This is a genomic window from Bacillus cereus group sp. BceL220 (assembly GCF_051776965.1).
Lineage (GTDB): Bacteria > Bacillota > Bacilli > Bacillales > Bacillaceae_G > Bacillus_A > Bacillus_A cereus.
The window spans coordinates 403288-460571 of sequence record NZ_JBPWBC010000001.1; the positions used below are offsets into that span (position 1 = coordinate 403288).

Sequence of the window (57284 nt, forward strand, 5' to 3'; positions counted from 1 at the left end):
AAATATAAATGCATGTAGCTTAGCAGAACGTCTAGAATTCATTCTAGAAGGTACAATGGAAAATGATTTCCTAGCACCAGATGGTAGCTTACGTGATGCACGTGTATATGCAAAAATCAATTAAAAAACACTCGCCTTTGGCGAGTGTTTATTTTTGTAGTTGTAAATATTGTACTGCAAACATCGTCTTCGCATCATGAATACGAAGATCTTTCATAAGAGTAATCGCTTCTTCTAACGATACTTCCATTAATTCTACAAACTCATCTTCATCTAACTCAGCTTTATTTTCTTTTTTTGTCAAACCTGTCGCTTTATATACATATAAAATTTCATCTGCGAATCCTGGAGATGTATAGAAAGAAGTAATGAGCTCCATATTTTCACATACATATCCTGTTTCCTCTTCTAATTCACGAACTGCTGTCACCTCTGGTTTTTCACCTGGTTCTAACTTGCCGGCCGGAATTTCTATAATCGCCTTTTCAAGCGCTTTACGATACTGCTCAACAAGCACAATTTTCCCCTCATCCGTAATAGCAATAATCGCAACTGCACCAGGGTGATTTACAATTTCACGTTTACTCATTGCTCCATTTGGTAATACTACATCATCAACACGAACTTTTATAACTCTACCATCAAAAATCGGCTCAGTTTTTACTGTTCTCTCTGTAAGATTACTCATACTACTTCATCTCCCTGTTCTATTTCCTATTCTTTCTTCATACATTTTACCACATTGAAAGGAGCGTGATAGAAATGAAAGTTTATATTTTACCAAATCGCATCACGTTAGTCGGAAAAGCATGGCAAATTCGCCATAAGCTAAAGCAATATAGCAAAGAGTATACAACTGTACAAGAGTGGATTACAGCAAATAAAGTGAAACATTAATCATGCTTTTACGGGCAGTTAATGCAAAGCGAAAAGTAAACGTTTGTCAACCTCTTTTCCCTCTCGTACAATAAAGGTAAGGAGGTTGACCTATGAAAAAACGTCAATTAGGAAACTCAGATTTGTTTGTTACAGAAATGGGGCTTGGTTGTATGTCCCTCGGTACATCTGAAACAGAAGCTATGCATATTATCGATGAAGCAATCGATTTAGGAATTAATTTTTTTGATACAGCAGATTTATATGATTACGGATTAAATGAAGAATTTGTTGGAAAAGCCTTGAAGAGAAGAAGAGACCAAATTGTTCTTACAACGAAAGTTGGAAATCGTTGGACAGAAGAAAAAAACGGCTGGTCCTGGGATCCTTCTAAAGCTTACATAAAAACTGAAGTAAAGGAAAGTTTACGTAGACTTCAAACTGATTATATTGATCTTTACCAACTTCACGGCGGAACGATTGAAGATCCTATAGATGAAACAATTGAAGCCTTTGAAGAATTGAAAAAGGAAGGTATTATTCGCCATTACGGTATTTCTTCTATACGCCCAAATGTCGTTCGTGAGTATGCAAAACGCTCAAACATCGTTAGTGTACTAATGGAATATAGCCTTTTAAATCGGCGTCCAGAAGAATGGTTCCCCCTTCTGAATGAACACCAAATTAGCGTCATTGCCCGCGGGCCACTTGCAAAAGGAATTTTAACTGACAACAATGCAAGAAAAATAGAAAGAGTAAAGGAAAAGGATTATCTCTCTTATTCTTACGATGAATTACATACAACTCTAGCGAGTGTAAAAGAAACGATTGGAGAACGCTCTTTAACAGGAACAGCTATTCAATATTGCTTACATAATAAGACTGTTGCAGCTGTTATACCTGGTGCAAGCTCTCTTCAACAATTACAGGAAAATATACGAGCTAGTCAGCAGTTACCTTTAACGAAAGAAGAATATATACAACTTCAAAAGATTGTTAAATATGACACATATGCTTTGCATCGTTAAAAATATCGAATTACCGATAAAACAGAAGACTGTCTCCAGTATTAGGAGACAGTCTTTTTTATAACGTATCATATTTATCAGGATTCGTTCCTACATGTAAATCACGATTCAACGTGTTAATTTGACGTATCTCTTCTTCAGTTAGTGCAAAATCAAAAATAGTAAAGTTTTCTTTAATACGAGATGGTGTAACAGATTTAGGAATTGTAACAATCCCGCTTTGAATATCCCACCTTAATATAACTTGTGCAGGTGTTTTTTCATATTTGTTAGCAATAGCCTGAATGATTGGATGCTGGAATACTTCTCCGCCCCTCATTAACGGACTCCATGCTTCCATTTGAATTTGCTCATCTTGACAATAATTGCACAACTCAAATTGCGTCAACATCGGATGAAGTTCCACTTGGTTTACCATCGGCTTCACTTTGCAATTTGGTAATAATAGTTCTAAATGATGTTTATGAAAATTAGAAACACCAATCGCACGCACTTTACCTTCTTCATACAATTTCTCTAAAGCTCGGTACGTATCAACATACTTCCCTCTTACCGGCCAATGTATTAAATATAAATCTACATAGTCCATTTGTAATTTTTTTAAACTCTTTTCAAACGCCTCTAGTGTCTCCTCATATCCTTGATCGTCGTTCCATACTTTTGTTGTAATAAATAGGTCTTCTCTTGGAATTCCTGATTCACGTATCGCCTCTCCGACACCGCTTTCATTTTCATATACAGTCGCTGTATCAATCGAACGGTATCCAACCTCTAACGCTGTTTTTACTGCTTGTTTTACTTCTTCTCCTTCTTTCGCTTTATATACGCCTAGACCAATCATCGGCATTTTCACGCCATTATGAAGTGTAGTTGTTGGAATATGCACAGTCGTCTCCCTTTCATTGTTACATTATTTATAAGCCATAACTTTATTTCAACAATATTCATCCAAAAAGTCAAAACATACGTACAGTTTACATAACACTTTTATATAGCTAAAAAATAACGTGAACTCATTCATTCACGTTATTTTCTCTCCATTCTTTCGCTTTTTTATCCACATTGCGCACAAACTCATTTTTCCCTTCCGTATATAACGTGCCATCATATGTATACTTTTCGGCTAATTCTTTCTTTAAGGTTGCATATGCCTCTGCTTCTTCACAATGAGCCATCATATAATCACGAAACGCTAAATGCCTTACTATCTCTGGATTTCCTTTTTCAAACACGTGTAAATGATACGAACGTTTTTCCTCAGTTCCATGAATAAAATATCGGCGTCTTGAAATACCATTTTCCCCTTTTACGATGTAACCAAGCTCTATAAATCGTTCATTCCACCCATCTACTCTTTCGATATTTTCTACTTCCATGATCATATCAATAATAGGTTTAGCTGCCAGTCCGGGCACTGACGTACTTCCAATATGATGCATTTTCACCGTTTCTGGCATCGCTGATTTTAATCTTTCAGCCTCCATTTGAAATTTTTCAATCCAATGGTTTTCATGTGGAACAACGACAATTTTTCTCATTCTAACTCCCCTTTTCTTACAAGCTCGTCAAAAAATGATCAGTGGTATTTCACTGATCATTTTTTTATTATTTAAAGTCTTTCCAAGTAAGGTTACTTTCACTTAGCAGTTCTTCAAATGATTTATTCTTTTCACGTTCTTTTTGTTCTTGGCGCTTTCTTTCCAGTTCAGCTGCCTCTTTTTCCTCTTCCCTCACTTGCAACTCTTTCTTCTTACTCTTTAATTGTTGCATGAGTGAATCATTTAATTGATCGCCTAATGTAAGTGTTTCTTTCTTTGGTTGATTCACTTGCGATTGTCTTTGCATTTGTCTTTGTTTCTTTTTCTTCATGCTACTCACCTTTTACTTTTTTCTCCATTATAGTAGATACACGATGAAATCGACAATAAAAAAGGGTCTTTACTCTATTATTCACTTTTTGTAAATATGTTAATTTTTCGAAAAGACTAAATTTTTATGTAGCTATAATCCTATGAATCTATTAAAATTATGTCGTATGATGTCAGATTATAAAAAGAGGAGAATTATATTATGTGGAAAAAAATTATTCCTGCCGTTGCTGTTTTAAGCACTATTACTTTTTCAAGCGTATTTGCCGCTCCCCCATCTCAGAATCCAGCTGAACAAAACCGCTACATAGACGTACAAATGCTTGGTATTAATGATCTCCATGGACAACTAGATACTGTTAAAAAAATCAATAATAAAGAAGCTGGTGGCGCTGATTACTTAGCTACTTATTTAAAAGAACGTAAAAAACAAAACCCTAATACACTTCTCGTACATGCTGGTGATATCGTCGGAGCTAGTCCACCAGTTTCAGCATTATTACAAGATGAACCGACGATTGAATTTTTAAATGATTTAAAATTTGATGTTGGTACAATCGGAAACCATGAATTTGATGAAGGCATTGATGAAATGAAACGCCTCATTTACGGTGGATATCATGAAAAAACAGGGAATTTCAAAGGGGCTAACTTCCCCTATGTAGCTGCTAACTTCTATAACAAATCAACTGGCCGCTTATTTTTACCACCATTTACTGTAAAAATGGTAGATGGTGTTCCTGTTGGATTCATTGGTGTTGTTACAACTGATACACCAAATGTTGTTATGCCTACGATGCTTAAAAATGTACAAATTACTGATGAAGTAGAAGCAATTAATAAATCAACACAACAATTAAAACGCCTCGGCGTTAAATCGATCGTCGTTCTTGCTCATGTCGGTGGAACAACCGATGAGTCTGGGGTAACAAATGGCGATCTTACTCGAATTGCAAATGAAACAGACCCAGAAGTTGATGTTATTTTCGGTGGACATAGTCATACGTATGTAAATGGTACAGTAAATAATAAACTAATTGTCCAAGCAAATTCATACGGAACGGCTTTCTCAGACGTGGATGTAACAATTGATCGTAAAACAAAGGATATTGTAAAGAAAAAAGCTGAAGTTGTTACAACGTATCATGAAGGTGTAGAACCTGATAAACAAGTAAAGAAAAAACTAGATCAATATAAAGAAAAAATCGCACCACTTGTAAATGAAGTGGTCGGAAAATCTACAGCACCTATCGACCGTAAACAAAATGATGCTGGTGAGTCCACTCTTGGAAATTTAGTTGCCGATGCTCAGCGTCAAACGATGCAAACTCAAATCGCCCTCATGAATCCTGGTGGCATTCGTAATGACTTAGATGCTGGTGATATTACGTGGGGTGAGTTATACGGCATTCAACCTTTTGGAAATCAATTGATTAAAGTAGATTTAACAGGTCAAGACATTCGCGATATTTTAAATCAGCAATGGCAAAAAGGAACAACAAGAATGCTTCAAATTTCAGGTATTCAATATACGTGGGATGCAAATAAAACAAACGGTGAAAAAGTTACAAATATACGTTTAACAAACGGAGAAGAATTATCTCCATCTAAAACGTATAGCGTAGTTGCAAATGCCTTCTTAGCTTCTGGCGGTGACGGATTCGTATCATTTAAAAATGGTAAAAATGCAGAAACTGGTCCAAACGACTTTGAAGCGTTAGTCGATTACGTAAAACAATTAAAAGAACCAATTCAGCCAGTTATTGATGGAAGAATTCAAAAAGTAAATTAAGTGTTTCTCTAATAATAAATTTTATTTTTCACGCCATAAAGGATTTGTACTGATCCTCTATTTTATACGTAATATACATCATAAAAAGGATACTCGTTCTTCCAATGAACATAGTATCCTTTTCTTTAGTTATCAAAATGTGATGTTTTGTCAACTTCATATTGCTGTAAAAATTGTTGCAACGCCTCTTCTACAAGTTTAGACTTTTGAATTCCTTTCGATTCTGATATAAGGTCCAATCTTGCTAATATTTCTGTATTAATAGAAAAGGTTCGTCTCTTTTTCTCTGTACTCTTACTCATAATTGGTGCAATTACTTCGCCTCTTTTTCTTAGTAACTCATAAATGCTTTGTAATTGCTCGTAAATTAATAATTGATAATCTGTTTTCTCATATTGAAGGGCGGTCGCTTCTTGGAGTTGTAAGTGACGTGGTTCTTCTCCATCTCCTACAAAAATACGTTTCTTCTGCTCTCCATCATATTCGTATCCAATCAATCTTAATTTCTTCGATAATGTATACGGGCTTATTTCAAGACGTTTTGCTATAATAGCGATGGATTCACGTCTGTTTAAACCATCTATAATTTCTCCAATCGTCACAATTTCCCTCCTCCCGTGTTGAAATGACACTAGTATGGTATGTTACAATGATTTTCTAACAGTATATGCAAAATGAATAGCCTGTGCGATTCATACGATTTCACAAAAGGAGGTTTTCAATATGCTTTTTCGTAGCTACACCCCTCAGTTCTATAACGAAAACAAACAACTCATTCCTAATAGTATCGCTACGATAGAAAGCGTTATGATAAATAATCGAAAACAAACTCTCCTTATGCGTGGACAAAACGTAGAGCAACCTATTTTATTATGCTGTCACGGCGGACCTGGGATGGCACAAATCGGATTTATTCGCCATTTTCAAAAAGAATTAGAGAAGCAATTTATTGTTATTAATTGGGATCAGCGCGGGGCTGGTAAATCCTTTTCAATGAAAGATTTCGGAGCAAATTTCACAATCGAACAATTCGTTTCCGATGCAAAAGAAGTAATTCAATATGTACTTAAAAGGTTCAACAAACAAAAACTATTTCTCGCTGGTCATTCTTGGGGAAGTATTATTGGGCTTAACATAGCACATCAATATCCAAAGTATATCGAGGCTTACATCGGTATTGGGCAAATTGTACATATGAAACAAAATGAAGAATTGCTATATCAACATTTAATTCATTCTGCAAAAAAACATGATCATAAAAAAGCATTAGCTTCCCTTTTAAAATTAGGCAAACCACCATTTTTAGATACGAGACGTCTCATTATTCAAAGAAAGTGGCTTGGCACATTTGGAGGCGCAATCCAAAACGGATCTTCCTTTTCTTTCATACGAAAAGGTTTCTTTTCTCCTGAGTATACGCTATTAGATTGGTTCAAGTTTCTCGCAGGAAATTTAAAATCTGGCGTTTTATGGGAAGAAATGCTGACAATCGATTTCTTTTCTTCTATCTCAAGTTTATCTATTCCAGTTTATTTTTGTTCTGGTCGCTATGATTATCAAACTCCTTATGCACTCGTTCAGGAATATTGCGATATTATTGAAGCGCCTATAAAAAAGATGATTTGGTTCCCAAATTCAGCACATTCTCCTGATTTAGAAGAACCAGAATTATTCGCTAATTCTTTGCAATCAATTAAACAAGAGCTAGCTTTTCAGCATTAGTAACAAAAGGCTCTTTTACATTTCATAGAAAACATTTTATAATAATATGTCGCAAGTATGTATAAACATAGCAAAATGTTTCATATTTACTTGTCTTAACAGAATAAAAATTTAGGGAGATTACATTTATTATGAACGCTGTACTCGTCGCAGTAGCAATTATGCTATTGCTTAGTTTGTTACGTGTCCAGGTCATTGTCGCCATCATTGTTGGAGCTTTAACAGGCGGAATTATCGGTGGACTCGGTATTTCAGAAACGATTAACACTTTTACAACTGGTCTTGGAAACAGTGCTCCAATCGCTTTAAGTTATGCAATGCTTGGTGGTTTCGCTATTTCCCTTTCCAAAACAGGACTTCCAGATGCTATGATTCAAACTGCATTAAAATGGATTGGCAATGAACAAGACACGAAAAAACAAGTTTATTCTAAAATACTTATTTTATTCATTATTTTAACGATGGCTTGTTTCTCACAAAATGTGATTCCTGTTCACATTGCTTTCATCCCCATCTTAATTCCAGCACTTTTAAAAGTATTAAATGAGCTGAAAGTGGATCGCAGACTTGTCACATGTATTATTACATTTGGATTGATTACTCCTTATATGTGGATCCCTGCAGGATTCGGAAAAATTTATCATGACGTATTACAAACCAACGCTGCGAAAAGCGGCCTTACATTTGATGTCACACTTATTCCAAAAGCAATGACTATTCCAGCAATTGGTATGATTATTGGATTATGTGTAGCGGTATTCATTACGTACCGAAAACCTCGTACGTATGAAACAGAACAAATTCATACTACCGAAAATGAAATCGTTCCCTATACAAAACGTAGCATTACTTTCGGGTTATTATCTATCATTGCTACATTAACTGTTCAATTAACAACAGAATCAATGATTTTCGGTGCTTTAGCAGGTATTATCGTCTTATCGGTTAGTGGCAGTCTACCACTTAAAGAAGCAGATGCGATATTAACAAGCGGAATGCGTATGATGTCCTTTATTGGCTTTGTTATGATTGCTGCCGCTGGATTCGGCGCTGTTCTTCGAAAAACAGGACATGTTGAATCTCTGGTGCAAACGAGTGCACATATAATCGGAAATAACAAACCACTCGCTGCATTTCTTATGCTCGTTATTGGACTTCTCGTTACAATGGGAATTGGTTCATCCTTTTCAACCATCCCTATCTTAACAACCATTTTTGTACCTCTTTGCATTCAGCTTGGATTTAGTCCAATGGCCACAATTGCAATTATCGGTACAGCCGGAGCACTAGGTGACGCAGGATCTCCAGCATCGGATAGTACCCTTGGACCAACATCCGGTTTAAATGCTGATGGTCAGCACCATCATATATGGGATACATGTGTACCCACTTTTCTACATTACAATATACCGTTACTTATATTTGGTTTTATTGCCGCAATTACATTATAAAAAGGTGCGTATAAAACGCACCTTTTACTTTTTTATTTTTCCTTTTAATTGTTGAAAAGCTAATTTTCCATTATCTTTGACATAGCTTTCAATTGCCGGTAGTGATGAACCTATCGATTCACACTCTATGCTCCCATTAGGTCCAACAATTTTTAATTTATCTGGTATATGTATATTTAGAAATCTCGCTGACCGAATTAACTCAATAGCAATCTGATCACTTGAGGTTACAATTCCATCTATATACGGATTGTTTTGCAATAATGTAATAAATTGTTTATTTGTATACCCTTGTACACATTCTTCTCGATAAGAGATTCCTTCATCCAAAACAGCGTCTAAAAACCCTGCTATATAATCTTCCATTTCTTCACTTTCTTCTCCCTCACCGAAATATGCAAGAAAGTGACACCCTTTCTCTTTTAATAAAGAAACAGCTCTCTGTCCACTTTCATAATAATTTCCATGTGATTGTTGCTCATCGATCACAACAAACGGAAATGGAATTTCTCCTACACTTTTAAAAACTGCTCTCGTCAAAATAACACCTGCAATGTTATTTTGCTTCAGCATATGTATGTATCTATCTTTATTCTCTATATTACAAATAATGATTTGATAGCCTTCTTTATATGCTATTTCCTCAATACAATGTAGCAAAGTGATGTTTGATTGGTTACATAAATTATCTACAAGTAATGCAATTATCGTTGAATTCTCTTTAAATAGTGGCTTCGCTGCACTGTTTGGCCTATAACGTAATTCTTCAATTGCTTCCTTTACTTGTTTTACTGTGTCCTCATGAACGTATCCTTTTTCATTAATAACTCGTGAAACGGTTGCGACTGAAACACCTGCCAATTTTGCAACATCACGTATAGTTGCCACATCGTCACCCCTTAATATGGTAATAGATTACAATTTTACGGTAACCTAAATTACACTATCCGTCAAGATTAATAACTCATATTTCTGAAAATTGTTACATCATTTGACTAAATGATACTCCAACTGAATTTCATGTAAAATTGGGATATTATCATATCCAATACGTGGAATTTCTTTCTTTATTTTTCGTGCCTTCTCTACCGCATTCACATATAAATTAGTCATTACAAAATTACGTTTTTGGTAAAATCGTAACGCATTCATATTATCATTTGTTGTAATAAGCCAAACCTGTCTGCACCGCTCTTCTTCTGCAACTTGTAATACACAATCCACAAGTTTCGTCCCTATTCCTTTTCTTTCTTCAAAGCTATCTAGCGATACAATTTCACACATATTTCCGGTCACTTCATACGTTATAATTCCGATTATTCTGTCATCTGAGAGCGCAACAAATCCTGGCAACTCTTCTAACTGATGTCCCTTACCACGTGAAACCATCAATGAACTTCCCCAGTTCTTACACATGAACATTCGGATTGTTTCTTTCATCGCTGGCGTAATTTTTTGTATATGCAGCATTTCCTATTTCTCCCCTTTTATATCATTGTGATACAATATAAGTGTATCACATGTAACGGTATTTGGAGGATGAGGTAAAGTATGAAACGTTTTTTTGCAGCATTGTTTACTATACTAGGTGCAATAACTGCCCTTGGGATTTTCTTTACAAATAAAGTGATGTACTTAAAGAAAAAAACAGAGGAAGAAGTACTCGAAAGAGAAACGAAAAAACATTTTCGTATAGAGGATTTTGATGCTCTTCATAAAGAAGAAATTCATATCCCTTCACAATTCGGATACGACCTTCACGGATATTACATTCCTGCTGGTCATTCCAATAAGTTTATGGTTTTTTGCCACGGTGTAACTGTAAATAAAATAAACTCTGTAAAATATGCAAACTTATTCTTAAAAAGGGGATATAATGTCCTCATTTACGATCATCGTCGTCATGGTAAAACTGGCGGAAAAACAACAAGCTATGGATACTATGAAAAGCATGATTTGAAATCCATAGTTGACTGGCTAAAAAACCGTTTTGGAACCAATATTACACTTGGTATTCATGGTGAATCTATGGGAGCCGCAACAATTCTTCAATACGCAGGACTTGTAGAAGATGGCGCTGATTTCTATATTGCAGATTGTCCTTTCTCTGATTTTCACGGACAATTACAGCACCGTTTAAAGGTTGAATTCCATTTACCAAAATGGCCTTTATTACCTTTAGCAAACGCATTTTTAAAAGTTCGTGACGGTTATACAATTCGTGAAGTTTCACCAATCGACTGTATAAAAAACATTAACAATCCCGTTCTCTTTATTCATAGTAAAGATGACGACTATATTTTAGCTGATATGACAAAAGCGTTATATGAAGCGAAAGAAAATAATAAGCAACTTTATATTGCAGAACACGGTGCACACGCTTGCTCTTATAACGAAAATAAAGAAGAGTACGAAGCAGCTATCGATCAATTTTTAAACACATATGTGAAAGAAACAAAAAACAGGCTTGCATAAGCCTGTTTTTTTATTGCGCTAAAACGTCTGTAACTTGTTCCATATTTTCAGAAATCCATTGCATTGCATCATCTAACGTTGGAAATTCTGTCGTTTGAAATGTTACTTCATCTTGAAGTAACCAAACATCCTTTACCTCTTGCCCTACACCTGCAATGGACCAATGTAACAAACTATATGGATGATTATCATTCAAAAATGATGCCCACGTGCGCTCATTTGCAATGTTTCGTAATGTATGTAATTGTTTATCCATCTCTCGTCACCTTACTCTAGTCAGTTATGAAAACTATTATAACACTCTCTTCTTTCTCAAACAAAGTGCTCTTTTTTCCCCGCTATTTGCGGGCAGTAAAACTCCCACCTCAAAATTCGGCTGGTTCAAATAATAATTAGTGGGGGATGCCTCCCCCACTAATTAAAGTTTCACTTTATATTGCCAAGCACTTCCCTTGATTATATGATGAAATTAAGCGTTTGGGAAGGAGGGATAACGTTGGCAAAAGTACAAATTAAAGTAAATGATAATGGCTCTTTTCGCGTTACAGGGGACGTGGAATTAGTCGACTCACAAGGGAATGTATTCCCAGCAAAACCGGCATTTTCTTTATGCCGTTGTGGTTTATCAAAAAATATGCCTTATTGCGACGCTTCGCATAAAGGTAAATTCGAGTCTGTTGTTAGAGCACCAGAGGCAGAATAATTTTACATGTGACATGCACATTTTTTTGTGCATGTTTTTTCTTTTTAGCAACTCCGTTATATCCCTTCTCCTTACAACATTTCTAATACTTTTATTTCCATTCCAGCCTGCATATATTTTCACACAATTCTTCACATTCGAATATTTTTTACTAGCCTTTTATTTTTTTTGTGCTATAATTTGAGCAAACAGCATCCTTCGGGGTCGGGTGAAATTCCCAACCGGCGGTGATGAAGTGAAAACTTCTAAGTCCGTGACCCGTTTTCAACTCGAAAACGGTGGATCTAGTGAAACTCTAGGGCCGACAGTATAGTCTGGATGGGAGAAGGATATGTTTCTAGTTTTTTATATAGTGAATACACTTTTATTTCAGTATGCATATTTTTAAAGATTCATTTTGATTCTTTATATATGTTTAATTTTCTATACTTATTTTTTATACTGAAATAAAAAGAGACAACTAGCGTTTTAAAATTCGATATTTTGCTAGGTTTTTTCCTTATGCAGAAATATCAATTATCGTTAGGTTTCTTTCCTATGCTTTCGTATTCAAACTATATTTCTAGAAATCACGTCTCCCAAACCCCAAGGATATTAAATCCTTGGGGTTTTTTGATTTTTTTAGGAGAGGTGAAGAAAATGACAGATCAAGAATATATGAGGATTGCCCTGCAGTTAGCAGAAGGAACATCAGGACAAACAAGTCCAAATCCTATGGTTGGTGCTGTTGTTGTAAAAGATGGAAACATCGTTGGTATGGGGGCTCATTTACGAGCTGGTGAAGAACACGCAGAAGTTCATGCCCTTCAAATGGCTGGTCAGAACGCCAAAGACGCTACCGTTTATGTAACACTGGAACCGTGTAGCCACTTTGGAAAAACACCACCTTGTTGTGAATTGCTCATCGAAAAAGGAGTTAAGCGTGTTGTAATTGCTACTCTCGATTGTAATCCACTCGTTTCTGGTAACGGAAAAAGAAGATTAGAGGAAGCTAGAATTGAAGTAACTACCGGTGTTCTTGAAGCAGAAGCAATTTTATTAAATCGCTACTTTTTTCACTACATGAAAACGAAACGCCCTTTTGTAACAATCAAAACAGCGATGAGCTTAGATGGAAAAACAGCAACTGTAACTGGTGAAAGTAAGTGGATTACAGGTGAAGAAGCACGTGCTGATGTTCACCAATATCGCCATACACATGATGCAATTCTTGTTGGAGTGAATACAGTTATAACTGATAATCCTCATTTAACAACAAGAATTCCAAATGGTGGGAAACATCCTATTCGCGTTGTTTTAGATACCCATTTACGAACGCCACCATCTTCTCATGTTATAACAGATGGTTTAGCCCCGACATGGATTATTGTCGGTAAGGATGTAAAGAAAGAGAAGATATCTTCTTATGAATCTAAAAATATAGCTATATTCCAAATGGAAACGAAGCATATAGAAATTGAGGACCTTCTTTCCTTTCTTGGAGAAAAACAAATTCTTTCTCTATTCGTTGAAGGTGGCCAATCGATTCATGCAAGTTTCTTAAAAACAAACAATTTTAATGAAATTGTAACCTATATAAGCCCGAAATTAATTGGTGGGAAAGATGCTCCTACTTTATTTGGAGGAAATGGTTTTTCAAAATTACAAGATGCGCTTTCCTTGAAAATTCAAGAGATGAAACAAATTGGTGATGATATAAAAATCGTTGCGAATGCCCGAAACGAGGTGACAAAATGTTTACAGGAATTGTAGAAGAATTAGGAACGATAGCAAACATGCAACAAAGTGGAGAAGCGATGAAATTAACGATTCATGCAAAGAAAATTTTATCAGATGTTCACTTAGGTGATAGTATCGCGGTTAACGGTATTTGCTTAACTGTAACAAGCTTTACAACTAATTCATTTACAGTTGATGCAATGCCTGAAACGATGCAGTCGACATCACTTCGCATGCTTAAACCGCACTCTAAAGTAAATTTAGAGCGAGCAATGGCTGCAAACGGACGATTCGGTGGACATTTCGTTTCAGGACATATTGATGGCATCGGAACGATTTTAAATAAAAAACAACATTACAATGCCGTCTATTACAAAATAGCAATTTCTGATGAACTGCTGCGCTATTGTTTGCATAAAGGATCCATTGCTGTTGATGGAACGAGTTTAACGATATTTGATATAGACGAATCTTCCATAACGATTTCACTCATCCCGCACACAGTAAGCGAATCTGTCATTGGAGAAAAAAATGCCGGAGATATCGTAAACATTGAGTGTGACATGATTGGTAAATATATCGAACGCTTTATTACTAAACCTACAAAACGAGTAGGTTCAATGACTGAAAGCTTTTTACAAGAAAACGGATTTCTATAAGGGGGAAGCACAATGTTTCATCGTATTGAAGAAGCTCTAGAAGATTTAAAACAAGGTAAAGTCGTTATCGTATGTGATGATGAAAACCGAGAAAATGAAGGCGATTTTATTGCTTTAGCAGAGTACATTACACCAGAAACAATTAATTTTATGATTACACATGGCCGTGGTCTCGTTTGTGTACCGATTACAGCAGGGTACGCAGAACGTCTACAATTAGAACCAATGGTATCTCATAATACAGATTCACATCATACTGCGTTTACAGTGAGCATTGACCATGTTTCTACAACAACAGGGATTAGCGCTCACGAACGTGCAACTACGATACAAGAATTGTTAAACCCCGCATCAAAAGGCGCTGATTTCAATCGACCTGGACATATCTTTCCATTAATTGCGAAAGAAGGCGGTGTCCTGCGTCGTGCAGGTCATACAGAAGCTGCTGTTGATTTAGCGAAGCTATGCGGTGCCGAACCAGCTGGAGTTATTTGCGAGATTATAAATGAGGACGGCACGATGGCACGTGTACCTGATTTAATAGAATGCGCAAAACAATTTGATATAAAAATGATTACAATAGAAGATTTAATTGCTTACCGCCGCCATCATGAAACACTTGTGACGAGAGAGGTGGAAATTACATTACCTACAGATTTCGGTACTTTCCACGCAATTGGCTATTCTAACTCATTAGATACGAAAGAACATATCGCACTTGTAAAAGGTGATATTTCAATAGGTGAACCGGTACTTGTGCGTGTTCATTCTGAATGCTTAACAGGAGATGTATTCGGTTCACATCGCTGCGATTGCGGACCACAACTCCATGCAGCACTTGCTCAAATTGAGCGTGAAGGAAAAGGTGTTCTTCTTTATATGAGACAAGAAGGAAGAGGCATTGGGCTTCTTAATAAGCTTCGTGCTTATAAATTACAAGAAGAAGGATTCGATACTGTAGAAGCAAATAAAAAACTCGGCTTCCCTGCTGATCTTCGTGATTACGGTATCGGAGCACAAATATTAAAAGATTTAGGTTTACAAAGTTTACGATTATTAACGAATAACCCAAGAAAAATTGCTGGCTTACAAGGTTACGATTTAGAAGTAGTCGAGCGTGTACCGTTGCAAATGCCAGCAAAAGAAGAGAATAAATCGTATTTACAAACGAAAGTAAACAAATTAGGACACTTACTAAACTTATAATTAAAGGAGAGATTTATTATGGTATTCGAAGGTCATTTAGTTGGTACAGGATTAAAAGTTGGAGTTGTTGTTGGACGTTTTAACGAATTTATTACAAGTAAGTTACTTGGCGGCGCTTTAGACGGATTAAAGCGTCACGGTGTAGAAGAAAATGATATTGATGTTGCTTGGGTTCCTGGTGCATTTGAAATTCCTTTAATCGCTAAAAAGATGGCTAGTAGCGGAAAGTATGATGCTGTTATTACATTAGGTACTGTAATCCGAGGTGCTACAACTCACTACGATTACGTTTGTAATGAAGTAGCAAAAGGTGTTGCGTCTTTATCACTACAAATGGACATCCCAGTTATTTTCGGCGTATTAACGACAGAAACAATTGAACAAGCGATTGAACGCGCAGGTACGAAAGCTGGTAATAAAGGATATGAATCAGCTGTTGCTGCAATTGAAATGGCTCACTTATCAAAACAATGGGCATAAAAAAAGAGGCTTCGGCCTCTTTTTATTTTTTCACCTTTTTTTGTACATCTTTTATTAATTCATTCATCGTTTTTCCTTCTGTTTTTATATGAAGAGCTTGTGCTGTTCTCCATACATTCTCTCTTTTTTTCGCTTCTTCTATAATAGTAATTTCTTTTCTAACTTCCTTTAAATCTTTTCCTTCCGTTTTCAATCCAAAATGTTCAGCTTTCGTTCGAAAGTGTTGTTCGATTCTTTGTTGCATCTCTTTTTGTTCAGGATTTTCAGCAGCCTTAACTGGATCAGAACTTATTGCTTTTATTAAAATTAAACAAGTCATAATCGCTAATATGTATTTGTACATGTAAAATCCTCCAACCCAATATAAATTACATATTTACTATGTACAACTAGGGCTTGGAAAATTCGTCCACAAAAATTCTTTTTTCCGCTCAAAAACCAATAATATCAAGCGTTCACAACTATTTATTACATTTTATTTACAAAAAAAGCAAACCCTTTTACAAGTTTGCTTTTTCATCTATCTTATAATGCACACTCTTCAATCTCAAATCCTAAATCTGCAATCATACCCCAGTCTGCAGTCGGCTCTTGTCCAGCTGTCGTTAAGTAGTCCCCGACAAAAATAGAATTTGCTGCAAATAAACCGATTGGCTGTACAGAGCGTAAATTGATTTCACGTCCTCCTGAAATACGAATTTCTTTTGTCGGGTTTACAAAACGCATCATTGCCAGTACTTTTAAACATTCTACTGGTGTTAACTCTTTTTGCCCTTCAAGAGGTGTTCCCTTTACAGCAACAAGGAAATTACAAGGGATAGAATCTGCATCTATACGTTGTAATTCAAATGCAATTTCAGCACGCTCTTCAATTGTTTCTCCCATGCCAAAAATCGCTCCAGAGCATGGGGAAATGCCCGCTTGTTTCGCTTTTTGAACTGTATCAACACGATCATCATACGTATGAGTTGAACAAATACTATCGTAATTATTTTCATGTGTATTTAAGTTGTGGTTATAACGATGCACGCCCGCTTCCGCTAAACGTCCTGCTTGATCTTCATTTAAGAAACCTAAACAACAACAAATCTTCAAGTCTGTCGTTTCACGAATTTCCTTAACTGCTCCAATTACGTGATTTACCTCTTTATCCGTCGGACGACGACCAGACGCTACAATACAATATGTACCTGCTTTACGGCGTATTGCTTCATGTGCCCCTTCTACAATCTTCTCCTGCGTTAACCATGCATATTTATCAATCGGTGCTTCTGAAATAATAGACTGTGAGCAATATCCACAATCTTCAGGACATAATCCAGATTTCGTATTAATAATCATATTCAATTTTACTTTCTTACCAAAGTGATGATGACGAATAATGTAAGCTGCATTCATAATTTCTAGAACTTCTGTATCATCAGCTTCTAATATCGCTATTGCATCTTCTTTCGTAATCATCTTCTCTTCCACTACGTCGTATGCAAGTTTTTTCCAATCCCTTTTTGTTTGTACTTGTTTCATTTTATCTCTTCCCCTCTTTTGTTATATGCATAAATAAAGCATGATACGTTGCCATTATCCCTTCATTTCCCGTGAAGTCTCTTTCGTATATGCGCAGCATCGCACGAAAGAGTGAGGGACTTTGACAATATGATCCTTCATTGCTATTAGTCGCTCCTACTTTTCGAATAGAATGTAGAAATTCCTTAACTTCTGTAAAACTCTCTATGTAACATGTTTCAGAAACATGCACATCCCCTGTTTCTATCTTGCATATATGAAGCAACTGATCTTTCGAATAAAAACGTTGACCAATCGATGTTTCATTTTTTATATTTCTTTCTTCTTTCGCACGTTGGAACGAAGCATGCAATTCTTGAAATGTTTCATGTCCAAACGTTGAAAAGAGTAATATCCCATCTATAGACAAATGTTGAAATAAATTTCTTAACACTTGTTGTAAATTATTTAACCATTGAAATGTAGCATTTGAAATAATGACATCATATGATTCTTCTAATCGTAATCGCTCAATATCTTCACAGTGAAACGTTACATTTTTTACATTTTGTCTAGTTTGCGCAATTGCAATCATACTTTCAGCAAAATCAACTGCTGTAATATGTGCTTTCGGAAATAACTTTGATAATTGCTCTGTTACATACCCCGTCCCGCACCCCAGTTCTAAAATACGTATTGATGCCGTTTCACTATATCGTTCCTTTAAGATTGAAAGTAATGAATGTGCCATCTTTTTTTGTACATTTGCATATCGATCGTAAGATACGGCTGCCCCATTAAACCGTTTTTGTAGTAACGTTTTGTTGATCATGTCGTATCCCCTCTACAAATTGAATCATCTCATTTGCGCAATATTCAAAATTCGTTACACATAACGCATGCCCTGCATCACTTACTACTTTCAGCTCGCTGCTGCTATTCTCCGTCATACTACGTGCCGCAGACAATGGGCATATTACATCCTGTTCTCCGTGAATAAGTAGTATAGGTACTTTAATTTCTTTTAGTTCTTCTCTCATATCTGTTTCTATTAAATAATCCAAACCTAGTTGTAAAGACTGAATAGAATCACCTTTAAAACGGTCTACAATGTCTTCAAAGTTTTTATTCTCTTTTAACTCATCTTTCGTAAACATATTTTCATAAAACCGCTTGAGCGTATCTTCTTTCCTTCTCGCCAAATTCCTTTTCAGCCGTTCTACATGCAAAGCATTCCATCCGTTACTGTAATCGCTCGTATTTGTAAATTTAGCAGTACCACCAATTAATACGATGCCTTTTGCCTTAATCTTTTTATAAGCTTCAACTGCTGCTAACGCTCCTAGTGACCAACCAACTAAAATTACGTTGTCGTTATGCGCTACATCTATAATTCGTTCCACAAATTCACTTCGTTCGTTCACATTACGCCAATCTATGCATTGAACAGGATATCCTTTAAAATACGGAAGTACTAAATCCCAAATATTCTCTTCCATTCCCCATCCGGGGATAAAAATAATCTTTAGCTCGTTCATACGAAAATCTCCTCTTCTTTCGCAATGTGAATAATTCGGTCAATAGCCCATTTTAAATCAGCTATTGTATGTTGCGATGTAACTGCAAAGCGAATTCGAGAACTATGAACCGGCACAGTTGGCGGACGAATTGCAATGGCCGCAATCCCTGCCTCTTGCAACCTTTTACTAAACCGTAAAGCATGTTCATTTGAACCGACTACAATCGGTACAATATGAGTTGAGCTATTCCCAATATCAAAACCAGCATCCCTTAATTTAGTTCTGAAGTATTCTCCATTTGCTATAAGGTTCTCTCTTCTTTCGTTATCTTCTTTTACAATTTCAATTGCTTTTTGCACTGCTCCTAACGTACTTGGTGGTAAAGCTGTAGTAAAAATAAAGCTTCTCATCATATTTTGTAAATACTCTATATAAATTTCATCACCTGTCAAATACGCACCATAACACCCTAAAGCCTTGCTAAACGTCCCCATATGTATATCAATTTTTTGAGCAAGATTTTTTTCTATATGAGATAACCCAGCTCCGCCGATTCCATATATTCCACTCGCATGTGCTTCATCGACTATAATAATTGCCCCGTATTTCTCTTTCAGCTGTACTAAATCTCTCAAATAAGCAGTATCACCATCCATACTAAAAATGGTATCAGTTACGATTAATTTCCGCTTTTCAGGTGACGCTGTTTTCAACAGCTTCTCTAAATGATCCAAATCATTATGACGATACCTTTTATGCTCTGCCCCGCTTAATATGATTCCATCAACAATACTTGCGTGATTTAACTTATCACTAAAAACAATATCGTGCCGAGAGGCCAAAGAAGATATGGCACCTATATTTGCCGTATACCCACTATTTACAATTAAAGCTCTTTCAGTACCTTTCCAGTCACATATGCTTCTCTCAACCTCTTCATATAATGGATGATTTCCTACAACGAGACGAGAGGCGGTCGAACCAGTTCCATATTTTTTTGTACACGTAATAGCAGCTTCTTTTAACCTCACATCTCCAGCTAACCCTAAATAATTATTTGACGCTAAATTTAGCATCCTTTTCTCATCTCGAATAAGCCATGTCTCTGCTGCTTGTTCTGTTACATGCAAATTGCGATACTGCCCTTGCTCATGTAATTGTTGTAATTTAGATTGAAGGTGCGCCCGCCACGTTTGATTCATTTTGGATAAACTCCTCTAATTTTGAAATCATAATATATTCTTTTGCAGATTCCAAGACTACTTCTTTTGTAAACTCACCTTCAAAGAATGGTAATAAGCCTAAAACCGGTACCCCGCTCAGCTCTTCAATCATTACTTTATTTTCTTGTACCCTTTCCATTTCGCATTCTTTGCAGCCAGATAAAATGACACCTGCTACTGTTAAGCCATATGCCTTTGCATAAGCAATGGTTAAAACTGTATGATTTACTGTTCCTAATGTAGGGCGTGCTACTACAATAAGGGGAAGCTGTAATTCTTTTGCAAAATCAATTACTAAAGCGTCTTCTGTATATGGAACAGCTAGTCCACCTGCACCTTCTACAAGTAGGCTATTAAACTCTTTCGCTCGTTCATTATAGTGGTGAATAATGTCTTTTAACGTGACTGTCCTTCCAGCTCTTTTCATGGCAAGTCTCGGAGCAAGCGGTTCTTCGATAGAATAAGGGCAGATTTCATCTTCTTTTGTTGATACACCTGATAATACTTTTAGCCTTGCTGCATCTCCCTCTGGATTTGATGCAACATGTCCACTTTGCAACGGTTTATATACCCCTATGTTATACCCAAGTTCTCTAAATACACCTGCTAATGCACCTGCAACTACAGTTTTTCCCACTTCAGTATCCGTTGCTGTTATGAAAAAACCACTCATTATTCTCCCTCCGTAACATCTGAGATTGCCTTATATAAAATGCGTAACATATCATCAATCTCTTCAAAAGTAGAAGCAAGTGGTGGCATAAATACAATCGTGTTACCTAGCGGTCGTAAAATCATACCCAGCTCTCTTGAGCGTTTACATACTTGAACACCGACTCTTTCTGTCCAGCCAAACGCTTCTTTCGTTTCCTTATTCTTCACAAGCTCAATACCAACCATTAATCCGCACTGACGAATATCCCCTACATGTTTAAATGCAAAGAGCTCTTCTAATTGCGTCGCCACATATTCTGTTTTACGTGCCACTTCTTCTATTAAATTTGTTTTCTCGTATAGTTCTAGATTCGCAATTGCTACCGCACACCCTAACGGATTACCTGTATAACTATGACCGTGGAAAAACGTTTTTTGTTCTTCATATCCTCCTAAAAAGGCATTATAAATTTCATCTGTCGTTACGGTGATTGCAACTGGTAAATATCCGCCCGTTAAACCTTTTCCGGCTGTCAAAATATCCGGCGTTACATTTTCATGTTCACATGCAAACATTTTCCCAGTACGCCCAAACCCAGTCGCTACCTCATCTGTAATAAATAAAACTTTATATTTTGTACATAAATTACGTAGCCCTCTTAAGTATCCTTTTGGCATTGTAATCATACCGCCAGCACCTTGCATTAAAGGTTCCACAATAATCGCCGCAATTTCTTCATGTTTATCTTTCAGCAGCTCTTCCATTTCTTCTAAATGTTTTTTTACAATTTCGGCCTTATCATTTCCATAAGGAGAACGATATGTATATGGATAAGGCATTTTAATTGCCTCAAATAAAAGTGAACTATACACTTGGTGAAACAAGTCTATTGCTCCTACTGAAACAGCTCCAATTGTATCACCGTGATACGCTTCTTTTAATGTAACAAATCTTTGTTTCTTCGATTTTCCTTTATGCTGCCAATATTGAAATGCCATCTTAATTGCAATTTCAACAGCGCTAGAACCGGAGTCCGAATAGAATACTTTTTTCAAACCTTCTGGCACAACTTCAATTATTTTTTCGGCTAATAAAATAGATGGAACGTTAGCAAGCCCTAACATAGTAGAATGAGCAATTTTATTTAATTGCTCACGAATTGCCTCATCTAGTTCTGGCACTTGATGCCCATGAACATTTAACCAAATAGACGAAACACCGTCCCAATATTCCTGTCCATTTACATCATATAGCTTTCTTCCCTCTCCACGTTCAATAATGACAGGATCTTCTTCTAAATAATCCTTCATTTGTGTAAATGGGTGCCATACATAGGCTTTATTTTTTTCCGATAACTCTTCATATGTATAAAATGGTTTGTCAGTCGTACTCTTGCTAAAAGTCACAATTGTCACCCCTATTGTTAACTAGTTTATAAATATAGTTAACATTAAATCTAAATGACTGTCAATTATTTTTAAATCAAGTAGTTCTTAAAAAAGAACAACTTATCATACGATAAGTTGCTCTACTTTCCATGTTGTATCTTTCCGATTTCTAAAATAATCTCTTCATCCTTTTTTCCTTCTGTATCAATTCCAAGTTGCTTCGCATGCTCAATTAATAAATCATGACGCTGCTCAAATCTAGCCTTATTTACTTCTTTCGTAATTTCTTCTTTTGTTTTTCCATCACTAGAAACCCCTAGTTTCGTAGCTGCTTTCTCCATCGACTTCTTCTCTTCCGCTTCTTTCGCTTTCTTCACTTCTGACTGCTGTACTTGCTTTTGCTTCGCTTGCTCTGATTCAGCTGCAAAAGCTGTGTAAATGCCAGCACTTCCGCCAATGACTAGTAAGGTGGTAAAAAGAATTATTTTTTTCTTCACTCTTTCCTCCCCTTTCAAATTCATTATAACGCACATTTTTTAGTGTTAAAACCTATCTCCTTTATTTCCCTAAAAAAATATCACATATTTTTATTGACATGTATGATGAATATATGATAAAAATTTAACTAACATCATATGAATCGGCGTTGATAGGATTTAGTAGTATTTCGATTTCTGATTTCAGAGAACTGGTGGTCGGTGCGAACCAGTACAGAGCGAATTATGAATTACCCCCTGGAGCTTCTTTTACGAAACGTAAGGAGTAGTGAAAGACGGTTATAGACCGTTATGTCTAAAGAGTGGTGGAACGAAACTGTTTCACAATTTAGGGTGGTACCGCGAATTTTTCGTCCCTGCATATATTGCAGGGGCGTTTTTATTTTATAAGCGCATATCATATGACCCTTTATTTTGTGATACATTCATTTCACAAGCTAGGGTGGTACCGCGATTTCTTCGTCCCTGCATAATTATATGCAGGGACGTTTTTTTATCCAATCATTTCCGTATCATATAGAAGGACTAACAATTACCGATAATTTGTCACAAAATTCTAAATTTTAGAAGGAAATATACAATATTGGCGAATTTTATATAAAAAAGAGCTATTTTACATTACTTAGGAGGGGAAAACAATGGTTTCAAAAATTGAGTCTGTTCTTTTAACAATTTTTATCTTTTTCTGTATTGGTTTTAGTGTTATTCAATTAGAAGTTTCACCACACATCCCAATTTTATTTGGTATCGTTCTTTTATTAGCATTTGGATTCCTGAAGAGAATCTCTTGGTCTACTATGGAGAAAGGGATGATTAGTAGTATTTCAGCTGGTATTCCATCTATATTTATTTTCTTACTTGTAGGCGTATTAATTAGCGTTTGGATCGCAGCTGGAACTATTCCGACTTTAATGGTATACGGCTTCCAGCTTGTATCTCCAAAAATTTTCGTTCCAACTGTTTTTGTTGTTTGTGCAATTGTTGGAACGAGTATCGGTAGTGCTTTTACAACTGCTGCAACTGTAGGACTTGCTTTTATGGGAATGGGTACTGCCCTTGGATACGATCCAGCTCTTATTGCTGGTGCAATTATTTCTGGTGCATTCTTCGGAGATAAAATGTCTCCTTTATCTGATACAACAAACTTAGCGCCTGCTGTAACGGGTGTAGATTTATTTGAACATATTCGTAACATGCTTTGGACAACAGTACCAGCTTTCATTATTGCTTTTATCGCATTTTTCATTTTAGGAAGCGGATCTGGTGGAAACGTTGATTTCTCAGCATTTATTAACACACTAGAAAAAAATGCAACGATTTCTATCGTTACGCTGATTCCTATTTTATTACTGTTCCTATTCGCATTTAAAAAGGTACCCGCAGTTCCAACATTACTTGCAGGAATTGTGGTAGGGATTATTATTCTCTTTATTTTTAAACCTAGCACTTCTTTAGCTGATTTAATAAAAATTATGCAAGACGGTTACGTTTCTAAAACTGGTATCAAAGATATTGATAGCTTATTATCTCGCGGTGGCCTGCAAAGTATGATGATGTCAATTGCTCTTATTTTCCTAGCTCTTTGTATGGGAGGATTATTACAAGGAATGGGTATTATAGCGCAGCTGATGAATATTATCTCTAGCTTCGTAAAAACTAGTACACGCTTAATTATTTCTACTGCTTCAACTGCAATTGGTGTAAACTTCTTACTCGGTGAGCAATACTTATCCATCGTTTTAACAGGACAAGCATTTGCTAATAAATACGATGAAGTCGGTTTAGAACGTCGTAATTTATCACGAGTATTAGAAGATGCTGGTACAGTAATTAATCCACTCGTACCATGGGGTGTAAGTGGCGTATTCTTAACAAACGTTCTTAGCGTTCCAACATTCGATTACCTGCCATACGCAATCTTCTGTTTAGCATGTCCAGTCGTAACCATTATCGTCGGCTTTACTGGATTCGGTCTTTCATGGAAAAAAGAAAAAGCAGTACCAGTTTCATAATATAACAAAAAGGATTACCAAATCGGTAATCCTTTTTATATTTCTCGACTATCTATTCGCTTTCTTTCTTCTAAATAACATAAGTAATCCCGCTCCAACAAACGCAAGACCCGCTCCAATTGTAGAAGCAATACTTGCACCTGTTTTCGGTAAATCACGTTCTTCTTTGTTCTCACTTACAGTTGTTGTTTCTTTTGCGTTTTGATTATCTGTTGTAGTTTGTCCAGATCCAGCATTATTTCCTTCACCTGTTGGTGGTGTTGTTGGGTTTCCTCCATTATTTCCTTCACCTGTTGGTGGTGTTGTTGGATTTCCTCCATTATTTCCTTCACCCGTTGGTGGTGTTGTTGGATTTCCTCCATTATTTCCTTCACCCGTTGGCGGTGTTGTTGGATTCTCTCCACCAGTTTCCTTATCGTCATCGTTCTTCTTCGTTATATCAATTGCATATTTAGCAAATTCATTTTCAGATGGTCCAACATATGAAATCTTTCCATCTTTCTTTATATACTCTTTTGCTTTTGGTGAAGAATCAAATGTTGTAATTAATTTATCTGCAACAATCGGTTTAAACGTCCAATTTTTATCTGCTGTCGGGTTAATAACTGGCGTTTCTTGCATATACTTTACAATAATTTGACGTGTTTCATCTTGCGATTGATATACAACTTCCCCTTTACTTACACCTGGGAACGTCTGGCTACTTCCACGATAATTATTTGTAGCAACGATGAACTCTTGATCATCAGCTACTGGTTTACCTTCATATGTCATATTTACAATACGATTCGTATTTGCATTTACAACTTTTCCATCTTTATCGTATTTCGGCGGTTGTGTTACATCAATTTCATATTTTAAACCATCTATAATATCAAAGTTATATGTAGGATAGCCTATATTTACTAACGGCTGTTCTTCTGTTTTCTTTGGATTAATTTGATTAAACTGACCTGCAGACATTTCAAGCCATTCTTTCACTTGCGCTCCGTTTACTTTTACAGCATATAACGTATTCGGATATACATATAAATCTGCAACGTTTTTAATTGCTAACGTTCCAGCTGGAATATCAGTATAATATGCAGCACCGTTTCGGCCACCTGCTTTAAATGGTGCACCTGCAGATAAAACCGGAATATCTTTAATCTTTTCGTACTCTGGTTTTTTAAGTTCTTGTTCTACATACCATTTTTGCGCATTTGTCACAATTTGTACGGAAGGATCATCTTGTACTAATGAAAAATAACTATTAATTGGTGCTTTCGTTTCACCTACAGGTGTATTTACATATTCGATTGTCTTTTCATGTTCATCTTTAATTTCATTAACTAATTTTTGATCCGACTGTACTAACGGATTACCTTTACTATCAGCAATCTTACGAAGTGCTGGCTTAGGTTGATCCTTTTTTTGTACTTCCCATTTTCCGTTTACCTTTTTCAATTGCATATCAATAATACCTAAGTTACTGCCAAAAACGCCAGGCATTACAACTGGAACACCATTAAATATATCCTGCACTTCAGTATGTGAATGTCCCATTAATACTGCATCTACGTCAGGAACCTCTGTTAAATAATACGACGCGTTTTCCATACCAACGTTGTATCCACTTTTATCAACACCGGAATGAGCTAGTGCAACGATAACATCTGCACCTTCTGCTTTCATTTTTGGTACCATTTTCTTCGCTGTTTCAACTATATCTTTCGCTTTAACTTGTCCTTCTAAATTCGCTTTATCCCAATTCATAATTTGTGGTGGAACAAATCCCATTACACCAATTTTCACTATTTGTTTTTGGCCTGCTTCATCCACTACTTCTTTCTCTAAAATATGATATGGTCTATCAAAGTAATGCTCGTCATTCTCATCATTACCATCATGGTCATCTATGTAGACATTCGAGTTAATAACCGGAATTTTTGTTTTACTAGTCACTTTCTTTAAATAATCTAAACCATAGTTAAATTCATGATTCCCAAGAGAGATGACGTCATACTTCATTAAATTCATTACACGATATAATGGATGGACATAGTTAGGATCAACAGAATTCTCCTGATTTTTTATTTTATTCGCTACATAATCTCCAAGCGGCGTCCCTTGTAATGCATCCCCATCATCAAATAGGACAGAGTTCTTCACTTCTTCACGTGCTTTATTAACGAGTGTTGCCGTTTGTACGAGACCTACTTTATTATCTGTTTTCGTTTGATAATAATCGTAATTCATTAAGTTAACGTGAATATCTGATGTTTCTAGAATTCGTAAGTTAACTGTACTCTCCCCAGCGTTCTCATCTGCATGAGCTGTTGCTGGCATTACTTGCGGTGCTATAACACCAATCGCAAGAGTTGCTCCAGCTAGCATTTTTTTTGACTTTTTCACAAAAAATCCCCCTTATACAATTACCAGAAATAATGAAATGAATCCCTATCTGTCTCTAACCACATACCTTTTTTCTTCTATTAGAGACACAATTTTCATTTCACCCTGCGCTAACGAGTAGTCCCCTTAAACGCCCGATTGATGAAGACTATTAATTAATAGGAAATAAAGCTCCCACTAATTAAAGTTTCACCTTATCTGACATTATCATATATAAAGTTCTTTCCTATCGTCAATATTTTTTGACAAACTTCAACAAATTTTCTGTAAAGTTATTATAAACTTTTCATAAACATATAATATGCCCTTACATTGCTAATACTGCTGAATATGATACAATTACCAATTACAAGGAGGATGAATTTATGAAAAAAGTCATCTTAACAATTGTTTGTCTCCTCCTTCTGATCATTTCTTATTCTTATTTTGAAAAGAACGACGAGACAAAACAAAATGAATCTGAAGAAAAAACAGAAAAAACATCTGCCCCAAATTGGATTGATAAGCAAACAAACGAATCTTTTTATCATCTTGTATTAGGTGATTCACTCGCTAAAGGATATGGATCGACACAAGGTGGATTTGCTGAATTAGCTTCTAAGCAAATAGAAGCACAAATTCATAAACCAATTACAGTAGAAAACCTTGGGGTAAACGGTCTTACAACAGATCGTCTCGCTAAAAAAGTTCAATCAGAAGATGTAAAGGAAAAAATTAGAGCAGCAAATATCATTACAATTAATATTGGGGGAAATAATTTATTTCGCTTAAATCGTGATGTCGGTGTTATAGACGGTATTAAAATGTTAAATAAAGAAAAAGCCCATTTTGAAGCGGATGTAAAAAATATTGTAAAGACAGTCCGAGATCAAAATCCGGATGCTTTACTCATTCTTTCTGAACTCTATAACCCGTTACAACTCGATGACTCCATCGCAAGTTATGCAGATATGTTTTTAGATGGCTGGAATGAATCTGTTTATTCCATTGCAAAAGTGAATCAACCATCTATCGTTTTGCCAATTCGTAAATTAATATCGAATGATAAAAAAGAATTGCTCTTTGACCAAGTACACCCAAATGATAAAGGCTATACGATTATTGCCGATTCATTTACAAAAAAAGTATTGGCCTACAAATATTAAAATTCCCATGAAACAATTCTATTTTTATAACATGTCTTTTTTGTTACAATGATAGTGGAAGGGGGCCTTTATATGGAATCACGCGAGTGGGAACGTATTGTTGATCATCTTCTTTCGCTAGTGCCTCTTTTTTATCGCAAATTTATGCTTCCTGGAGAATTTTCTTCTCAAAGACATATGCCGCCATCACATACACAAGTATTACTGCTTTTGCATGAAAACGGCACATTAGCAGTTTCCGAAATCGGCAAGCGGCTAGCGATTTCACGGCCTAACATGACACCTCTATTAAACAAACTTATTCAAGAAGAACTAATAGAGCGTCATTATAGCGAAAAAGATCGACGGGTCATTTTAATTTCTCTAACAGCTGAAGGGAAATTATTAGTAAATCAGTATCAGCAATTCATTTTAGACAAACTAAAAGAAAATTTCCAAACATTATCTGAGGAAGAGCGCGAAAAGCTCATTCATTCTCTTCAAACCATTCAAAATTTAATTTTGAAAACAAACGTATAAAGCTGCTTCTAAATAGAAGCAGCTTTATGATTCGTAATAATTACCATAGTACACATTGGAATATGGCCATGTTGTTAAATATGGTTTTGTTTCCTGTGTAGGCTGTTGTTGTGGTAATTGTGGTATTTGCTGTAATTGTTGTTGCCGATATAATTCGTATTGTCTACTCGTATCATAAACCGGATAATAATTTACATATGGATATACTTGAGGTACGTAATAATAATACATTATCCTCTCCTCCTTTTTCTTAAACATATTCAAAGGAGAAAATGAATGTGACATTGTTTATAATTGTACAAGTGGTTCTCTCACTCGTTTCTTCCTTTTCTTCAAGCGTAACTTACGGTTCTTTTCGTATAAATAATGCACAACGAAATATGAAATGAGACCAAACACAACTCCTAAAATCGTCATTCCAATTAATACATACACTTCACTTTGTAATAAGCTCTTTAATATCGTAAAAATATGACTTGAAAACAAGTCCGCTATCGTAAATGGTTCATGATGAATTTTCTGTACATGAAATGGATAAATCATTTTTCCTAGCGCATACGCAAGCGGAAATAAAAATACTGGGAGAAACGATATTTTCCCAATAATATTGCCAATAACTGCCGCAGGAAAAGATCCCTTTGCTAACCTGACGATTGGATAAAATATTACATATACGAGCGATGCCGTATAAATGACTAACATTTCTAAGCCGAATCCTATAGCAAACCCTAACGATACTTTCTTTGCGCCTTCTGGCGATCGAAGCAACTTATAATATTGAAACTTTAATATTCTCCACATCCGCTGAAAAAACGAATATGTTTTCTTAGTTGTTTTCACCCTCATCATCTCTTTAACTATATTTTTATATGTAGTATGTCCTTACACACTCTGAAAAACAAATTTAGTTTTCTCTTTTATTATAAATGATATCGAAATGGTTAACTAAATATACATATGACATTTCACTATAAAAAAATACGTGTATCAACTTATTTCTACGCTGAAACCAAAAAAGCACTTGTTGCCTTTAATCGACAATCAAGTACTTTCAGTTCATATTGTTTTTAATTTGCACTAGATTTTATCTTAACCTTAAAACTTGTATATCTTGACAATTAATATCCATTTTCTTTTCTGTTCACTTCAAATATATTTTGCTCTGGCTGTATTAGTATTTATGTTTTTATAGCTGTACAGTAACAGACACTTAAAAAACATGATTGCATAAACTACCCCTTTAAAGCTAATATCTCTTCTCTATTATAGTCAATCATTACTAAAAAGTACTCGTCAAAATTCTCAAATCTATCTATTTCTTCACCCGCAAACCAAATTATTTCTCCTGGTCTAGAAGAATTAGGTAAACATAAAACAAATAAATCCCTATCAAATTCCGAAACTGCTATTGGTAATAGCTCCTGCCTTAAAACACCGCTTTCTTCTAAAACAACATCATCTATAGCTTCTAATAGTACCTGAGCATAATCCATTATAGCTGATTCCTTTAATTGCTCCGTACCAAATAAATCCAACGTTTGATAAAAAACTGCCCATCCATTGGCATATTGAAGAAATTCTCTATACATTAAATCAAGTTTATATCCCAATTCTTGTTCAATAATGCGAATAGATTTTTCATTTGCTCCCACCTCCGGAAAATGGTGTGGCCATATTTTTTCTACATCTTGTTTCATTAGCTCCTGCTTCACTAAAATCATTGTAGCTATCTTATCTTTCCAATTATTTATCGTCTACTCCTCCTCTACAAACTTAAATTTTGTAGGTTTATAACCAATTGAATATTTATTAGCCTGTCTACCTATGCTCATATTAACTTTTGGGTAAAGGTCTAACCAACTATGAGGATCCGGTTTCCCCATCCAAGTTGTATCAGGAACATGACCAACATATCCTTTGTATGTTTCTCCATTATCAGCAGCTCGCTTACCTTCTAGTCTTGCCGCACGTAAGTCTTCTTGTCTTAATTTACCTTTAGTTGATACCTTTCCTGTTGGCGATAAAGCACTAGCTTCAACCGTACCCTATGTTTTAACCTTAAAATAAAAAGCACTTGTTGTCTTTAATCGACACCCAGTGCTTTAAGTTCATCTGTTTTTAAATAGTATAGATTTTCAAGTTTTGTAGTAACAGTTTGACAGCCTTTATATGTCATGACAACTACTACGTTAAAACTTACGATTTTGTATGAGTTCATTAGTTTTATATCCATTCCATGTGTTTATATTCATCATCCAGTAAAATGTCATCTCGCCTAAGCTCGTACTTCGTTTTTCTATTCTATCATTGCACAAAGTACTCCATGATGGTACAACCATCATGGAGTATGTACTTTTTAATAGCTTATTCTTTCCACTCCAATAATAAATTCTTTTCTGTTACTTGGCCTTATGTACTTATATATCCTTTCAACTTTAAACATTAGATGCTCTTAATTACCTCATTAACAGATTCACTAAACATATCTGGGTCTTCATTTTTTATATCAATCAATAATTCTTTAATACTAATCGTAATTGATGGATCAAATCCCGAAAGTACTTTTCCATATGCTAATCTTACTTGAGGATGATTAAGAATTCTATAATGTAAAATTTCTACCCATTCTTGAGCTGAGCTAATCATCTTTGGAAAAGCTTTAGCAATACATACAAGTCCTTCTTCTATGTTATTTTTATATAAGCTCTCTATTCCATAAATCAAATCAAACATAACATCAAATTGCTCAGTCTCATCATCCAGAACTAAACATAAATCTGTAATAACAGAGACGTCGTTATACGCTATTACTTCCATTAATGACTCATTAAAATCTCGTATCTCATTCTCCCTTTCTAATAAACGATTATCGTATAATCTTTTTAAATGACTCTTTATATCCAAAGATAATCGTCCTTTCCATGTTTTATTTATCAAATAAATGTGGATAAAGCTCTTTGTTTCTTTTTATAACTCCTCGTAAACCTTCTCTTATCTCAGCAGTATATAAACCATCTTTTATATACATTCTTCGAGCATCCAAACTAGTATGAGCTAAAGTTTAAATACTCCTTTGATTTTATCTTGATAGACCATATACATTTCACGATATCTCCACCAGTTTCTTCATTTTAAAATGTTTCTTTTATCGTAATTCATTTATTTTCTTGCATAACTTAATCCTCTCGAACTAAATAGTTTTTATTCTTATCTTCCCAGTATCTATACTTATAGAGTACTTGTTCATCAAATCGCTGTAAATAACCTTCCCACTTATTCGGAATATATTCTTCAAAAGATATTGATTCCGGATAAGTGGAATAAAAAATTAAACGATCAAAATCTATGAAGAAACATTGATTATAATCATAATAGGCTTCTTCTCTATTAGTTCTTAGTTCCCTTAAAAATTCTAACCTAATATCTTCTGTAAATCTTTCATATTTTTCTATTCTTTCTAAAAAATTAGCTATTGTAGTCTCATTTAAAATACGAATGCCTTTTCTTTCTTCTCGATATTCACTAGGAGCGTACCCAGCTTGATCATAATCTAAATACCATAAATCCGGTTCAGTTATATACCAACTATCGACTAATGGGGGGAGGTAATTCTTATGCAACACCTTGAAATACATATTTCCCAATGCATTGTCGTCATATTTGAATATTAATTTAAGATCATAAGTTTTTATGTGAAACTTTTTAGATTACTAAAAAACCTTGAAAGACATATAGCCAATCAAGGTTTCAATAGAATTTTACCCAATTCCATAGTATAGATTATTGATTCTTTTATTTTCTTAAAATATATACTTATATGCATAAAGTTTTATGCTAGTAGATATATAGCTGTACTAATCACTAAAATACCTTCTTAAAAATCTACTTTTTCTCCCGAATCAGTATAAACAAAATACTTTTTATTATTTTCATTTAGTAAAGTAATATCTGTGCCAATTGGCATATTAAAAATATTCATTACCGCTGGTTCTATTTCAATAATAGTTCCCCAATCACAAACTGACATATTTGATGCATCAGCAAGATATTCATCTGTATCTATTTCTGACAAAAATCTCCATCCATTATCGATAGCATTAACTGGTTGTTCTTTAATACACCATTTCACATTCCCTTTATTTTGTAAAATATTCTTAGATACAACGCTACCACCTAATCCACTACTCTTTTTCAAACAATCATCTCCAAAACTTTTTTCATATCATCTGTTCCACGTTCTTCAATTAAATCCCTTAATGAATATCCATATTTATTTTCATCATTAATATTCGGTCGTTTTCCCAAACATTTTACTATTAAATCATTTCCCTCCTTTGTTCTTTTTTTTAATACTTCTTGACATAAAGACCATATTGCAGAATTACCAAATTTTTTATCTTTTAAATTCAAATCTACCCCCATATCAACCAGCCTACAAGCTACTTCAACCGCACCTGGACAATTAATATTTGCTGCTAAATAGTGAAACTCATTACAGTCATCATTAGAAATTATATTAACCTTTGCACCATTATCCAATAGAAAGTTTGCTATATCAAACTTTCTACTAATTAATGATTTTTCAAGTAAACTAATACCATTTTTATCAATTGAATCTACAATCTCTTCAATACAGTTTCCCTCAATTTTTAGCTTCTCTAAAAATAATTTAAGATTCCCGAATTTTATAATAGTCCCATAATCAGCTTTATTAATATCCATTTATACTATCACCCTCTCATTCATACTTATGACTTCGGTTAGTACTTGGCAATTCCGGTCGATAGTTTTCAGGGTTTCTATACCACTTTAAGAACTCTTCTTTTGTAATAATCTCGTTCATATACAATTCATGCATATCAGAATATTTCTCTCCTGGTATATGCCCCATATCCCATTGACCACTTCTTGTTTTAGATTTATCCCAAATTATTTCTACACCTGATGGATCATAAACTTTCCCATCGATAGAATCTTTCGCATTTTCCCACACTTCTTCAACCTGACCTTTTCCATAACTAGGCCTGCTTTTACTATATGGTTTTTTAGTAACGATACTATCCTCTGTAGCTTTTACAGTATCCTTAACTCCATTGACTTTCTCCACAGGTACTTTTTTAGCTTTATTCACAGCCTCAGCAGCCTTAGCAGTCATTTTAACTCCTTTACCTACTTTAGCTATCTTTCCAAAGGGTGTAAGCCCTGCTACTGCCATTCCTCCAGCAAATACTCTATCCAAAGTAGATAGTTTTTCGCCAGTAGATGGATCAATCCCATCCCAAGCACGACGAATATCATACTCACCACTTATTTCACCTACTATATCCCTAGCAAGTTTTTCACCATCAAAATCCTCTTTTTCTGACGATAGTGGTCCACACATCGCTCCTTGTTCCATTGTAACATCTTGATTATCTGTATTGCGGAATTTTTCAGCAATTCTTTTCAAATCTTCCTCTACTTTTACAAGTGAATGAATAGATGCAAAAGCTTTTGGTCTCGCATCATTGAACAGTTGAATGAACTGTTGGTTAGAGGCACCAATCCATTGAAAACACAACTGATCTATTTCATTACATAAATTATTATGTATAGATTCTAATGCGATTCGGGTATTACTTGCACGATTCGCAACTTCTTCTAGCATTTCAGGTGTTACTTTAATTTGAACCATTTTTTTCCTCCCTCTCCCCATTAAAATTATGAGACAAAAAGAAAAAATGTAAATATAGAAATTTCAGAATATCTAAAAATCTTCATGTTACATAAAACCTACTTAACGGCAAACGAAGCCTATGTGTATGTGAAGTAAAGGGCCTTCCTGGTAAACTAGGCACAAATGGTTATACAAAAAATTTAGTAGCTGTTTCTCTAATAGATATCCTCCCTCTATCCATATAATTAAGTACATTCAGTATATACTCAAAGTAATATCTTTTTACCGTATTTACTTTCTCTTCTAAAAAGAATTTAACCATAAAAAACACCCCAGTTTTTATTCGTATCTAGCAACTGGGGTGTACATCCTTTAGGAAAGCTCTTCTATATTTTTAAATAAACTCACTAATAATGCTTTTTGAGCATGCAATCGATTACCAGCTTGCTCAAAGACGATAGACTGTGGTCCATCTATAATTTCTCCTGTTACTTCTTCTTCACGATGGGCAGGTAAACAGTGTAAGAAACGATATGTTTGCTTCGCATGCTTAACAAGTTCGTTATTGATTTGGTAAGGTTGAAATAAAGAATATTTCTCTTCTTCGCCCTCTTGCCCCATGCTCATCCAAACGTCAGTATAAATGAAATCTGCTTCATTCACCGCTAATTCAGGATTATGCAAAACTTCAATTTCAGCTCCTGTTTCTTCAGCAATCGCTAACGCTTTTTTTACAATCTCCTCATTCGGTTCATACCCTACAGGCGTTGCAACAGTCATATGCATTCCAACTTTTGCACTAGCTAACAACAATGAATGACATACATTATTTCCGTCACCTACGTAAGCTAATTTTATTCCTTTAAATGTATTTGTTTCTTCATATATCGTCATGAGGTCTGCCAATGCTTGACAAGGATGATGGTCATCCGTTAATCCATTAATAACAGGAATACTCGATTCTTTTGCAAGCTCTTCTACATCCGCGTGTGAGAATGTACGTATCATGATCCCGTCAATATACTGCGATAATACTTTCGCAGTATCTGAAACGGTTTCTCCTCTTCCCATTTGCATCTCTTTCCCACTTAAAAACATACCATGTCCCCCGAGTTGTACCATTCCCGCTTCAAAAGATACACGAGTACGAGTTGAATGCTTATCAAAAACAAGCCCTAATATTTTGCCTTGTAATAAAGGCTCTTGCTTATTCTTTTTTAAATATATAGCGAACTCAATTAAAGAAATAACTTCTTCTTTCGTTAATTCTTCTAGTGTTAAAAGATCTTTCGTATTTAATTTCGGTACTTGTACAGTTGACATGAAACTTCCCCCTTATATGATTGATACGTTTTTTGTACAAACTACTTTTTTTATTATATATACTGCCTGTTCTAACTCTTCATTCGTGACAATGAGTGGCGGTAATAGTCTTATAACATTAGGGCCTGCTTGTAATACGAGAAGTCCTTCGTTTTCTAGTTGTTCTATAAAACTTGCAACTTCATGCTTACACTCAATCCCAATCATAAGCCCCTTACCACGTATATTTTGAATACATTCGACATGCTGTAATTCCTCTTGCAACTTCTCTAATACATACTCGCCTTTTTCTTGTACTTCTTTTAAAAACAATGGTCTTTTACTCACTTGCAATACTTCTTTCGCTGCAGCCATCGCGATGTAATTCCCGCCAAAAGTTGAACCGTGTGATCCTGCAGTAAACGACGTTCCGAGCTCTTTCCCGCCAATCATCGCTCCGACAGGAATCCCATTCCCAAGTGCCTTTGCAACGGTAACGATATCAGGCTCTATTCCCACTTGTTCATAAGCGAATAGTGTTCCAGTTCTTCCTATCCCCGTTTGTACTTCGTCTATAATAAATAAGGAACCGAACTTATTACATAATGTTTCAATCTCTTTCAAAAAAGATAAATCAGCAGGTATTACTCCTCCCTCTCCTTGAACTACTTCTACCATTACCGCCGCAACTTCTTCATTCATTACTTCCTCTAATGCTTTAATATCGTTAAAAGGGATATGTAAAAAAGATGGAAGTAATGGACCAAATCCTTCTTTTACCTTATCTTGGCCTGTTGCACTCATCGTTCCAAATGTTCTACCGTGAAAAGACTGCTGGCATGTTACGACGAGAGATTTTCCAGTATGCTTACGTGCTAACTTTAAAGCCGCTTCATTTGCCTCTGCCCCACTATTACAGAAAAACACATAATCTAATGCTCTATTTTCTGTTAATAATGACGCAACTTCTTCTTGTAAGCTGTTTGTAAACAGGTTAGATATATGCCATATATCATCAAGTTGCTCTTGTACACCTTTGAGAACAGTAGGGTGACAATGTCCTAAATTACATACGCCAATTCCTGATGTAAAATCTAAATATTGCTTACCTTTATTATCAATAACTTTCGTTCCAGTTCCCTTTACAAACTCAATAGTTCTTCTGCCATACGTTTGAAAAAGATGACTCGTCATGCAATACTCACACCTTTCGTTACCGTCGTTCCAATACACTCTCCCGTAACCTCAGTAAAATCTTTTGTACCATTCACAATACTTATCTTTTGCACTCCCATTTTTAATGATGCTAGTGCCGCCTGTACTTTCGGAATCATCCCACCTGTAATAACACCTGTTTCTATAAAAGTTGCAATTTCAGATTCATCCGTTTCCTTTACCAAATTCCCTTCATGTAATATTCCATCTACATCCGTAATAAAAATCAGCTCTTTTGCCCCTAACGCGGCCGCAATCCCAGCTGCAGCATTGTCCGCATTTATGTTATAAATTTCATTACCATTTACCCCGATTGGAGCAATAACAGGAATATACCCCATATTTATTAATCCTTTTAATAAGGCTGTTTCTACATAACTTACTTCTCCCACATATCCTATCTCCTCGCTGACAGGTTGAACTTGAAGTAAATTACCGTCACACCCTGAACAACCTACAGCAAGTAAATTATGCTTTTGTAAATTCATTACGAGTTTTTTATTCGTACTTCCGCATAGCACCATTTGAACAACATCCATAACTTCTTTTGGTGTTACGCGTAATCCATCTCTTTTTTCTACGTTGATGTTACAATCTTTTAATTTGGCATCAATTTCTGGCCCACCACCATGAACAATCACTACTTTATACTTCTGTTGCAATTTCTTTATACAATCAAAAAACACAGCATTTAATTGATTCAACATACTACCGCCGCATTTCACTACAATATAATCGCTCATCTTCTCTCTCCTTATGTACGATAACAAGCATTTATTTTCACATATTCATAGCTTAAGTCACAGCCCCAAGCTGATCCTGTCTCTTCACCTAAGTGTAAGTACACATTAATGACTATTTCATCTTCTTGTAATCTCTCTTTCATTTCTTCTTCAGAAAATATTTGAGGCTCACTATTTTTTAATACCGATATAGATTGAAGAGTAATGTCAATTGTGTTCGGATGAATAGCTACTTCACTTTGTCCAATACTGCTAATAATTCGCCCCCAGTTTGGGTCTTCACCATGTATTGCTGTTTTCACAAGACTCGAACCGACTATTTGCTTTGCAATTTTTTTTGCCTCTTCATTCGTTTGAGCTCCTAGCACATTTACTTCTATTAACTTCGTAGCTCCTTCACCATCTTGCGCAATTTTTTTCGCTAAATCTTCACATACTTGCTGTAAAGCACATACGAAAGTTTCCCAATCTGTATGTTCCATATTTATCGGCCTTGTTTCTGATAATCCACTTGCCATAACGATGACCATATCATTCGTAGAAGTATCTCCATCTACCGTAATTTGATTAAATGTATGATTCGTTATTTGTGATAACGCTGTTTGCAATACGTCATGCTCTATATGAGCATCTGTCGTAATAAAACTAAGCATCGTTGCCATATTCGGATGAATCATCCCTGAACCTTTTGCAACACCCGCAATCGCCACTTTCTTCCCATCAATAATCATTTCATAGCAAGTTTCTTTCGTTATAAGATCCGTCGTTAAAATTGCTTCAGAAAAACAATATGCTTCACTTTCTTCCTTCGTCGGTATAAGAGTTGCAACTCCCTTTCGGATTATATCCATCGGCAGTGGAACACCAATTACACCTGTTGAAGCTACTGCAACGTAATTTTCTTTCATCCCAAAATGTTCCGCCCCTAATGCGCGCATCTCGTATGCGTCTTGTAATCCTTTCATTCCAGTACAAGCATTTGCATTTCCACTATTAACGATAATTGCTTGTAACTTCCCTTCTGCCGTTATACTATCCTTCGTTACTTGCAAAGGAGCTGCTTGTATTTGATTCGTTGTATACACAGCGGCACATGATGCTGGTACATCACAAACGATGGCACCTAAATCCTTTTTCTCCTTTTTTAAACCATTTGCAGTACCAATTGCCGAAAAGCCTTTCGGCGTTACAATTGAACCATTTTCTAATTTTGTAATAGACGCTACTTTAATCATCATGTCCCCCTTATACATAAAGCGGCATATGTTGTAAACCTGTTGTCTCTTCTAGTCCCGCTATTATGTTTGCATTTTGAATCGCTTGCCCAGCCGCGCCTTTCATCATATTGTCTATAACAGAAACGACCGTAACTCTTTCAGCTCTTTCATCGTAAGCTATGCCAATATCACAATAATTTGAGCCTCTCACTTCTTTTGGACTTGGAAATTTCCCTTGCGTACAAATTCGGATGAAAGGCGATTGTTCATACGTTTCTTCATACAATTTTTGAAGTTGCTTTATTTCCATCTTTTGTTTTACTTTTGCATAAAGTGTAATCATGATTCCTCGTGATATCGGTATTAAATGTGTGCTAAATGTAATTGGCTGTGATCCACTATTCCATTCTGTAAGCATTTGCTCAATCTCTGGAACGTGCTGATGCTCATTCACTTTATAAATGTGCAAGTTATCATATAGCTCAGGAAAGTGAGTCATTGTTGTTGGTGTTTTACCTGCTCCTGATACCCCTGATTTCGCATCAATAATAATCGAATCATCTTCAATCATGCCGCTACGTACTAACGGCGCTATCGCTAGCAATGTGGCTGTAGCAAAACATCCTGGGTTTGCAATTAAATTTGCCTTTTGAATCCCAGTCCTTTTCCATTCACTTAACCCATACACTGCTTTTCTAAGAATTTCTTCTTTCGCTGCTGGCCTTTTATACCACAGTTCATATGACGAAGGATCTATCATACGAAAGTCTCCAGATAGGTCAATTACTTTTAAACCTTCTGCTAATAACTTGGGAGTTAACTCCGCCGATACTCCTGCTGGGGTTGCTAGAAATACGATTTCTGCTTCTTTTCCTATCGTCTCCACATCAATTTCTTGTAACGTATGAAAAAGGACATTTCGAAGATGCGGATATACATTTGTTATACACTCACCAACTTGTGAAAAAGAATGGAGAGATGCTATCGAAAAATATGGATGTTGTTCTAATAAACGAATTAACTCAATGCCCCCATATCCAGTGGCTCCAATAATTGCGACTTTCATAAGTTCCTCCTCATATCGATTCTTTAAATTAAGTATGATTATAATATTGTATATTTATAGAGTCAATTAAATATTTATAAATTTTTAAATCTAAAAAAACTTAATTTTATTAGAAAAATAATATACTCAACCGAATTTTTATACAAAAATAGTGCATAGTAGTTTTTTTATTTCACTTCAAGTACAATAGAACAATACATACGTACATACAGGCGGGGAAAAATATGAACGAAAAATTAATTGAGAAAATGATTATAAAAAGTTTTCAACAATATCAATGCAGTCCAATATCAAAAGAAGATCAGGAAATGCTAGTGAAACATATTCAAACGGTGACTCATTCAAATATTGAAATTGATTTATACGAGGAAATTGAGGATATTGTTTATGATTATGTAACTGGAAAACAATAAAAAATAGGAGATTTCCATATGGAAATCTCCTATTTTTTACTTAATGATTTACCTGCTACACGTTCAAATAAACCTGGGAATAAAGCATAAAGTTTCGGGCCAATTCCCATCCACTTCGGTAAGTTTACTTCACGTTTTTTCGTGTGCATCGACTTTACGATTTGTTCTGCTACGTATGTTGGTTTTAACATGTAACGTCCCATATTCTTTACATATGTACCAGATTGATCCGCTATTTCAAAAAAGTTTGTATCTATCGGACCTGGATTAATTGCTGTAACATAAATATCTGTATTGGCTAATTCCATGCGTAAACTATTCGTAAATCCTAATACGGCGTGTTTCGTTGCTGCATAAGCACTCGATTTCGGAGTTGCAATTTTTCCAGCAAGTGAAGCAATATTAATAATATGTCCTTCATTCTTGTTTACCATATAAGGTAGTACCGCTTTCGTACATGCTACTAATCCAAATACATTTACTTGGAACATATCTTTTACTTCACCCATTGACGCATCTTCAAACGTTTTAAAAATACCAAATCCCGCATTGTTTACTAATATATCAATACGTCCCACTTCTTGTAATACCTTTGAAAAAACAGACTGTACTTCCATCTCATCACTTACATCTAATACATAATAATAGCAAGGCGTATTATAAGTTTCTTTAATTTTGTCTACTAACGCTTGTAGTTTCTCTTCTGTTCGAGCCATTAATACTGGAGTCGCTCCCTGTGCTGCAACTTGCATTGCAACTTGCTCACCAATCCCACTAGAAGCACCTGTAATGACGATTACTTTATTTTGTAAACGTCCTGTCATTGCTGTCACCTACTTTGCATAATAAATCAATTGTTGCGATGACTCATCAATCATCACTTGTTGATTATATGCTAAATAGTCCAATTGTCCAACCGTTTCTGAAATAGTAAGTGGTAATTGTTCTTTATATAATACCGGAAATAGTTTTACACATACTTCAAATGCTGTCATTGGTTTTTCCTTTAATAACTCAAGTACTTTAAAAGCACGTGTTTCTTGCTTTTGTAATCTCGTTTCAATAAGTTGTTTCACATTTAGAACATCTTCCCCATGCCCTGATAAAATGCGTGAAATATTCATTTCGCTTAAACGCTGTAATGTTTGATTATATTGTAGTAATGGGCGTGCCCGTTCTGTTTGCCCTTCATATGGTGGTTCTAGTATTGGATTCGAAGAAATATGACTAATGAGAGCATCTCCACCAATTAATATTCCATCAGATTCTCTATATAAAGAAATATGAGTAGAAGCATGACCTGGTGTTTCAAGCACTGTAAATCCAGGCAAAGAATTAATACGATCTCCTTCTCTCACAGTATGCGTTAACGATCTATTACAAGAATATTTAAGTGTCCTCGTCGTCAATAACGACTCGTCTTTCAAAAATGCTACTGGCACACCAAACTGTAAGGCCGTCTCTCTAAAAAATTCATGATACCGCTTTAAAAACTCTGGATTTTGTGTGATCCAAGGCTCATTCCAAGGATGTCCAATAATATTCGTCTTCTCAGAAAATATATTTAAAAGTCCACAATGATCTGCATGATGATGCGTAATGACTACTGTTTCAATATCTTCTATCGTATGTCCTAATGTACCTAATTGACTTTCTAACGCATTTCTTGCCTCTTCTGTATTCGTCCCTGTATCAATTAATGTTAATGTCTCCCCCTCAACTAAAAACACATTCACAGTTTCCACTGCAAATGGTACAGGAATCTCCATTCGGTGAATCGCCGTCATGCTTAGCCCCCCTGTCTCTTTCCGGTTCAAAAATGAATACTTCTTCAGTTTACAACTTCTATATATATTTGTCATTATTTTCAGATAAAAAGAGGTGTTTCCTATAAAAAAACGAATGTATGTACATTTATAAGAATTTCTAACCAAAATTAAAGGAGGAACATCATGTCTATTCAAAACATTTCCTTTCTCGGTGCAGGCTCTATTGCTGAAGCTATTATTGGTGGCTTGTTACATGCAAATGTTGTTAAATGTGAACAAATTACTGTAAGTAATCGTTCTAACGAGACAAGATTACAAGAGCTACATAAAAAATACGGTGTCAAAGGTACTCATAATAAAAAAGAATTACTTACTGATGCAAATATTCTTTTTCTAGCAATGAAACCAAAGGATGTTGCAGAGGCGCTTATCCCTTTTAAAGAATACATAAATAATAACGTGCTTATTATTTCATTACTAGCAGGTGTTTCTACTCACTCAATTAGAAAACTACTTCAAAAAGACGTTCCAATTATTCGTGCAATGCCAAATACATCCGCAGCCATTTTAAAATCAGCTACCGCTATCTCCCCTTCGAAACATGCAACAGCGGAACATATTCGCACTGCAACATCTTTATTTGAAACGATTGGTCTCGTCTCTGTTGTAGAGGAAGAAGATATGCATGCTGTCACTGCATTATCCGGAAGTGGACCTGCTTATATTTATTACGTAGTGGAAGCTATGGAAGAAGCTGCAAAAAAAATTGGTTTAAAAGAAGATGTTGCAAAATCACTTATTCTTCAAACGATGATTGGTGCTGCTGAAATGCTAAAAGCAAGTGACAAACACCCTTCTATTTTGCGAAAGGAAATTACTTCTCCTGGCGGAACTACCGAAGCAGGTATTGAAGTATTACAAGAACATAAATTTCAACAAGCACTTATTTCTTGTATTACACAGGCAACGGAACGATCACATAATCTTGGAAAAACATTAGAACAACTAACAAAAGAAAAATAAAAAAAGGAGCTCAAGTTTATTTGAGCTCCTTTTTCTATAATTACACTTAGTTATTGTTCTTCCCAAAAATCTCTTCTTGCAGGCGACGACCAGTCGGCGTTGCTGCAAGTCCACCTTCCGCTGTTTCACGAAGTGCTACTGGCATCGTTTGTCCGATTCTAAACATTGCCTCAATTACTTCATCACATGGAATTGTACTCGTTACACCAGCTAATGCTAAATCTGCTGAAATCATCGCATTTGCAGCTCCTGCTGCATTACGTTTTACACAAGGTACTTCTACAAGTCCTGCAACAGGATCACACACTAAACCAAGCATGTTCTTTAATGAAATTGCCATCGCTGTAGCTGCTTGATCTTGTGTTCCACCAGCCATCTCAACTGCAGCTGCAGCCGCCATTCCACTTGCTGAACCAACTTCAGCTTGGCATCCTCCTGCAGCACCAGAAATACAAGCGTTATTCGCAACAACCATACCGAAAGCTCCTGCTGTAAATAAGAATTCAATCATTTCTTCACGTGTAGGCTGCAATTTTTCTCTTAGCGCAAATAGTACACCTGGCACTGTTCCAGCAGACCCTGCTGTTGGTGTTGCACAAATAATTCCCATCGCTGCGTTTACTTCATTTGTTGCAACAGCTTTGCTTACTGCATCCAAAATCGTATCTCCAGATAAGCCTTTTCCACTCTTCATATACGCTTGAACTTTTACAGCATCTCCACCAGTTAAACCAGTTGGTGATTTCACGCCGCGAATACCACGTTCTACTGCTTGTTCCATCACGACTAAGTTCTTTTCCATACCAGCAATTACTTCTTCACGTGAAATACTTCTTGTTTCCATTTCACATTGAATCATAATTTCTGCGATTTTTACATTTTGTTCTTTAGCTTGCGCCACTAGTTCCGCTGCGTTCCGAAACATGGTGTGTCCCCCCTGCAATTAATCCATAATAGTTACTTGACAAATATTTTGTTGCGCTTTTATTTCTTCAATCACTTCATCTGCTAATAATTCATCTGTTTCAATAACCATAAGCGCTCTTCTTCCTTTTTCTTTACGAGAAACACTCATTGTACTAATGTTAATCTCGTTTGTAGCAAGGATTGAAGCTACTGCTGCAATAGCACCAAAGCGATCGTTATTTACAATAAGTAGTGCTGGACTTGTGCCTGATAATTGAAGATCGAATCCGTTTAATTCTACAACTTCAATTTTACCGCCACCAATTGAGCAAGCAACAACTTCAATTTCTTCTTCACCTTTATACAAACGAATTTTCGCTGTATTTGGGTGAGGTGCATTGGCATCTTCTTCAATGAATTCCACTTCAATTCCGCGCTCTTTTGCTATTTCTAGCGCCTCTGGAATACGTAAGTCATCTGTTTCAAATCCTAATATTCCACCGATTAGTGCTACATCCGTACCATGCCCTCGATACGTCTTTGCAAATGATCCATATAACGAAATGCTTACTCTTTCTGGTTCATGACGAAACAGCTGGCGAGCAACTTGCCCCATTCTTGCCGCGCCTGCTGTATGTGAACTTGATGGTCCAATCATAACTGGACCGATAATATCAAATACTGAGCGATACTTCATCATAACTCCCCCTAAACCTCTATGCAAAAATTTATTCTACTATTCTATTAACCTGCTACATCTGTCGCTTTTCCAGTTGTACCACGAATTTGTTCTGCTGTATGAATTGGATAATTTTTAAATAAAAGTAATCCAATATAACCTGAAATAATACCAGTTATAATAATACATAAGAATCTTAGCATTATTTTCATTAAAAAATGATATAAGATAATCCACAATAAAGTCTGGTAGCAATCCAAAGTTTAACACAGAAGCCATTGCAAGGATAGCATAAACAAGCGATATCTTTCCTATTATAATTCTCATGTTACTCTCTCATGGTTTAGTCAACTTCACTTGTTACGATAATAACTAAAAAGCATGTGACTTATCATAAATTATAATCTGCCCTCATTATAGCTTGTTTTTTATAAAACGCTTACTTTTGTTGAATTTTAAAAGTTCTGAATAAAAGTCCATTCCTACTATTTGTATCACTTGTATGTCATCTGACTTATATAACAGTTTTTCTAAATAATCATTATTTCGTATTTTTATCGTATATATTCAAACCATTCTAATTTTCTGTATCATCCAAGTATAAGTATAAAATAATAACAGTTTTATTTTTAAATTTTTTTAGACATAAAAAAATGGTAACCCATCGTTACCATTTTTTACAAAATTATTATTTTTCTACTGGGAATGATTTCAAATCTGTCGCTATTTCTGTATTAGAAAACAACTCTCTTGCCTCTTTCAATAATTCCTTATATGTATCTCCTTGATAGCGAGAACTAATGTGAGTTAAGATTAATCGCTTCGCATTTGCCTGAAGTGCAATGCTCGCAGCTTGCTTAGATGTGGAATGAAAATAATCATGCGCTTGTTGCTCATCTTCTGCTGCGAAAGTCGCTTCATGGACAAGTACATCTGCATCTTGCGCAAGCTCCCTACTCGCTTCGCAATATCGCGTATCACCTAAGATAGTAATAATTCTTCCTTTTTGAGGTGGGCCGATAAACTCATTTCCATTTAATATCGTGCCATCCTCTAATTCAACTACTTCTCCATCCTTTAAACGTTTAAAGATTGGACCTGGTTTCACACCCATCTCAAGCAACTTATCAACTAAAAGAGCACCTTGTATATCTTTCTCTACAATACGATATCCAAAACATTCTATACCGTGTGACAATCTTTTCGTTTCTACATAAAATTCATTATCTTCAAATACGGTACCTTCTTCTGTTATCTCCACAACTTCAAGTGGATATTTCACATGTGTCGTACTTACCGATAATGCCACTTCAATAAATTGTTTAATTCCTTTCGGTCCATACACCGTTAAAGGCGTAGTTCCTCCTTGAAATGAACGGCTACCTAATAAACCAGGCAATCCAAAAATATGATCGCCATGTAAATGCGTAATAAATATTTTTTCAATGCGGCGCGGACGTACAGATGTATGTAATATTTGATGTTGCGTGGCCTCGCCACAATCAAATAACCAAGTTTGTCCTCGTTCTTCTAACAATTGTAAAGCAATTGCTGAAACGTTCCTTCCTTTTGAAGGAACACCTGCACCAGTTCCTAAAAATACAAATTCCACTTTCTTTCCTCCAGCTCTAAATATACTCTATCTCTCATCTTACGGAATGTTATTTCAAATGGCAAATTGAATTTACATAACCAATCATCTAGACAACTATATAACACGAACATTATACTTAAAAAATTTAGCGATCGTTCGTGTTTTGTGTTAAAATGATTATACTACATTTTAAGGGAGCGTTTTATTATGAAAGAAGTATTTCGTTTACAAACTGATTTTTCATCTTCATTTGATCGCTGGGTAAGTTCTTTCGTGTCTGATCACCCAGCACAATTAGAATGGACAACTTTAAAGGAATTAATCCATGAATATACAACATCACATACAAATGATACGTTACCAGCATATATTTCTTCAGCTTTAACATATTACGCCCAACGCGTTTCAACTACAAACAGTTCAGAGATTGTTATTTTTGAAAACCCTACAATCTCGTAATCTATAATAAAAAAGCACTGGTTACAGTGCTTTTTTATTTATACTTATTTAGCAAATGATTATATTCCGTCCAAAAGTCTGTATACATACTTTGATCAAACTCATCTAAAATTATCTTTTCACTTGATTTATTGAATAATTCTTTTGCTTGTAGCGCAAAAGAAACAATTTGTTTTCTATATTCATTTTCATTTACTTCTATATGAAGCCCTTCATAGTATATAGCCTTTTGATCAGTAGAAATAACTTTGACAAAATTCTTTAAAACCACATTTTCACCTATATGGTTTATAGTCCAATGAATTGAAATTGGGCATCCTAACATGAGCATAGTGCCACATCCGTGCAAAATAAGCCCCTCTTCATTTTCAATATCACAAATATATTCTTTATCTAAAGTTCGTAACAGAGCTAAAGCTGATTCACTTATTCCCCATTCCTCATCCATACCTGTTTGTGTAATAATCGTTCCATCCACATTTAAATAAATTTCCCCGTGAGAACATAAATCTTCCAGCTCATTAAACAACCACTTTTGATTCTCAATATTTATAATAAAATTTTGTGGTATCATTACAAATTCCCCTTTTATAAAAATATTTATTTTCCACATTATTTATAATTAATATCATGTATTTCATCCCATATATCTATTATAAATTCATTTAATATTTTAAAAACACAGATAAAAAAGATATTGACACTACGATTTTACAGTGCTAACATTCAACATGTAATTGAATATGGTCTCTGTTAGGTGAGGCTCCTGTATAGAGAAACGCTGCTGCCCAAAAATGTCGAGAGACGCCAATGGGTCAACAGGAAAGGTCGGAATGAAGGCCTTTTTTAACGTAGCTGGTTTCAGTACCTATGCTATACAGTGCTAAAACTCAACGAGGGAGAGGTGCATGTATTTTGTCATACACAAAAACTGTTTTTATTTATGTCTACTAGCAGTCTTTGTTGTGGACTCTTTTAACTGCGAATTCAGACCTTTACTCGTTTTGAGTAAAGGTCTTTTTACGTCTATATGCACCTTACTATGAAACAAACATAGCATATTCAGAAACTACTAAATTGTACGGAGGTGAGGAACAGTTGGCAATTGATGATTCGGCCCAGATACCCATACGTTTTACATTCATATTTCATCATGTAGGTAGGAAAGAAACTGTTCCTCACCATTTCAAATAGTTAGGTAACAGATTGTTTCCTCCTTCATGACAGAGGAGGAACTACCGATGTTTAATTTACAAAGACAAGAAACAAAGCATGCTTATGAGCAAGATAGCATGAAAACAAATAACGAATTATTAGTGGAGATTGCAACACAAGATGTACTCTCTGCGTTAAAACTTCTAGAAACAACACAAGATGGATTATCTAAACAAGAAGTGGCTCGTAGACTTTCTTTATACGGTCCGAACGAAATAGCTCATAATAAAATGGCGCCGTGGTACATTCAATTTCTGCTGGCATTTAAAAATCCATTTATTTTCGTTTTATTAGCTCTTGGAGCACTCTCCTTTTTCACAGATGACATACAAGGAACAATTGTCGTATCTGCAATGGTACTACTTAGTGCAACGATTCGGTTTTCCCAAGAATTTCGTTCTCAAAAAGCTGCCGATAAGTTAAAGGCTATGGTTCGAACAACTGCGAGCGTATTTAGAATAAATGGATTTGTACATGAAACAAAAAATGTAACGAATTTAAATCGAAATTACACAACAGAAATTCCAATTGAGGAACTTGTACCTGGCGATATTATTTCCCTTTCAGCTGGTGATATCGTTCCAGCTGATGTGCGTGTTGTATCCGCTAAAGATTTATTTGTTAATCAATCTTCTTTAACAGGGGAAGCACTTCCTGTAGAAAAATACGAACACTGCTACCATACAGAAAATAAGCATATCTTACCGAAAAACATGAAAAAAAATTACAATCCACTCGATATGGAAAACCTTTGCTTCATGGGAACAAATATTGTAAGTGGTAGCGCAAAAGCTGTTGTCATCTCAACAAGTACCGATACGTATTTCGGCTCTTTAGCAAATAAGGTAATCGGAAAGCGTGTAGAAACAAGCTTTGATAAAGGTGTAAACAAAGTAAGCTGGCTCTTAATTACATTCATGCTTATTATGGCGCCTATCGTCCTTCTCATTAACGGATTCACAAAGGGAGATTGGCAAGAAGCTTTCTTCTTCGCTATTGCCGTTGCTGTTGGCCTTACACCTGAAATGTTACCAATGATTGTAACTGCTAATTTAGCTAAAGGTGCCGTTAACATGTCTAAACAAAAAGTAATTGTAAAACAGCTAAATTCTATTCAAAACTTAGGTGCTATGAACATTCTTTGTACAGATAAAACCGGAACTTTAACAGAAGATAAAGTTGTCCTTGTTCGTCACTTAGATTCTAATGGAAATAAATGCAATCGTGTCTTGCAATTTGCCTATTTAAATAGTTTCTATCAAACTGGATTGAAAAACTTAATAGATAAAGCTGTTATTAAGCATACAGAGGAAAACAATACATTTGACCCATCAGCTTTTCAAAAGCTAGATGAAATTCCATTCGATTTCGCCCGCCGGCGTATGTCAGTCATCGTAAAAGATATTTCAGGTGAACATACAATGGTTTGTAAAGGTGCCGTAGAAGAAATTTTATCAATTTGCAACTACACTGAAGTGGATAAAAAAATCGTTACACTCACTGAGGAAATACGCTCAAATGTCAAAAAACTAAGCGAGACATTGAATAGTGAAGGTATGCGGGTTATTGCTGTGGCTTATAAAAAAGATAGAAACATAAATGATAAAGAGTACGCAGTAAAAGACGAAACTGATATGATTCTCGCTGGATATATCGGCTTTTTAGATCCCCCGAAACCATCTGCAGCAGCTGCAATTCAAGCATTACAAAAGCATGGTGTACAAGTGAAAATTTTAACTGGCGATAACGAAATTGTTACACGAAAAGTTTGTAAAGAAGTTGGATTAGATATCGGCGAACCAATCCTCGGTTACGAGATTGATTCTTTACCAGATAAAGCATTAGCAAAACTTGCTGAAGAAACGACTGTATTTGCGAAGCTTAATCCAATGCAAAAATCTCGCATTATACACGCATTACAAGGAAACGGACACACTGTAGGTTACATGGGAGACGGCATTAACGATGCTGTAGCATTACGTGAAGCTGATGTCGGAATATCTGTTGATACTGCTACTGATATTGCGAAAGAAGCTTCTGATATTATTCTACTCGAAAAAAGTTTAACTATATTAGAAGCCGGGATTGTAGAAGGACGTACTACATTCGGAAATATTTTAAAATATATTAAGATGACAGCTAGCTCTAACTTCGGTAATGTGTTTAGCGTGTTAGTAGCAAGTGCTTTCATTCCTTTTTTACCGATGCTTGCCATTCATCTTTTAATTCAAAACTTACTTTATGATATTTCACAACTTTCTATTCCATGGGACAAAATGGATAAAGAGTTTCTAGAAAAACCCCGAAAATGGGATACTGCAAACTTACGAAACTTCATTATTTGTATCGGCCCAATTAGTTCCATATTTGATATTATCACATACGTAGTCATGTGGAATGTATTTGGCGCAAATACACCGAGCGAGCAATCATTATTCCAGTCCGGTTGGTTTGTGGTTGGATTGTTAACACAAACTTTAATTGTTCACATGATACGAACACAGAAGATTCCATTTATTCAAAGCGTTGCATCAACACCCGTCGTTTTATTAACCGCTCTTATTATGGCAATCGGGATTTATATTCCATTCTCACCACTTGGTGCAGCCGTTGGTTTACAAGCATTGCCACTTAGCTACTTCCCTTGGTTAGTAGGAATACTATTAGGCTACGCTTTTTTAACACAATTCCTGAAAAAGCTTTATATTAAAAAGTTTCATAGCTGGTTGTAAAAATAAGAATGAGTGGGTATTCCCCGCTCATTCTAAAAGACATAACACATATTTATATATGGAGGTGACCATGATGGTATGGTACGACATTATATTCAGATTAGTTATAGCAATTATTGTAGGAGCTTGCATTGGAATGGAAAGACAATGGAGACATCGAATGGCTGGGTTACGAACAAATGCTCTCGTATCACTTGGTGCCTGTATATTTGTTTTATTATCCGTCATGCTTGATCATGATGCTAGCCCCTCCCGCATTGCTGCTCAAGTCGTTAGTGGCATTGGCTTTTTAGGGGGTGGCGTTATTATCCGCGATGGTTTTAGTATTAGAGGGCTAAATACGGCAGCTACTTTATGGTGTGCAGCTGCTGTCGGTACTCTTACAGGCGCCGGTTTCCTCGTTGCAGCTATATTAGGTGCAGCCGGCGTGTTACTAGCAAATATACTTCTTCGCCCAATTGCTCTTTTTATGAATAAAAAATCAAAAGAAGAATCACCTGAACAAACGAACTACTTACTTTCCCTTACTTGTTCAGAGGAAAATGAAGCACATATTCGTTTTTTACTTATGCATATGGTAAGTACAGAAGGGCTCGGTTTAAAAGAGTTGTATAGTGAAGATGTAGATTCTAATCAAAAAGTTTGTATACAGGCTACATTACATTGCAAGACAAATGCAGCTATCTTAATTGAAAAAATAGTAAGTAGAATGCTATTAGAATCTGGCGTTACTGGAGCTGGATGGAAGACTTCTTTAGATTTAGAAGCGAGTTAAATAGGAAAGGTGTCATGATTTTTACTCCTTCATGACACCTTCTACATAAATTTATTTTCTAACTTTTGTTGAAACGACTTCTCTTGCTTACGTAGTAGTTGACTACCTCGTTGTAAAAGCGGTGTTCCATACTTATCATTAATTTGATCAATGACAGCAAGTAGCGGTTCTTTTTTTGCATCCTCTTCAAATGAAAACAAATCTAATTGTTTCACCGATTCTGTCTTCCACTCTATTTCAGTAGCTGTAACACCTAGTAAACGAACGGAATCACCATCCCAATGTTGCTTCCATAAACGGGATGCTGCTTGAAAAATATCGCGTTCTTCCCAAATCGCATTTTTCAATTGCTTACTCCGTGTTACTGTTCGCCTATCATGGTATTTAATCATAATTTGAATATTATAGCTGACAAGGGTTCGCTTTTGTAACCTTTTACTCACTGACTTTGATAAACGTTCTAACATATCAAGTAATTCTTTCTCTTCATCCATATCCTTTGAAAAAGTCATCGAGTTACCGACACTTTTATGCTGTCCCATTTGACTCGGATCCACTTCCCTATCATCCATACCTTTTGCACGCCTTTGCAAATCAACACCGTGCTTGCCAATTTTAGCGCGAATGATATGCTCGTCTCCCTTTGCCAACTGTTCAATTGTCTGTATATGAATATCATTTAATTTTTCAGCTGTTTTCTCACCAATTCCATGCATTGCTCCAACTGGACGTGGCCAAATCAGTTCTGGAATATCGCGTTTTCGAAGCACGGTAATACCAAGTGGTTTTTTCATATCTGAAGCGGTCTTTGCTAGGAAAAGATTTGGAGCGATTCCAATACTACACGGAAGCTGCAACTCTGTTAATAGTGCTTGTTGAATCATCTTTGCTATTTCAAGAGGAGAACCAAGTGCGTAGCGATCTGTAATATCTAAATATCCTTCATCTATTGAGACTGGTTGTATCTTTTCTGTAAAACGGGAAAGGACTTGAAACATTTGAAATGAAGCTTCGCGATATAATGTGAAATTAGGACGCCTTACAACTAATTGCGGGCATAACCTTTTCGCTTCCCAAAGGGGCATCGTCGTACGTATTCCGTATTCTCTCGCCTCATAACTACATGTTATAATAATTCCTTTTCTCTCTTTTTCATTTCCAGCAACCGCTAATGGCTTTCCTTGTAATGATGGATCATGAGCAATTTCAACAGATGCGAAAAAGCAATTCATATCTACATGTAAAATTACACGACCATTTTTCGGATACATTTCTCGCATAGTACTCACTCCCTAATCAGAACGTTCGTTCTTTTATTATATCAAATTTTGCACAATAGTTATAATAATTACTTGTTCTTTTTTATAATCCATATAAAGGGGATACACATGTGAAAGAGGCTGATTATGGTGAAATTAACTATATGTTCCTTGTAGTTATATTAATCATCATAATTATTTACTCCTTCCAATTTTCAACATGAATACGTTTGGATTTTTCTCTCGTCTAATATTATATACTGCTATGATTTTTCTTGTATTGGCTTATACGCCTTGTAAAAACAATCGAATCAAAATAAAAAGCGTGTAAATCACAATTGATTTACACGCTTTTTCTATTCTATTACTTCGCTACTTCTTCAATAATTGCAACAACTAATTCTGCTGTTTTTGCTAACTCTTCAACAGGAATCTTCTCGTTTGTTGTATGAATTTCTTCATAACCAACTGCCAAGTTAACTGTTGGGATACCGTGTCCTGCAATTACGTTTGCATCACTTCCGCCACCACTTTGGTGAAGAGAAGGTGTACGACCAATTTTTTCAGCTGCACGTTTTGCAACTTCTACAACGTGATCGCCATCAGCAAATTTAAATCCTGGGTACATAACGTTTACTTCAACGTCTGCATGACCACCCATTTCTTTTGCAGTTGTTTCAAATGCTTCTTTCATTTTCGCAACTTGTGCTTCCATTTTCTCATTGATTAAAGAACGAGCTTCTGCAAAGATTTGTACATGATCGCAAACGATATTCGTTTGTGTACCACCTTCAAAACGTCCAATGTTTGCAGTCGTTTCAGAGTCAATGCGACCAAGTGGCATCTTCGCAATTGCTTTCGCTGCGATAGTAATTGCAGATACACCTTTCTCCGGTGCTACACCAGCGTGAGCTGTTTTCCCGCGAATAATTGCGTTCACTTTCGCTTGTGTTGGAGCTGCAACAACGATTTCACCAACTTTTCCATCACTATCTAATGCGTAGCCATACTTCGCTGTAATACGCTCACGATCTAAAGCTTTTGCACCAACAAGACCTGATTCTTCTCCGACTGTAATAATAAATTCAATTTTACCGTGAGGGATATTTTTCTCTTTTAAAACACGGATAGCTTCGAACATTGATGCTAATCCAGCTTTATCATCCGCACCTAAAATTGTTGTACCATCTGATACGATATATCCATCTTTAATAGAAGGCTTAATTCCATTACCAGGAACTACTGTATCCATATGAGAAGTAAAGTAAATTGTATCAACACCATCTTTTGTTGCTGGTAAAGTACAAATTAAGTTACCTGCACCATGACCCGTTACAGCCATTGTGTCATCTTCAAATACTTCTACACCTAAATCTGTAAATTTCTTCGTTAATACTTTGCAGATTTCTGCTTCAAATTTCGTTTCAGAATCTACTTGTACTAATTCCATAAATTCATTTACTAAACGTTCTTGATTAATCATAAGACTGCGCCTCCTGCACTACCATTATGTATGTAACACTATTAATTATAACAGAATTTCGCAAAAGTTTCGAAATACAAGACAAAAAACAGATGGTTTACATGTCTAGATAACCATCTGCTTTCTATTACTCATTTAACAATACCCAGCGCATATGATCCTCCCACACGCCATTTACCATTAACATCTTCCTAGACACGCCTTCATATTGAAAACCTATCTTCGTCACTACTTGTATAGATGCTAAATTACGAGGCATAATCGGAGCTTCTATACGATGTAACTGAAATTCCCCAAAAGCAACTTGAATTGCTTTTCTAAGCGCTTCTGTCGTATACCCTTTGTTTAACTCTGCTTTATCTAATTTATAACTGAGTACACAAGATTGATAAATGCCACGAACGATTAAATTAAATGAAATACACCCAATTATTTTCGTATCATCACCCTTTTTAAAAATCCATAGTCTGATGATTTTCCCTTCTTCGAACTCTTTTCTATCCTTTTGCAACTTTTTCTTTTGATAATCTAGCGTAAAAAAATCATCCGGTCTATACTCTTCCCAAGCTTTTAAAAATTCACGATTTCTGTCGTAATATTGAAGAACTGTTTCAGCATACGACTCATCAATTTCCCTTAAGTATAAACGATCTGTTTCGTATATTTTCATCATCGTATCTCCATTCTTCAGCTTGCCCAACTAAAAATTAACAATATACCCTTTTACTATATTCTCTACACACACTCAAATTTCCTGTTATATTTTGCAACCCTTTCCCGAATTTTGTCCTTACTCTCCCCTTGTCCATAATTTCATTTCTCGTTACAATGAAATTGTACTGATTTGCAAGGAGGTATAACGATGCATAAAAAAGCTCAAAAAATTATGGTTTATGTGATGCTAATTTCTATGCTTGTAACAACATTACTTGCTGGCGCGAGTATGTTTTGGTAAAAAGGGCGATGTGTTCGTCCTTTTTTTACTTTTTACACATGACAAAATAAACCATCTCGACATCGAGATGGTTTATTTTATATAAAACACAATCGCTACAATACTAAAGGAAAATGACATTACAAGTGCTATTACAAAACTTGTATATTGTTTCTGCTGAAATGCCCCAATAACAAAAGTGAGATTAAGTAATGCCATACATACAATCGCTACAAGATAAGAACATATATTAAAAGTTGCCAATATGAATGTAATAACAAATAGAAATCCCATAAAAAACTGCATATACGAAAGTTTTGGATTCAAGTACATATGAGCAACCCCTTTATCTAATTTTATCTTTCTATACTTTCATTAACGCATGGTTATGTACACATGTCAAGACAACTTATTACAATAGAAAAAGCCAACCTTTTCGTTGGCTTCTTCATATGCAACGGCTCCTTTTTCTTTTGCCAATTGCTGAAATGATTTTTTCGATTTCACAATCCATACTTTCGTTCCAATTGGAATACGATCAAACAAATATTCCACATCATTTTTCTTCATTCTTATACATCCTTGTGAAATATACTTTCCAATTGAACTCGGTTGGTTTGTTCCATGTATTCCATATTTACTTCCATCAGTTCCCCTTGCATTAAATCCAATCCACCTTGATCCAAGTGGATTTTTTGGCGATCCACCTGGAATATCCTTCGCAATGTAATACGGATCCTTCGCTTTCATTACAACATCAAAAGTTCCTTCTGGAGTTAATTCATTCGTTTTCCCTGTCGCTACTGGAAAAACCTTTTGAATCTTTCCATCGTCAATGTAAGCTAATTTATTCGTTGCTTTATTTACAATAATAAAAGGATCTCCGGCACGTGGATTATCCCCAAGAGGCCAAATCGGTGATAAAGAAAGACATAATATGATAGAGAGAAGATACGGCATAGATAATTCCTACCTTCTATATAAGTTCTTTTATATTATCCTTTCCCTTAAAGCGACTTTTAATGAGTAAATATTGTTCCATTTCATACACAAGTTGAACAAGTTTCGCACGTATCTCAAATTCTTCGCGTGTAGCTGGCAATGGCATGTCTCTAAATAATTCCCTCATTTCTTGAAGCTGCCTTAAGGAAATAACGCCTGTACTCTCAGGGCTAATAGCATTACCAATGTTTTCAACAACATCTGCAATCATGTCAGCTTGTTCATACGTCCACGATAAAGAAGCTGCTAATGGTATCATTCGCTCTAAAATTTCGAATTGTTGCATACGCATATTAAAATAACGATAGTAATAATCATCTTCTCGCATAAATGCATTCTCAAGTTTTTTAAACGATAAATCTCTTGCTTCATTTAACATATTCTCGGTTTCAATGAGTTCTGCTCCACTCCAACTACTTTCCCGATTTCGTAAATACACAACCATTTCAAACAAAATCGTTTTAAAATTACTCTCTATTTTATCCTGATACTCTTTTAGCTTATTTTCACTACTCGGCATATACATATTTACTAATAACGCCACGCTAATTCCTATTGTTAATATAGCAATTTCATTTCCAACTATAAGCCATGTAATTTGCTTCAATGAATATAGATGCATAACAATAACTGAACTCGTGACAATACCTTCTTGAATTTTAAGCATTACTGCAGTCGGAATAAATGTAAGTAACAATATGCTAATTGCAAGTGGTGTATAGCCGATCGTTTCAAAAATACAAAACGCGAATACCATTGATAATACACACGCTAGAAAACGATGTAACGACACTTGAAGCGATTTGCGCTTCGTATTTTGTACACATAAAATAACTAAAATACCTGCTGAACTATAAAATTCTAATCCTAATAACTGAGCAATAAAAACTGCCGCGCCTGTCCCTATTGCTGTTTTTACTGTACGGTATCCAATTTTGAACATATCATTGCTCCTATATGTATAAACGTATTTACAGCTAGTATAAAAAAAGGATGACACAATGTCA

At 35.5% G+C, this 57284-nt stretch carries 65 protein-coding genes, 2 riboswitches and 1 other annotated feature (1 of these 68 running past the window's edge); of the genes, 21 read left to right on the plus strand and 44 right to left on the minus strand.

The window, feature by feature from the left end:
- On the plus strand, window positions 1–124 hold the final stretch of the coding sequence (locus ACS2FK_RS02080) for a GNAT family N-acetyltransferase (RefSeq protein WP_000803479.1). It extends 428 nt beyond the left edge of the window; only the last 124 of its 552 coding nucleotides appear in the window; the start codon falls outside the window, past its left edge; its stop codon occupies window positions 122–124.
- A 24-nt stretch (window positions 125–148) separates the two neighbouring features.
- Here ACS2FK_RS02080 and ACS2FK_RS02085 read toward each other — a convergent pair whose 3' ends face one another.
- The gene (locus ACS2FK_RS02085) at window positions 149–688 is read right to left on the minus strand and encodes an NUDIX hydrolase (protein ID WP_016512339.1); all 540 of its coding nucleotides are present in this window, start codon (window positions 686–688) and stop codon (window positions 149–151) included.
- A 74-nt stretch (window positions 689–762) separates the two neighbouring features.
- Here ACS2FK_RS02085 and mciZ point away from each other — a divergent pair, with 74 nt between their 5' ends.
- Together mciZ and ACS2FK_RS02095 are read left to right on the plus strand one after the other, a co-directional pair.
- The gene (gene mciZ, locus ACS2FK_RS02090) at window positions 763–897 is read left to right on the plus strand and encodes a Z-ring formation inhibitor MciZ (RefSeq protein WP_000870292.1); all 135 of its coding nucleotides are present in this window, start codon (window positions 763–765) and stop codon (window positions 895–897) included.
- Between the two features lie 92 nt (window positions 898–989).
- A complete protein-coding gene (locus ACS2FK_RS02095; RefSeq protein ID WP_063548576.1) occupies window positions 990–1904 on the plus strand; it encodes an aldo/keto reductase in 915 nt (304 codons plus the stop codon).
- A 58-nt stretch (window positions 1905–1962) separates the two neighbouring features.
- On the opposite strand, the gene ACS2FK_RS02100 is transcribed toward ACS2FK_RS02095, so the two are convergent.
- From ACS2FK_RS02100 to ACS2FK_RS02110, 3 genes are all read right to left on the minus strand, one after another.
- Complete coding sequence (locus ACS2FK_RS02100; protein ID WP_063548578.1) at window positions 1963–2790, minus strand: aldo/keto reductase; 828 nt, start codon at window positions 2788–2790, stop codon at window positions 1963–1965.
- A gap of 127 nt (window positions 2791–2917) precedes the next feature.
- On the minus strand, window positions 2918–3442 hold the full coding sequence (locus tag ACS2FK_RS02105) for a GrpB family protein (RefSeq protein WP_001227176.1): 525 nt from the start codon (window positions 3440–3442) through the stop codon (window positions 2918–2920).
- A gap of 67 nt (window positions 3443–3509) precedes the next feature.
- Window positions 3510–3773, minus strand: a complete 264-nt coding sequence (locus ACS2FK_RS02110) for a YqkE family protein (protein ID WP_000727561.1) — start codon at window positions 3771–3773, stop codon at window positions 3510–3512.
- A gap of 201 nt (window positions 3774–3974) precedes the next feature.
- Between ACS2FK_RS02110 and ACS2FK_RS02115 the strand changes: the two genes are divergently transcribed.
- On the plus strand, window positions 3975–5564 hold the full coding sequence (locus tag ACS2FK_RS02115) for a bifunctional metallophosphatase/5'-nucleotidase (RefSeq protein ID WP_000265556.1): 1590 nt from the start codon (window positions 3975–3977) through the stop codon (window positions 5562–5564).
- Window positions 5565–5689: 125 nt separating this feature from the next.
- Here ACS2FK_RS02115 and ACS2FK_RS02120 read toward each other — a convergent pair whose 3' ends face one another.
- Complete coding sequence (locus ACS2FK_RS02120; protein WP_000151933.1) at window positions 5690–6166, minus strand: ribbon-helix-helix domain-containing protein; 477 nt, start codon at window positions 6164–6166, stop codon at window positions 5690–5692.
- A gap of 121 nt (window positions 6167–6287) precedes the next feature.
- On the opposite strand from ACS2FK_RS02120, the gene ACS2FK_RS02125 reads away from it, so the two are divergent.
- Window positions 6288–7286, plus strand: a complete 999-nt coding sequence (locus ACS2FK_RS02125; protein ID WP_000898973.1) for an alpha/beta fold hydrolase — start codon at window positions 6288–6290, stop codon at window positions 7284–7286.
- A gap of 131 nt (window positions 7287–7417) precedes the next feature.
- Complete coding sequence (locus tag ACS2FK_RS02130) at window positions 7418–8737, plus strand: Na+/H+ antiporter family protein (RefSeq protein ID WP_063548580.1); 1320 nt, start codon at window positions 7418–7420, stop codon at window positions 8735–8737.
- A gap of 24 nt (window positions 8738–8761) precedes the next feature.
- Here ACS2FK_RS02130 and ACS2FK_RS02135 read toward each other — a convergent pair whose 3' ends face one another.
- Together ACS2FK_RS02135 and ACS2FK_RS02140 are read right to left on the minus strand one after the other, a co-directional pair.
- The gene (locus ACS2FK_RS02135) at window positions 8762–9625 is read right to left on the minus strand and encodes a LacI family DNA-binding transcriptional regulator (protein ID WP_063548582.1); all 864 of its coding nucleotides are present in this window, start codon (window positions 9623–9625) and stop codon (window positions 8762–8764) included.
- Between the two features lie 99 nt (window positions 9626–9724).
- Window positions 9725–10207, minus strand: a complete 483-nt coding sequence (locus ACS2FK_RS02140; RefSeq protein ID WP_063548584.1) for a GNAT family N-acetyltransferase — start codon at window positions 10205–10207, stop codon at window positions 9725–9727.
- A gap of 81 nt (window positions 10208–10288) precedes the next feature.
- Here ACS2FK_RS02140 and ACS2FK_RS02145 point away from each other — a divergent pair, with 81 nt between their 5' ends.
- Entirely contained in the window at window positions 10289–11212 is a 924-nt protein-coding gene (locus tag ACS2FK_RS02145) for an alpha/beta hydrolase (protein WP_063548586.1), read from the plus strand.
- 10 nt (window positions 11213–11222) lie between these two features.
- Here ACS2FK_RS02145 and ACS2FK_RS02150 read toward each other — a convergent pair whose 3' ends face one another.
- Window positions 11223–11468: a DUF2552 family protein gene (locus ACS2FK_RS02150; protein ID WP_000360796.1), complete on the minus strand. Its 246-nt coding sequence runs from the start codon at window positions 11466–11468 to the stop codon at window positions 11223–11225.
- 240 nt (window positions 11469–11708) lie between these two features.
- Here ACS2FK_RS02150 and ACS2FK_RS02155 point away from each other — a divergent pair, with 240 nt between their 5' ends.
- From ACS2FK_RS02155 to ribH, 5 genes are all read left to right on the plus strand, one after another.
- On the plus strand, window positions 11709–11915 hold the full coding sequence (locus ACS2FK_RS02155; protein WP_001151582.1) for a CDGSH iron-sulfur domain-containing protein: 207 nt from the start codon (window positions 11709–11711) through the stop codon (window positions 11913–11915).
- 190 nt (window positions 11916–12105) lie between these two features.
- A riboswitch (FMN riboswitch) is annotated at window positions 12106–12249 on the plus strand.
- A 305-nt stretch (window positions 12250–12554) separates the two neighbouring features.
- Window positions 12555–13667, plus strand: a complete 1113-nt coding sequence (gene ribD / locus ACS2FK_RS02160) for a bifunctional diaminohydroxyphosphoribosylaminopyrimidine deaminase/5-amino-6-(5-phosphoribosylamino)uracil reductase RibD (RefSeq protein ID WP_063548588.1) — start codon at window positions 12555–12557, stop codon at window positions 13665–13667.
- Window positions 13649–14293 carry a riboflavin synthase subunit alpha gene (ribE, locus tag ACS2FK_RS02165; RefSeq protein WP_063548590.1) on the plus strand — a complete coding sequence of 215 codons (645 nt, stop codon included), beginning with the start codon at window positions 13649–13651 and terminating at the stop codon, window positions 14291–14293. The genes ribD and ribE overlap by 19 nt, the downstream gene beginning before the upstream one ends.
- 12 nt (window positions 14294–14305) lie before the next feature.
- Window positions 14306–15499, plus strand: coding sequence for a bifunctional 3,4-dihydroxy-2-butanone 4-phosphate synthase/GTP cyclohydrolase II (gene ribBA, locus ACS2FK_RS02170; protein ID WP_063548592.1), 1194 nt, complete (start codon window positions 14306–14308; stop codon window positions 15497–15499).
- A gap of 18 nt (window positions 15500–15517) precedes the next feature.
- Entirely contained in the window at window positions 15518–15979 is a 462-nt protein-coding gene (gene ribH / locus ACS2FK_RS02175) for a 6,7-dimethyl-8-ribityllumazine synthase (RefSeq protein WP_000230895.1), read from the plus strand.
- Between the two features lie 22 nt (window positions 15980–16001).
- Here the strand turns inward: ribH and ACS2FK_RS02180 are convergent, their stop codons facing one another.
- The 8 genes from ACS2FK_RS02180 to ACS2FK_RS02215 form a co-directional block, all read right to left on the minus strand.
- Window positions 16002–16322 (minus strand): hypothetical protein, encoded by a 321-nt coding sequence (locus tag ACS2FK_RS02180; protein WP_000280032.1) that lies wholly within the window; start codon window positions 16320–16322, stop codon window positions 16002–16004.
- 182 nt (window positions 16323–16504) lie between these two features.
- Window positions 16505–17503, minus strand: coding sequence for a biotin synthase (gene bioB, locus ACS2FK_RS02185; RefSeq protein WP_000815858.1), 999 nt, complete (start codon window positions 17501–17503; stop codon window positions 16505–16507).
- Between the two features lies 1 nt (window position 17504).
- Entirely contained in the window at window positions 17505–18314 is an 810-nt protein-coding gene (gene bioC, locus ACS2FK_RS02190) for a malonyl-ACP O-methyltransferase BioC (RefSeq protein WP_000608912.1), read from the minus strand.
- Window positions 18280–19020 (minus strand): alpha/beta fold hydrolase, encoded by a 741-nt coding sequence (locus ACS2FK_RS02195; protein ID WP_063548594.1) that lies wholly within the window; start codon window positions 19018–19020, stop codon window positions 18280–18282. Before ACS2FK_RS02195 ends, bioC begins: the two co-directional genes overlap by 35 nt.
- Entirely contained in the window at window positions 19017–20204 is a 1188-nt protein-coding gene (bioF, locus tag ACS2FK_RS02200) for an 8-amino-7-oxononanoate synthase (RefSeq protein ID WP_063548596.1), read from the minus strand. Before bioF ends, ACS2FK_RS02195 begins: the two co-directional genes overlap by 4 nt.
- The gene (bioD, locus tag ACS2FK_RS02205) at window positions 20170–20898 is read right to left on the minus strand and encodes an ATP-dependent dethiobiotin synthetase BioD (protein ID WP_063548598.1); all 729 of its coding nucleotides are present in this window, start codon (window positions 20896–20898) and stop codon (window positions 20170–20172) included. Before bioD ends, bioF begins: the two co-directional genes overlap by 35 nt.
- Window positions 20898–22286 (minus strand): adenosylmethionine--8-amino-7-oxononanoate transaminase, encoded by a 1389-nt coding sequence (gene bioA / locus ACS2FK_RS02210; protein ID WP_063548600.1) that lies wholly within the window; start codon window positions 22284–22286, stop codon window positions 20898–20900. The genes bioD and bioA overlap by 1 nt, the downstream gene beginning before the upstream one ends.
- Before the next feature lie 122 nt (window positions 22287–22408).
- Window positions 22409–22765 carry a hypothetical protein gene (locus ACS2FK_RS02215; protein WP_048655596.1) on the minus strand — a complete coding sequence of 119 codons (357 nt, stop codon included), beginning with the start codon at window positions 22763–22765 and terminating at the stop codon, window positions 22409–22411.
- Between the two features lie 140 nt (window positions 22766–22905).
- Window positions 22906–23126 (plus strand) — a binding site (T-box leader).
- A 277-nt stretch (window positions 23127–23403) separates the two neighbouring features.
- Here ACS2FK_RS02215 and nhaC point away from each other — a divergent pair.
- Entirely contained in the window at window positions 23404–24777 is a 1374-nt protein-coding gene (gene nhaC / locus ACS2FK_RS02220) for a Na+/H+ antiporter NhaC (RefSeq protein WP_000253736.1), read from the plus strand.
- 48 nt (window positions 24778–24825) lie between these two features.
- Here the strand turns inward: nhaC and cpdB are convergent, their stop codons facing one another.
- The gene (gene cpdB, locus ACS2FK_RS02225) at window positions 24826–27171 is read right to left on the minus strand and encodes a bifunctional 2',3'-cyclic-nucleotide 2'-phosphodiesterase/3'-nucleotidase (protein WP_063548602.1); all 2346 of its coding nucleotides are present in this window, start codon (window positions 27169–27171) and stop codon (window positions 24826–24828) included.
- Between the two features lie 365 nt (window positions 27172–27536).
- Here cpdB and ACS2FK_RS02230 point away from each other — a divergent pair, with 365 nt between their 5' ends.
- Together ACS2FK_RS02230 and ACS2FK_RS02235 are read left to right on the plus strand one after the other, a co-directional pair.
- Window positions 27537–28316, plus strand: coding sequence for a GDSL-type esterase/lipase family protein (locus tag ACS2FK_RS02230; protein ID WP_016080356.1), 780 nt, complete (start codon window positions 27537–27539; stop codon window positions 28314–28316).
- Between the two features lie 72 nt (window positions 28317–28388).
- Window positions 28389–28835 (plus strand): MarR family winged helix-turn-helix transcriptional regulator, encoded by a 447-nt coding sequence (locus ACS2FK_RS02235; protein ID WP_000445819.1) that lies wholly within the window; start codon window positions 28389–28391, stop codon window positions 28833–28835.
- A 24-nt stretch (window positions 28836–28859) separates the two neighbouring features.
- Here the strand turns inward: ACS2FK_RS02235 and ACS2FK_RS02240 are convergent, their stop codons facing one another.
- The 14 genes from ACS2FK_RS02240 to argC all read right to left on the minus strand — a co-directional run bounded on the left by ACS2FK_RS02240 (window position 28860) and on the right by argC (window position 40034).
- Window positions 28860–29066 carry a hypothetical protein gene (locus ACS2FK_RS02240; RefSeq protein WP_063548604.1) on the minus strand — a complete coding sequence of 69 codons (207 nt, stop codon included), beginning with the start codon at window positions 29064–29066 and terminating at the stop codon, window positions 28860–28862.
- Window positions 29067–29123: 57 nt separating this feature from the next.
- Window positions 29124–29684: a DUF2062 domain-containing protein gene (locus ACS2FK_RS02245; protein WP_043935909.1), complete on the minus strand. Its 561-nt coding sequence runs from the start codon at window positions 29682–29684 to the stop codon at window positions 29124–29126.
- A gap of 383 nt (window positions 29685–30067) precedes the next feature.
- Window positions 30068–30586, minus strand: a complete 519-nt coding sequence (locus ACS2FK_RS02250; protein ID WP_063548606.1) for an SMI1/KNR4 family protein — start codon at window positions 30584–30586, stop codon at window positions 30068–30070.
- Window positions 30587–30918: 332 nt separating this feature from the next.
- Entirely contained in the window at window positions 30919–31053 is a 135-nt protein-coding gene (locus ACS2FK_RS02255) for a hypothetical protein (protein WP_003271546.1), read from the minus strand.
- 224 nt (window positions 31054–31277) lie between these two features.
- Window positions 31278–31739 (minus strand): Imm30 family immunity protein, encoded by a 462-nt coding sequence (locus ACS2FK_RS02260; RefSeq protein ID WP_000351980.1) that lies wholly within the window; start codon window positions 31737–31739, stop codon window positions 31278–31280.
- A gap of 272 nt (window positions 31740–32011) precedes the next feature.
- A complete protein-coding gene (locus ACS2FK_RS02265; RefSeq protein ID WP_003271544.1) occupies window positions 32012–32470 on the minus strand; it encodes a hypothetical protein in 459 nt (152 codons plus the stop codon).
- Between the two features lie 239 nt (window positions 32471–32709).
- Complete coding sequence (locus ACS2FK_RS02270) at window positions 32710–33030, minus strand: immunity protein Imm33 domain-containing protein (protein WP_000749724.1); 321 nt, start codon at window positions 33028–33030, stop codon at window positions 32710–32712.
- A complete protein-coding gene (locus ACS2FK_RS02275; RefSeq protein ID WP_000353922.1) occupies window positions 33027–33557 on the minus strand; it encodes an ankyrin repeat domain-containing protein in 531 nt (176 codons plus the stop codon). Before ACS2FK_RS02275 ends, ACS2FK_RS02270 begins: the two co-directional genes overlap by 4 nt.
- Window positions 33558–33573: 16 nt before the next feature.
- Window positions 33574–34509 (minus strand): WXG100 family type VII secretion target, encoded by a 936-nt coding sequence (locus ACS2FK_RS02280; RefSeq protein WP_000249939.1) that lies wholly within the window; start codon window positions 34507–34509, stop codon window positions 33574–33576.
- Between the two features lie 354 nt (window positions 34510–34863).
- Window positions 34864–35814 (minus strand): ornithine carbamoyltransferase, encoded by a 951-nt coding sequence (gene argF, locus ACS2FK_RS02285; RefSeq protein ID WP_063548608.1) that lies wholly within the window; start codon window positions 35812–35814, stop codon window positions 34864–34866.
- Between the two features lie 12 nt (window positions 35815–35826).
- Window positions 35827–36987 (minus strand): acetylornithine transaminase, encoded by a 1161-nt coding sequence (locus ACS2FK_RS02290; protein WP_000200543.1) that lies wholly within the window; start codon window positions 36985–36987, stop codon window positions 35827–35829.
- Complete coding sequence (argB, locus tag ACS2FK_RS02295) at window positions 36984–37751, minus strand: acetylglutamate kinase (RefSeq protein WP_001286792.1); 768 nt, start codon at window positions 37749–37751, stop codon at window positions 36984–36986. Before argB ends, ACS2FK_RS02290 begins: the two co-directional genes overlap by 4 nt.
- Window positions 37752–37762: 11 nt before the next feature.
- The gene (gene argJ / locus ACS2FK_RS02300) at window positions 37763–38986 is read right to left on the minus strand and encodes a bifunctional glutamate N-acetyltransferase/amino-acid acetyltransferase ArgJ (RefSeq protein WP_000598385.1); all 1224 of its coding nucleotides are present in this window, start codon (window positions 38984–38986) and stop codon (window positions 37763–37765) included.
- A gap of 10 nt (window positions 38987–38996) precedes the next feature.
- Window positions 38997–40034, minus strand: a complete 1038-nt coding sequence (gene argC / locus ACS2FK_RS02305) for an N-acetyl-gamma-glutamyl-phosphate reductase (protein ID WP_063548610.1) — start codon at window positions 40032–40034, stop codon at window positions 38997–38999.
- A gap of 224 nt (window positions 40035–40258) precedes the next feature.
- On the opposite strand from argC, the gene ACS2FK_RS02310 reads away from it, so the two are divergent.
- Complete coding sequence (locus tag ACS2FK_RS02310) at window positions 40259–40447, plus strand: YqzH family protein (protein ID WP_001003222.1); 189 nt, start codon at window positions 40259–40261, stop codon at window positions 40445–40447.
- Window positions 40448–40476: 29 nt separating this feature from the next.
- Here ACS2FK_RS02310 and ACS2FK_RS02315 read toward each other — a convergent pair whose 3' ends face one another.
- Window positions 40477–41271, minus strand: coding sequence for an SDR family NAD(P)-dependent oxidoreductase (locus ACS2FK_RS02315; protein WP_000147789.1), 795 nt, complete (start codon window positions 41269–41271; stop codon window positions 40477–40479).
- Window positions 41272–41280: 9 nt separating this feature from the next.
- Window positions 41281–42234 (minus strand): MBL fold metallo-hydrolase, encoded by a 954-nt coding sequence (locus tag ACS2FK_RS02320; RefSeq protein WP_000125135.1) that lies wholly within the window; start codon window positions 42232–42234, stop codon window positions 41281–41283.
- Between the two features lie 165 nt (window positions 42235–42399).
- On the opposite strand from ACS2FK_RS02320, the gene proI reads away from it, so the two are divergent.
- Window positions 42400–43239, plus strand: coding sequence for a pyrroline-5-carboxylate reductase ProI (gene proI / locus ACS2FK_RS02325; protein WP_000027242.1), 840 nt, complete (start codon window positions 42400–42402; stop codon window positions 43237–43239).
- Between the two features lie 46 nt (window positions 43240–43285).
- Here proI and sdaAA read toward each other — a convergent pair whose 3' ends face one another.
- From sdaAA to rnz, 4 genes are all read right to left on the minus strand, one after another.
- Window positions 43286–44164, minus strand: coding sequence for an L-serine ammonia-lyase, iron-sulfur-dependent, subunit alpha (gene sdaAA, locus ACS2FK_RS02330; protein WP_000489461.1), 879 nt, complete (start codon window positions 44162–44164; stop codon window positions 43286–43288).
- 18 nt (window positions 44165–44182) lie between these two features.
- Window positions 44183–44842 (minus strand): L-serine ammonia-lyase, iron-sulfur-dependent subunit beta, encoded by a 660-nt coding sequence (sdaAB, locus tag ACS2FK_RS02335; RefSeq protein WP_000877449.1) that lies wholly within the window; start codon window positions 44840–44842, stop codon window positions 44183–44185.
- Between the two features lie 47 nt (window positions 44843–44889).
- Window positions 44890–45027: a hypothetical protein gene (locus ACS2FK_RS02340; RefSeq protein ID WP_000943432.1), complete on the minus strand. Its 138-nt coding sequence runs from the start codon at window positions 45025–45027 to the stop codon at window positions 44890–44892.
- Between the two features lie 485 nt (window positions 45028–45512).
- On the minus strand, window positions 45513–46436 hold the full coding sequence (gene rnz, locus ACS2FK_RS02345; RefSeq protein WP_000397454.1) for a ribonuclease Z: 924 nt from the start codon (window positions 46434–46436) through the stop codon (window positions 45513–45515).
- 189 nt (window positions 46437–46625) lie between these two features.
- Here rnz and ACS2FK_RS02350 point away from each other — a divergent pair, with 189 nt between their 5' ends.
- Complete coding sequence (locus ACS2FK_RS02350; RefSeq protein ID WP_000665709.1) at window positions 46626–46877, plus strand: DUF3932 family protein; 252 nt, start codon at window positions 46626–46628, stop codon at window positions 46875–46877.
- Between the two features lie 34 nt (window positions 46878–46911).
- Here the strand turns inward: ACS2FK_RS02350 and ACS2FK_RS02355 are convergent, their stop codons facing one another.
- Window positions 46912–47451, minus strand: a complete 540-nt coding sequence (locus ACS2FK_RS02355; RefSeq protein ID WP_063548612.1) for a hypothetical protein — start codon at window positions 47449–47451, stop codon at window positions 46912–46914.
- 168 nt (window positions 47452–47619) lie between these two features.
- Window positions 47620–47787, plus strand: a riboswitch (M-box (ykoK) riboswitch).
- 331 nt (window positions 47788–48118) lie between these two features.
- On the opposite strand from ACS2FK_RS02355, the gene mgtA reads away from it, so the two are divergent.
- Together mgtA and ACS2FK_RS02365 are read left to right on the plus strand one after the other, a co-directional pair.
- Window positions 48119–50824: a magnesium-translocating P-type ATPase gene (gene mgtA, locus ACS2FK_RS02360; protein ID WP_063548614.1), complete on the plus strand. Its 2706-nt coding sequence runs from the start codon at window positions 48119–48121 to the stop codon at window positions 50822–50824.
- 73 nt (window positions 50825–50897) lie between these two features.
- Window positions 50898–51599, plus strand: a complete 702-nt coding sequence (locus ACS2FK_RS02365; protein WP_000262338.1) for an MgtC/SapB family protein — start codon at window positions 50898–50900, stop codon at window positions 51597–51599.
- 41 nt (window positions 51600–51640) lie between these two features.
- On the opposite strand, the gene ACS2FK_RS02370 is transcribed toward ACS2FK_RS02365, so the two are convergent.
- The 3 genes from ACS2FK_RS02370 to ACS2FK_RS02380 form a co-directional block, all read right to left on the minus strand.
- Window positions 51641–52879: a DNA polymerase IV gene (locus ACS2FK_RS02370; protein WP_063548616.1), complete on the minus strand. Its 1239-nt coding sequence runs from the start codon at window positions 52877–52879 to the stop codon at window positions 51641–51643.
- A gap of 343 nt (window positions 52880–53222) precedes the next feature.
- Window positions 53223–54341 carry a tripeptidase T gene (locus tag ACS2FK_RS02375; protein ID WP_000609803.1) on the minus strand — a complete coding sequence of 373 codons (1119 nt, stop codon included), beginning with the start codon at window positions 54339–54341 and terminating at the stop codon, window positions 53223–53225.
- 127 nt (window positions 54342–54468) lie between these two features.
- On the minus strand, window positions 54469–55014 hold the full coding sequence (locus tag ACS2FK_RS02380; protein ID WP_001987197.1) for a GNAT family N-acetyltransferase: 546 nt from the start codon (window positions 55012–55014) through the stop codon (window positions 54469–54471).
- 189 nt (window positions 55015–55203) lie between these two features.
- Between ACS2FK_RS02380 and prli42 the strand changes: the two genes are divergently transcribed.
- Window positions 55204–55296, plus strand: coding sequence for a stressosome-associated protein Prli42 (gene prli42, locus ACS2FK_RS02385; RefSeq protein WP_000549037.1), 93 nt, complete (start codon window positions 55204–55206; stop codon window positions 55294–55296).
- 72 nt (window positions 55297–55368) lie between these two features.
- On the opposite strand, the gene ACS2FK_RS02390 is transcribed toward prli42, so the two are convergent.
- From ACS2FK_RS02390 to ACS2FK_RS02400, 3 genes are all read right to left on the minus strand, one after another.
- Window positions 55369–55608 (minus strand): DUF3894 domain-containing protein, encoded by a 240-nt coding sequence (locus ACS2FK_RS02390; RefSeq protein ID WP_000281167.1) that lies wholly within the window; start codon window positions 55606–55608, stop codon window positions 55369–55371.
- Window positions 55609–55674: 66 nt separating this feature from the next.
- On the minus strand, window positions 55675–56235 hold the full coding sequence (locus tag ACS2FK_RS02395; RefSeq protein ID WP_001146564.1) for a L,D-transpeptidase: 561 nt from the start codon (window positions 56233–56235) through the stop codon (window positions 55675–55677).
- Between the two features lie 16 nt (window positions 56236–56251).
- The gene (locus tag ACS2FK_RS02400) at window positions 56252–57220 is read right to left on the minus strand and encodes an aromatic acid exporter family protein (RefSeq protein WP_000472671.1); all 969 of its coding nucleotides are present in this window, start codon (window positions 57218–57220) and stop codon (window positions 56252–56254) included.
- Window positions 57221–57284: the final 64 nt, after the last annotated feature.

Bases quoted from the DNA above. Each gene is read 5' to 3' on its own strand.
- ACS2FK_RS02085 (WP_016512339.1), bottom strand. From the start codon at position 688: ATGAGTAATCTTACAGAGAGAACAGTAAAAACTGAGCCGATTTTTGAT.
- mciZ (WP_000870292.1), top strand. From the start codon at position 763: ATGAAAGTTTATATTTTACCAAATCGCATCACGTTAGTCGGAAAAGCA.
- ACS2FK_RS02095 (WP_063548576.1), top strand. From the start codon at position 990: ATGAAAAAACGTCAATTAGGAAACTCAGATTTGTTTGTTACAGAAATG.
- ACS2FK_RS02105 (WP_001227176.1), bottom strand. From the start codon at position 3,442: ATGAGAAAAATTGTCGTTGTTCCACATGAAAACCATTGGATTGAAAAA.
- ACS2FK_RS02110 (WP_000727561.1), bottom strand. From the start codon at position 3,773: ATGAAGAAAAAGAAACAAAGACAAATGCAAAGACAATCGCAAGTGAAT.
- ACS2FK_RS02115 (WP_000265556.1), top strand. From the start codon at position 3,975: ATGTGGAAAAAAATTATTCCTGCCGTTGCTGTTTTAAGCACTATTACT.
- ACS2FK_RS02125 (WP_000898973.1), top strand. From the start codon at position 6,288: ATGCTTTTTCGTAGCTACACCCCTCAGTTCTATAACGAAAACAAACAA.
- ACS2FK_RS02130 (WP_063548580.1), top strand. From the start codon at position 7,418: ATGAACGCTGTACTCGTCGCAGTAGCAATTATGCTATTGCTTAGTTTG.
- ACS2FK_RS02140 (WP_063548584.1), bottom strand. From the start codon at position 10,207: ATGCTGCATATACAAAAAATTACGCCAGCGATGAAAGAAACAATCCGA.
- ACS2FK_RS02145 (WP_063548586.1), top strand. From the start codon at position 10,289: ATGAAACGTTTTTTTGCAGCATTGTTTACTATACTAGGTGCAATAACT.
- ACS2FK_RS02150 (WP_000360796.1), bottom strand. From the start codon at position 11,468: ATGGATAAACAATTACATACATTACGAAACATTGCAAATGAGCGCACG.
- ribD (WP_063548588.1), top strand. From the start codon at position 12,555: ATGACAGATCAAGAATATATGAGGATTGCCCTGCAGTTAGCAGAAGGA.
- ribE (WP_063548590.1), top strand. From the start codon at position 13,649: ATGTTTACAGGAATTGTAGAAGAATTAGGAACGATAGCAAACATGCAA.
- ribBA (WP_063548592.1), top strand. From the start codon at position 14,306: ATGTTTCATCGTATTGAAGAAGCTCTAGAAGATTTAAAACAAGGTAAA.
- ribH (WP_000230895.1), top strand. From the start codon at position 15,518: ATGGTATTCGAAGGTCATTTAGTTGGTACAGGATTAAAAGTTGGAGTT.
- ACS2FK_RS02180 (WP_000280032.1), bottom strand. From the start codon at position 16,322: ATGTACAAATACATATTAGCGATTATGACTTGTTTAATTTTAATAAAA.
- bioB (WP_000815858.1), bottom strand. From the start codon at position 17,503: ATGAAACAAGTACAAACAAAAAGGGATTGGAAAAAACTTGCATACGAC.
- bioC (WP_000608912.1), bottom strand. From the start codon at position 18,314: ATGATCAACAAAACGTTACTACAAAAACGGTTTAATGGGGCAGCCGTA.
- ACS2FK_RS02195 (WP_063548594.1), bottom strand. From the start codon at position 19,020: ATGAACGAGCTAAAGATTATTTTTATCCCCGGATGGGGAATGGAAGAG.
- bioF (WP_063548596.1), bottom strand. From the start codon at position 20,204: ATGAATCAAACGTGGCGGGCGCACCTTCAATCTAAATTACAACAATTA.
- bioD (WP_063548598.1), bottom strand. From the start codon at position 20,898: ATGAGTGGTTTTTTCATAACAGCAACGGATACTGAAGTGGGAAAAACT.
- nhaC (WP_000253736.1), top strand. From the start codon at position 23,404: ATGGTTTCAAAAATTGAGTCTGTTCTTTTAACAATTTTTATCTTTTTC.
- ACS2FK_RS02230 (WP_016080356.1), top strand. From the start codon at position 27,537: ATGAAAAAAGTCATCTTAACAATTGTTTGTCTCCTCCTTCTGATCATT.
- ACS2FK_RS02235 (WP_000445819.1), top strand. From the start codon at position 28,389: ATGGAATCACGCGAGTGGGAACGTATTGTTGATCATCTTCTTTCGCTA.
- ACS2FK_RS02240 (WP_063548604.1), bottom strand. From the start codon at position 29,066: ATGTATTATTATTACGTACCTCAAGTATATCCATATGTAAATTATTAT.
- ACS2FK_RS02245 (WP_043935909.1), bottom strand. From the start codon at position 29,684: ATGATGAGGGTGAAAACAACTAAGAAAACATATTCGTTTTTTCAGCGG.
- ACS2FK_RS02255 (WP_003271546.1), bottom strand. From the start codon at position 31,053: ATGAACTCATACAAAATCGTAAGTTTTAACGTAGTAGTTGTCATGACA.
- ACS2FK_RS02265 (WP_003271544.1), bottom strand. From the start codon at position 32,470: ATGTATTTCAAGGTGTTGCATAAGAATTACCTCCCCCCATTAGTCGAT.
- ACS2FK_RS02275 (WP_000353922.1), bottom strand. From the start codon at position 33,557: ATGGATATTAATAAAGCTGATTATGGGACTATTATAAAATTCGGGAAT.
- ACS2FK_RS02280 (WP_000249939.1), bottom strand. From the start codon at position 34,509: ATGGTTCAAATTAAAGTAACACCTGAAATGCTAGAAGAAGTTGCGAAT.
- argF (WP_063548608.1), bottom strand. From the start codon at position 35,814: ATGTCAACTGTACAAGTACCGAAATTAAATACGAAAGATCTTTTAACA.
- ACS2FK_RS02290 (WP_000200543.1), bottom strand. From the start codon at position 36,987: ATGACGAGTCATCTTTTTCAAACGTATGGCAGAAGAACTATTGAGTTT.
- argB (WP_001286792.1), bottom strand. From the start codon at position 37,751: ATGAGCGATTATATTGTAGTGAAATGCGGCGGTAGTATGTTGAATCAA.
- argJ (WP_000598385.1), bottom strand. From the start codon at position 38,986: ATGATTAAAGTAGCGTCTATTACAAAATTAGAAAATGGTTCAATTGTA.
- argC (WP_063548610.1), bottom strand. From the start codon at position 40,034: ATGAAAGTCGCAATTATTGGAGCCACTGGATATGGGGGCATTGAGTTA.
- ACS2FK_RS02310 (WP_001003222.1), top strand. From the start codon at position 40,259: ATGAACGAAAAATTAATTGAGAAAATGATTATAAAAAGTTTTCAACAA.
- ACS2FK_RS02315 (WP_000147789.1), bottom strand. From the start codon at position 41,271: ATGACAGGACGTTTACAAAATAAAGTAATCGTCATTACAGGTGCTTCT.
- ACS2FK_RS02320 (WP_000125135.1), bottom strand. From the start codon at position 42,234: ATGACGGCGATTCACCGAATGGAGATTCCTGTACCATTTGCAGTGGAA.
- proI (WP_000027242.1), top strand. From the start codon at position 42,400: ATGTCTATTCAAAACATTTCCTTTCTCGGTGCAGGCTCTATTGCTGAA.
- sdaAA (WP_000489461.1), bottom strand. From the start codon at position 44,164: ATGTTTCGGAACGCAGCGGAACTAGTGGCGCAAGCTAAAGAACAAAAT.
- sdaAB (WP_000877449.1), bottom strand. From the start codon at position 44,842: ATGAAGTATCGCTCAGTATTTGATATTATCGGTCCAGTTATGATTGGA.
- ACS2FK_RS02340 (WP_000943432.1), bottom strand. From the start codon at position 45,027: ATGCTAAGATTCTTATGTATTATTATAACTGGTATTATTTCAGGTTAT.
- ACS2FK_RS02350 (WP_000665709.1), top strand. From the start codon at position 46,626: ATGAAAGAAGTATTTCGTTTACAAACTGATTTTTCATCTTCATTTGAT.
- ACS2FK_RS02355 (WP_063548612.1), bottom strand. From the start codon at position 47,451: ATGATACCACAAAATTTTATTATAAATATTGAGAATCAAAAGTGGTTG.
- mgtA (WP_063548614.1), top strand. From the start codon at position 48,119: ATGTTTAATTTACAAAGACAAGAAACAAAGCATGCTTATGAGCAAGAT.
- ACS2FK_RS02365 (WP_000262338.1), top strand. From the start codon at position 50,898: ATGGTATGGTACGACATTATATTCAGATTAGTTATAGCAATTATTGTA.
- ACS2FK_RS02370 (WP_063548616.1), bottom strand. From the start codon at position 52,879: ATGCGAGAAATGTATCCGAAAAATGGTCGTGTAATTTTACATGTAGAT.
- ACS2FK_RS02375 (WP_000609803.1), bottom strand. From the start codon at position 54,341: ATGATTAATCAAGAACGTTTAGTAAATGAATTTATGGAATTAGTACAA.
- ACS2FK_RS02380 (WP_001987197.1), bottom strand. From the start codon at position 55,014: ATGATGAAAATATACGAAACAGATCGTTTATACTTAAGGGAAATTGAT.
- prli42 (WP_000549037.1), top strand. From the start codon at position 55,204: ATGCATAAAAAAGCTCAAAAAATTATGGTTTATGTGATGCTAATTTCT.
- ACS2FK_RS02390 (WP_000281167.1), bottom strand. From the start codon at position 55,608: ATGTACTTGAATCCAAAACTTTCGTATATGCAGTTTTTTATGGGATTT.
- ACS2FK_RS02395 (WP_001146564.1), bottom strand. From the start codon at position 56,235: ATGCCGTATCTTCTCTCTATCATATTATGTCTTTCTTTATCACCGATT.
- ACS2FK_RS02400 (WP_000472671.1), bottom strand. From the start codon at position 57,220: ATGTTCAAAATTGGATACCGTACAGTAAAAACAGCAATAGGGACAGGC.